Raw genomic sequence first — 54,958 nt, 5'->3', positions numbered from 1 at the left:
CATGACCCTCGTCGCCACCGAACTGTTGAAGCTGCGTACCGTGCGCGGCCCGTGGATCCTGCTCCTCGCCGCACAGGCGCTGGTCGTCGTCGGCGTCGCGGGGCCGCTGGCCTCCGCCGACCCGGGTGAGCGGGTCGCGCTGGTCGACGACGCGGCCGCCCACGTCGGCCTGTTCGCCCTACTCCCGCTGGTGCTCGGCATCACCGCGGTCGCCGGCGAGTACCGGCATCGGACCGTCACCGACACGTATCTCGGCACACCGCGCCGTGGCCGGGTGCTGGCGGCCAAGCTCGTGGTCCACCTGTTCGCCGGCCTGGTCTTCGGTCTGGTGGGCACCGCGACCGCGCTGGTGACGACGTTCGCGTTCCTCGGCGGCACCTCGGGTTGGATCGACGACGGGGATCTGTGGCGGACGTTGGGCGGCGCGGTCGTCTGGAACGCGGTCTTCGGGGCGGTCGGTGTCGGCCTCGGCGCGCTCGTGCGCAACCTCGCCGCGGCGGTGGCGGGGGCGCTGGTCTGGATCGCGCTGGTCGAGACCGCGGTCGGCCAACTCGTCGGCGACTCGGCGGCGAAGTGGCTGCCGTTCACGGCCGCGAGCGCGCTGGGCCGCGTGCCGATGGCGGGCGACGTCGGCCTGACGCAAGGGGCGGCGGCCGGGGTGCTCGCGGTTTATGCGGCGGCGTTCGCGGTCTTGGCCCTGACCGTCGGCGCCCGCCGCGACGTCGCCTAGGTCGTTGGGGCCGCGAGTGCCAGGGCCGACGTGTCGAGGAGTTGCGACAGCGGCGCCAGGGCGCTCGGGATGACCCGGTAGTAGACCCAGGTGCCACGGCGTTCGCCGTCGATCAGGCCGGCTTCGCGGAGAACGCGCAGGTGGTGGGAGATCGTCGGGCCTTTGACCTCGAACGCGTCGGTGAGGTCGCAGACGCAGATCTCGCCGCCGGCGCGGGCGGCGATCATCGAGAGCAGGCGCAGGCGCACGGGGTCGCCAAGCGCTTTGAAGCCCCGGGCGAGGTCGACCGCGGCCGCTTCGGTCAACGCCTCGTCGACCATCGGCGGGCAGCAGGCGCCGGCGCTGACGTCGGTGATCTCCAGTTCCACCGCTCCATCTTGACAACTGTCGAAACAACGTGCAAGTGTTTGTCTTGACAGTCATCGAATCAGGAGGATCGAGATGGCCACGGGGTACGAGTTGCCGGTGACGCGGGATGACGTACGAGATCGGTATGCGGCGGCGGCGATCAAGGTGTTGGGGGGCGAGGGGTGTTGCGGATCGTCCGATTCGTGCGCCCCACCGGCCGAAGGGCCGCTCGGGGAGCTCTACTCGGACGCCGAGCGGGCAGAACTGCCGGCCGCGGCGGTGGAGGCGAGCCTGGGTTGCGGCAACCCGCTGATGGTCGCCGACCTGCACTCGGGTGAGACGGTGCTGGACCTGGGCTCCGGCGGCGGGATCGACGTGCTGCTCTCCGCCCGCCGGGTCGGTCCGACGGGCAAGGCCTACGGGCTGGACATGACCGACGAGATGCTCGACCTGGCCCGCCGCAACGCGGCCGAGGCGGGCGCCACCAACGTCGAGTTCCTCCGCGGCCACATCGAGGACATCCCGCTGCCGGCCGGCAGCGTCGACGTGGTGATCTCCAACTGCGTGATCAACCTGTCGACGGACAAACCGGCGGTGTTCGCGTCGACGTTCGAGGTCCTCAAGCCGGGCGGCCGGCTCGGCGTCTCGGACGTCGTCGCCGGCGACGACCTCACGCCGGCGCAGCGGGCGGAGCGCGGCAACTGGGTCGGCTGCATCGCCGGCGCGCTGTCCTTCGCCGAATACCGGCAGGGTCTGGTCGACGCGGGGTTCGTCGACGTGGAGATCACGCCCACCCACGAGGCGGCCGAGGGCATGCACTCGGCGATCGTCCGCGCGCGCAAGCCTGCCTAGTCAGGCGTCGCGACCGGTGCCGGCCGTTGCCACGGGGGCGGCCGGCACGTCGCCGGTCTCGCCGGCGTTCGGATAGAGCGCGAGCAGGGCGGTGACGCCGACGGCCAGGCCGAAGAGCTGTGCGACGACGAACCCGGGCACCGAGGCGGGCGCGATGCCGGCGAAGGTGTCGGTGAACGCGCGGCCGACCGTCACGGCAGGGTTCGCGAACGACGTCGACGAGGTGAACCAGTAGGCCGCGCCGATGTAGGCGCCCACGGCGGCCGGCGCGATCGACGCGCGGTGCGTGCGGGCGAGCGCGAAGACGAGCAGCACCAGGCCGCCGGTGGCGACGACCTCACCCAGCCAGAGTGGGGCTCCGGTGCGCTCGGTCGCGGAGAAGGTGACGGCCGGGACGTCGAACATCAGGTTCGCCAGCACACAACCCGCTGTCGCGCCGAGGAGTTGTGCTCCGATGTAGACAGCTAGGTCGCTCGTCGGAAGGCCGGACCGGTCGCGGCGACCGAGCCACCAGTCGGCGAGCGAGACGACCGGGTTGAAATGCGCACCGGAGATCGGCCCGAACACGATGATGAGGACCGCGAGCGCGAACGCGGTCGCGATCGAGTTCTCCAGCAACTGCAGGCCGATGTTCCCGGGTGAGAGTCGGGCGGCCATGATGCCCGAACCCACGACGGCGGTGACGAGAAGGCCGGTGCCAAGGAATTCGGCGAGCGCGCGCCGGGTTCGCTCCATCAGGCCGGCACGCCGAGTTCGTTGAGCAGGTGGCGCACGCGCCGTTCGATCTCGTCGCGCACAGGCCGCACCTCGGCCACGCCCTTGCCGGCCGGATCGTCGAGCTCCCAGTCCAGGTAGCGCTTGCCGGGAAAGAACGGGCAGGCGTCACCGCAACCCATGGTGACGACCACATCCGCGGCCTCGACGACCTCGTCGGTCCATGGCTTGGGGTACTCGCGCGAGATGTCGATGCCCCGCTCCCGCATCGCCTCGACGGCAGCCGGATTGACCTTGTCGCCCGGCTCCGACCCGCCGGACCACCCGACCACCCGCTCGCCGCCGAGGTGCTGAAGAAAACCGAGGGCCATCTGGCTGCGCCCGGCGTTGTGTACGCACACGAACAGGACGGCGGGACGCCGGTCAGCGGTCACGGGTGGCTCCTTCCAAGACGGGAACCAGCCGGTCCACCCGGCCGGCGATGTCGTCGTACGCGCGCTCGAACGCCTCGTCGGTGTCGTGTCGGGCGGGATCGGGCACGGACCAGTGCAACCGCGAGATCGGCAGGTGTTCGTGGGCGTTGTCGCACACCGAGATGACGAGGTCGGCGGCCTCGACCACCTCGTCGACGCGGGCCGGCCGGGCGCGAGACAGGTCCAGACCGTGCCGCCGGGCGACGGCGACCGCCCGGGAATGCACGGCGTCGGCGGGTTCGGTCCCGGCGGACGCCGTCGGCACCGAGGTGCGCGACCCCAGCAACGCGGCGGCCAATTGGGAACGCGCCGAGTTGTGGGTGCAGACGAACACCACGCGCGGGGGGACCGAGAAGGCCGGGCGCAGCAGCCCCGAGAGGGCCTCGGGCACGAGCCGCAGGTAGCTGCGCCGACGGTCGCCCTCGGATCGGCTGCGGGCTGTCAAACCGGCCGCTTCCAGCACCCGAAGGTGGTGCGCGACCAGGTTCGTGGGCTGCCCCAGCAGCTGCCCCAGCTCACCCGGCGAGGCGTCACTGATCGCGAGGCGATCGACGATCGCCAACCGCGCCGGCTCGCCCAGGGCGGCGTGCACCCGAGCCCTTGCCTCAAGAGACTCAACGTTCATTGACTCAATGATGATTGAGGCACTGGGCCCACGTCAACCCGTGCCGGCCGCCCGGGAGAGCAGAGCCCGGCGGCTGCGGGTCCCGGTCTTGTCGAAGATCGATTTCAGGTGGTCCTGGACGGTGTTCTCGCTGAGGAACATCCGGGTGGCGACGGTGCGGGTGTCCGCGCCGGTCGTCAGCTGCTGGAGCAACTCGGTCTCGCGCGCGGTGAGCCCGCACGCGCGGGCGAACACGGCGGTGCGGTCCGGCAGGGAGCTGTCCTCGAGGGTCACCGCGATCTGCGCGTCTTGATCGAAGGTCGGGCCGAGGCGTGCGGCGCGCATGGTCAGCCACCGTCCGCCGGCGAGATGCATGCGTGCCAGGGCCGGCCCGGCGTCGACGCCGTTCTCGACGGCGACAAGCTGAGCGGCGACGTTGTAGGCGGCGGCCGGAATCGGTTGCGGGTCCGCGTCCGGCAGCAGCCGGGCCAGATAGTCGCCGGTCCGCGGGGTCTGGCCGAGCACATTCAGACCGGCGTCGAGCAGCAGCATCACCGGGCCGGGTTCGAGCGTACCTCTGTCCTCGGTCTGGAAGCAGCCGGCGACGCACCGCCGGAGATGCGTGGTGAGCAGCGACGCGACGTCGTCCAGGAAGGCCAACTCACCGTCGGTGAACGTGCCGCCGAGCCGCCACAGGTCCAGGAAAGCCCAGCAGCCGTAGCGATCCCGGAACGCCAGCGACGCGACGTCGGTGACGCCATGAGCGTGCAGCAGTTCCCGCCACACGAGGCTCGTCTCGGGTGCGTCGAGGCGCGCGGCCCCGGACAGCGCGGTCCACCGGTTGACCGGCGTCAGGTATTTCAGCCGGATGAGCCGCGGCAGCTCGGGCATCAGCGATGGCGGCACCCACGCCAACGGCGACATCCCCACCGACGTCTCGGGATCGGTCAGCAGCCAGACACAGGCGTCGAAGGGCACGGCACGGCCGATCTCGGCCAGCGCGGCCGCGCGCAGCGCGCGCGACTCCGTCGCGGCGACGCCGATGTGGCGCAACCGCTGCAGAGCCGAGGCGTCCCGCACGGACCAACGGTAACTACCCAGAAATCTGGGATATGTCCGCCGACACGGCGAACGTAGCGTCGGGTCATGCCAACGCTGAGAATCGAACACCCGATCACCGATTACGAGACCTGGCGGCGCACGTTCAACTCGTTCGCCACCGCACGCGACCGCGCCGGGGTCCAACAGCACCGCATCCTGTGCCCGGTCGACGATCAGCGGTACGTCACGGTCGACCTGGACTTCGCCACGGTCGCGGCCGCACAGCAGTTCCTCGTCTTCCTGCGGACCACGGTCTGGTCCAATCCCGACCGCGCACCCGCGCTGGCCGGCACACCCCAGACCCGGATCCTCACGTCACCCGACAGCGACCGGTAGCGAGGGTCAGTGGTGGTCGGCATGCGCTGGGATCCTGCCGTTCTTGTCCAGGACGTGCAGCATCGTCGACATCCCCGCGTCGGTGTGAAACTGCATGTGGCAGTGCAGCATCCAGTGCCCCGGACCCACCGAGTCACCAGCGGTGATCGTCACACCGAACGAATCGCCGGGGCCGAGCGTCTTGTTGTCGATGACCCGGACCGAGTCGACCAGCGCCCGGTCGGTGCTGTCGACACGGCCGGTTCGGGTGTCGGCCCAGGAGTGGCCGTGTATGTGGAACGTATGGGTGTCGTTCCCGATGCCGATGACGACGAACTCCACCGTCTCACCCACCACAGCGACCAGGCAGGTGTTGCTGGGCCGGGGATCCTGCGGGTCGCAGGTGTCGACGTTGGGCCCGTGCCGCAGATTGATGGTCTGCCCGTCACCGAACGCGGTCACATAGGTGCGGTCGGGCCGCACGTCGTCCGGCCGGCGGACGATGAGCCCGCCGAGCAACCCTGACCCGATGCCGGTCGTCCCATGTGGACCACCGACCACGTGGTCGTGGTACCACCAGTACCCGGCCGTCCCCGGCTTGGCATACCAGTAGTAAGTGCGTGACTCGCCCGGCGCCACGTACGAGTCGTTGTGCGCCGTACCGTCGGACGAGGGTGTGTATTTGACACCGTGCGCGTGCACGGACACACCGAGCGGCTGGTCCGGGTCGGTTCGCAGCGCCTCGAGCGTCTCCGACGGCACTTCGTCGTAGAGGGTGAGCGCCAAGCATTCACCCTCGATCATCTCCAGCGTCGGCCCGGGATAGTCGGCCGTCTCCGGAGTGAGCCCGTAACCGAGCCGCACCTGACCGGTCCGCGGGTCTGGCGGCAACTCCTCGGCGTACAGGTCGATGCGTCGGTCCGGCGCCGCGCAACCCTCGGGCAACTCCCCCGGCGCCGCGGTCGCAAGACCGGCCCCACTGCCGTTGACCGGTATGCCGACCGCAGGCGGGGCACCGGGCGTACCGGGGGCAGCTGCCACGCGCCCGTCCGCGCCACGCGCGACCACCGCCTCCGCCGACGGACCCGGCTCAACAGTCGATCGCAACGCACCCGCGACCACCAACGACGTCGCCAGAACCGCGCCAGCCGCCATGGCACGCATGGCATTACTGCTGGTCATCGACGACCCCCGTCCACCCGTGACCACGTGCAATCAGGTTAGCGAGCAAGCGTCCAGCCCGAGTCAACTTCACCTTTCGTCGCATGTGTTAACTGCTGAAACACGTGCACCAGAGCCGGGTCATCCGATCGAGTGTCCACTAACCTGTTCCAACAAGTCGCGCTAGCTGGTATACCAGAGCGGGGTCGTAGCCCAATTGGCATGAGGCAAACGGCTTAGGACCGTTTCAGTGCGGGTTCGAGTCCCGCCGACCCCACCAAATGGCTTGCTAGTCCGTGTCCGCTTCGCGGCCACGGACTAGGAAGCCATTTGGCATTCCGGTTCCGGGGGCGACCCCCGGAGACCCCACGGTGGGTGGCCGCGGTCCGCGGTATGCGACGTCAGATCCAACGGCACGTTGGCTCAGACATCGCTGGCCTGCGTCACGACGCCGCTGTTCAGGCGGTTTCGGGTGTATGCCGCGCCAGGAACTCGTCGATCGCCCGGCGGATCAAACCTGACCGGCCTGCCTTGTCGTTGCCGGCCAGCTCGTCCAGTCGCTGCACGGCCGCCGCGGAGAGCCGCACCCCGGTCACGATCATCGGGACGCTCTCCGGATCCGGCGCCGGGCCGAGGTCCGGACCGACAGCGGCGCCGCGCAGCAGTTCCGAGATGTCTCCGCCGCTGTCGAAGTAGGCCACAAGTTCGTCCCGGCTCATGGTCCTGGGATCCGGGTGCACCGTCATCGCGTTCCCTCCATCCACTGCTTGACCTCTTCGGGCGTGGCCGGTCGCGCGGCCAGGATCGCGTAGCTGTTGACCCCGCCTGTCCGCTCGCACAAAACCACGATCACCCGCGCCGAATCGGCCGAGCCGGCCACCGCGAGCAGAAGTGTCCCGAGATGGTTCTCGATCCGTTGGGTCGAGAACAGCGCCTCGATCGTCTCCCGCGCGGACACCCCGTGCCGTGCCGCGCTCGCCTTGCCGGCCTCGGTCCAGCCGTATTCCCGCTCGGTCACCCAGACAGCGTATAACGCGTAAAACATTCCGGCGACCGCACTCGAACGCGCACGCGGTCACCGTCGCTCGGGACCTTGGGACGGCCAGTCCTCTGGGCAGAGACGCTTCGACGAGGGCCCGATCCGGCTGCTCGCCAAGTACGACACGGAACTGCGCGCGTGGGCTTCCACCGGACAGCTACCGGCTGCACGGAGGCCCCGGAGCCGGCGAACGTTACGTGCTCGACCACGGTCTAGAAGGCTGGGAGGTCTACTACGCCGAGCGCGGACTGAAGACTGGCCTACGCACCTTCCGGACCGAAGGCGAAGCGTGTCAGCACTTCCTCGACCTCTTGCGCGGCGGCTAATCCCGGTTGGCGGCCGGGATGCGGTTGGGGCCGAAGGCCGCTTGGATCCAGTTCGGGTAGGCGACCGGCGGGCGGCTGACCTCGTCGAGTTCGGCAAGGTCAGCGGCCGTCAGGGTCAGGTCGCTGGCGGCGATGTTGTCCGTGAGCTGCTCCAGCTTGCGCGCGCCGACCACGACGCTGGTGACCGCGCGCTGGGCCAGCAGCCAGGCGATGGCGACGCGCGCCGGGGTGACCTCGTGGCGTGCCGCCACCTCCCGCAGCACGTCGAGGACCGCGAAGCCGGCCTCCTCGTCGAACGGTACGAAGTCCCTGCCAACCTGGACCCGGCGGGAATCCGCTTCGGCGGCCACCCCGCCGCGGTCGAACTTGCCCGACAGGAAGCCCCCGGCGAGCGGGCTCCACACCGTCAGGCTCAGGCCCGCGTCCTCAGCCATCGGCACCAGGTCGCGTTCGGCGTCGCGGGAGACCAGCGAGTAGTGCGTCTGGTTGGAGACGAACCGCGCCTGGTTGTGCAGGGCCGACACGCCCAGTGCCTTGCTGATCTGCCACGCGGCGAGGTTGGAGCTGCCGATGTAGCGGACCTTGCCCTGCCGCACGGCGTCGTCCAGCGCGCTGAGCGTCTCCTCGATCGGCGTCACGTGGTCGTGGTTGTGGATCTGGTAGAGGTCGATGTAGTCCGTGCCGAGGCGGCGCAGGCTGTCCTCCAGCGCCCGCATCACGTGCAGCCGGGACAGGCCCTGGTCGTTGGGACCCGGTCCGACGGGCGCGTGCAGCTTGGTGCCGATCACCACGTCGCGGCGGCGGTTCCCGATGGCCCGGCCGAGCAACTGTTCGCTCTCGCCGTCCGCGTACACGTCGGCGGTGTCGACGAAGTTGATCCCGGCGTCGAGCGCCGTGCCGACCACTCGGTCGACCTCCTCCTGGCCCAGCGCGCCGAGCATGCGGTGCACGGGGTTCGGGTGGTCCCGGCCGCCGAAGGTCATGGTGCCGAGAGCGATTTCGGAAACCCATACGCCGGTGCGCCCCAGCAGCCGGTACTTCATGATCTGCCCCGTTCTCACGTCACGCTGTCCGGACATCGTGTCCGACAATTACGCTACACGGTGTCCGGGCAGGGTGTAGTGTTGCGGCCGTGCCATCCATCACACGGCGCCGGGCCGCGAGCCCCGGCCGGCCCACGTCGGCCGAGGCGGACATCCTGGCCGCGACGCGGCGTTTGTTGACGGCCGGCGCCAATTTCACCGAGCTCGGCGTGCAGCAGATCGCCACCGAGGCCGGTGTTGCCCGCTCGACCTTCTACGCGCACTTCCGCGACAAGGTCGACCTGGTCATGCGGCTGGCCAGCGACATGGTGACCACGTCCTTCGGCGTCGCCTCGGCATGGACGCCCGCGGACGGCCTCGACGGGATGGCGAGCGGTTTCCGGGACGTGCTGCGGATCTACCGGGAACATGCCGCCGTCGTACGGGCGATCAACGAGGTCGCCGGCTACGACGCGACCGTGCGGGACTTCTGGAACGACGGGCTCACCCAGTTCGTCGACCGAACGACGGCGCTGCTGCGCGCCGAGCAACAGGCCGGCCGGGTCGCCACGAGCGTGGACCTGGTCAGCGTCGCCCGGCTGATCGTCATCGGCGGCGAGCGGGCCATCGTCGACCACATCACCCTCCGCGAACCCGCCGCCGACGCCGCCTTCGCTCACGAACTGGCACAGACCTGGTGGTACGGCGTCTACCGGCGCCCGGCAACGCCTTGAGCGAGCCGTGAGATGTGGTCCCATTCCTCGAGCCCGGCGAGGCGGCCGGCGTACTCGGTGCGCAGCGCGTCAAGCCCGTTGATGCCGAACAGCACGCGCAGCGGCGGGTTCGGGGTGTCGGCGAGCGCGAGGATCGCCCGCGCGGTGGCGGCGGGGTCTCCGGGCACGAACCCGGAGCTGGCCGCGCCGGCGTAGAGGGCTTCGTGAGCATGCGCGTACGCGGGCATTCGCGGTGCCTGTGGTGAGGCGGCCGCCAGGTCGGTGGGAAACATGATGGGCTCGATCAGCGTGACGTGGATGTCGTAGGCGGCGACCTCGGCGGCCAGCGACTGGCTCATCGCTTCGAGGGCCCACTTCGACGCCTGGTAGATGCCCAACGCCGGATAGGCGACCAGGCCCCCGATGGAGGAGACCTGCATGATCCGGCCACCGCGACGCCGGCGCATGCCGGGCAGCACGGCCCGCGTGGTCCACAGCGCACCGAAGTAGTTGACGTCCATCTGCGCGCGGGCCTGCTCGGCGCTGACTTCCTCCACCGTCCCGTGCAGCATGTGCCCGGCGTTGTTGACGAGCAGGTCGATGCCGCCGAAGCGCTGCTCGGCCGCGTCGACCGCGGCGTCGACGGCGGCGACGTCGGTGACGTCCAGCTCGAGCGCGAGCACCCGGTCGCCGTAGCGGTCGGTCAATGGCTTCAGCGTCGCGGCGTCGCGCGCCGAGGCGGCGAGGTTGTCGCCACGCTCCAGGATGGCTTCGGCCCAGTGGGCGCCGAGCCCGCGGGAAGCGCCGGTGAGGAACCAGGTGGACATGGTGCTGCTCCCAAGATCGATCGGATCGGTCGCGATCCAGCCTGCGGCGGTTCCGGTGGCCTTGGCAGAGTGAGTTTCACCCTGGCAACCGAGCACGCGGCGCGGACACTGAAACGGTGGATGCGCAACTGGCCGACTTCCTGCGGACGCGCCGGGCCGCGCTGAGCCCCGGCGAGGTCGGCTTGCCCGCGGCCGGCCGGCGGCGGACCGCGGGACTGCGACGCGAAGAGGTCGCGGCCCTGGCCGGCGTCTCGACCGACTACTACACCCGGCTCGAGCAGCAACGGGCGACCGCGGTGCCGTCCGAGGTCGTGGTGCGGTCGCTGACCCGTGCGCTGCGGCTGAGTCAGGACGAGCGCGACCACCTCTACCGGCTCACCGGTCACCCCGTCCCCGGACGCCACAGAGACGATCGGCATGTCGCCCCGGCATTGCTCACCGTCCTCGACGCGCTGACCGACGTGCCGGCCCAGGTGATGACCGATCTCGGCGAGACCCTCGTGCAGAACGGTTTGGCGCGTGCCGTCTTCGGCCCTCCGTCCGGCAGGGACAGCTTGACGGAGAGCTTCATCTATCGCTGGTTCTGCGAGCCCGCCGCGCGCAACGGTTACCCCGTCGAGGACCATGGCGCGGAATCCCGCGCGCTGGTCGCGGACCTGCGCGCCGCGGTGACCCGCCGCGACGATGCTCCGGCCCGGTCGCTCGTGTCGCTCCTGCTGGCCGACAGCCCGGAGTTCACCGCGCTCTGGAACCTGCACGACGTCGCGGTGCTGCGCCGTCGCCACAAACGGATCCGGCATCCCCAGGTCGGGCTGCTCGACTTCGACTGCCAGTTCCTCGTCGACGAGGACCGTTCCCAGATCCTCGCCATCTTTTCACCGCTGCCCGGCACTCCGACGGCCGAACGGCTCACGCTGCTCGGCCTCGCCGGAGGATGGCCAGACCCGGCACGGTAGAAAGCCGCCGCTACCGTTGCTACGCATGAGGGATGGCGGGGTCGAGATCACCGCGGAGCTGATCCGGGGTCTGGTCCGTGACCAGCATCCTGACCTCGCCGATCGCCCTGTGCGGCTCGGCGCGCGTGGCTGGGACAACCAGCTCTGGCGGCTCGGTGACGACCTCGCCGTCCGGGTTCCCTGGGCGACCGCGTCCGCGGACCAACTGCTGCACAACGAGCACACCTGGTTGCCCTCGCTGGCCACACGCCTTCCGCTGCCGATCCCCGTGCCGCAGCGACTCGGCGAACCTTCCGCACGGTTCCCCCGACCCTGGCTCATCACCACCTGGGTTCCCGGCACACCGGCCGACCGCATCCCGGTCACGCGCGGCGCGGAGGCGGCCGAATCCTTGGCCGCCTTCCTGACGGCGCTTCACCAACCCGCCCCTGGCGGCGCGCCCGCGGGTCGCGACCGCGGTGGGCCGCTGGCCGACCGCGCCGACCAGTTCGCCGCCGGGCTCGCCGCCGCCACGCAACGCGGGCTGATTCGCGACCCGGACGCCGTGCGCGCCGTCTGGCACGACGCGGTCACGGCGCCGCCATGGACGGGCCCGCCACTGTGGATCCACGCCGACCTCCACCCGGCCAACGTCCTCACCGCCGACGGCACCATCTGTGGCGTCGTCGACTTCGGTGACCTCTGCGCCGGCGACCCCGCCTACGACCTCGCCGCCGCTTGGCTCCTGCTGCCCGACCACAGCACGGACGAGTTCTACGCGGCCTACCGGCCGACCGCGGACACCGCCACCATGCGCCGCACCCGCGGCTGGGCCATGGCCCGCGTCCTCAGCGGCATCCTCATCGGCGACGACGACGGCCCCGGCGGCAAACCCACCTGGGGGCCGCCCGCCCAGGCTGCCCTGCGACGACTCACCGCCGCGACCCCCTAGGGTTCAGCGGCCGTCGCGGTCGGCGAGTTGCGCGAGCATCTTGTTGTACGCGGCGAGCGCCTCGTCCTCGCCGCGGTCCGCCGCGCGGTCCAGGCGGCGCTGTTCGCGTTTGTCGGCTCGCGACCACTGCACGAACAGGGCGGCCAGGACGACCAGGGTCGGGAGCTCGCCGAAGGACCAGGCGATGCCACCGGCCGTCCGCTGGTCGTCGAGCGGCGACGGCCCCCATGGGCGGGCCAGGGCCGTGAACCAGTCGGCCGCGAGCAGGGTGCCCGACTGCATGAGCGCCACGCCCAGGAACGCGTGCAGGATCATCGCGACGAGGACCATGAGCATCCGCACCGGGTGGCTCGGGCGGTGAGGTGCGGGATCCAGGCCGATGACCGACCAGAAGAACAGGTATCCGACCAGCAGGAAATGGCCCACCATGAGCAGGTGTGCGGCGTGCGACCGCAGGGCGAGCTCGTACAGGCCCGTGAAGTACATCGCGTAGATGCTGACCACGTACAAACCCAGGGCCACCAACGGCTGCGTGGCCACGGATGCGACGCGGGAGCTCAAGCCCGCCTTGAGCCATTCGCGCGGGCCCGGCCAGGACGAGTCGAACGCCTTGGGGAGAGCACGCAGCGCGAGCGTGGCCGGAGCGGACAGGGCCGCAAGAATCGGCGCGATCATCATCAGCAGCAGGTGCTGGACCATGTGGACGCTGAAGAGCACCGGCGCGTAGCGCGCCAGGCCGCTCGAGGTAGCCACCACGACCAGGGCGCACGCCGCCAGGAACGCCGCGGTACGAGCGACGGGCCACGAGTCACCGCGGCGGCGCAGCCGGATCACGCCGGCGAGGTAGAGGCTGGCGGCGGCCAGCGCGGCGACCAGAAACAACGGTTCCGGCAGCCAGGACCCGAACAGCCGGGCCACCGTCAGCGGTGCCGGCATCGGGAAGCCCAGCAAAGACTGCGCGACCGACTCCTCCGGGCCGACGAAGGGCGCAGGCGTGCGGGACAGCGCGACCGCCGTGCCCATGGTCGCGGCGAAGACCAGGATCTCGACGGTCGCGGTGACGGTGAACCGGCGCCGGTTGCCGGCGACCATGGCGGGCAGGGCCCGGGACCGCTGCCACCAGCCGAGACCGGCGAGCACCAGGATCAGCCCGGTCTTGACCAGCACGAGCTGTCCGTAGTGTGAGGTCAACAGCGCGTCCCACGAGGAGATCCGGGCGTACGCCGACAGCAGCCCGGACAAGGCGACCAACGCGACGCAGGTGACGGCGATGCGCGAGAACCGCCGCACCGCGATCGCTTGCTGCTCGGTGGACGCCCGGCCGGTGAGGACCAGCGCGAGTAGCCCACCGGCCCACACCGTCACCGGCACGACATGCAGCAGCAGACCGGACACGGCAAGCTGATGGTTGGAAGCGGCGGCGGCATGCCCCGTGAACACCGGCGGGACGACTCCGGCGACGGCGACGACCAACCCGATCACGGCACCACGGACCCGCAACGTCGCGCAACAGATCAGAAAGACGGCGGCCGCCAAGAACGCCGACAGGGCGAACGCACGCCCCAACGGCACCGTCGTCGCGAAGTTGACCACCGAGTTGACCGACACCGCCTGACCAACCGGCAAACCCAGCAGGTCCGCGAGCGTGAAACACAACGCCGCGACGCTGGACCCACACCACAACAGCGCCGTCCACGCACACGCCCGCACCCGCCGGTACCCGGACGCCGAGAGCATCCCTCGCTCACCCCACGGCGACAAAGCCGCGGCAGCCAGCAGCAACCCGATCGTCGCGGTGGCGAACAACTGGCTACCGAGCCGCGCGGCGGGCAGCGCCCATGCGGTCAGAAAACCCGGATCGGGCAGACCCGGCAAGATTTCGCGGCGGACAGCTCCGCCGTACCAGAGAAACACCGCCATCGTCACCGCGGCGCAGCTGATCGCCGCGATGGCCGGCCAACCGCGCAGCCGGCCGGGGTTCGGCGAACTCACGACGGGGGCATCCGGTCGCGACGTCGTCGAAGAAGCAGGAACCCAGCCACAAGGACGACCGCGACCGCCGCGAGGCCGGAGACGACGACCGGGCCGAGGGCGCCGTCGTCGGACTGGGGAACGGCGGCGATCGACACCGTCGGCGAGCCGCTGGCGGATGTGGCAGCGGCCGACGCGGTCACGCTGAACGTCACGGATCCCTGCACGGGATGGCCATCCACCGAGACGACCCGGAAAGCGACGGTGTACGCGCCGGCCGCCAGCGCACCCAGCGGCTGCACGGCCCGGGTCCCGGTCACCGTCGGCGGGTCGGCGACCACCGCATCCTCGGCGGCGTCGCTGACGCTGATCCGCGTGTACTTCGGGTCCAGCCGCTCGGCGAAGTCGACGACGATCCGCGTCGGCGACTGCGACAACCGCGCCCCGTCCGTCGGGTTCGACCCGCGCAGCTCGTTGTGCGCCCACGCCGGCGCGGGGGCGAGCAGCGCGGTCAGCGCTCCGAACATCACCGCGGCGACCCACCACCGTGTCACGGATACGACCTCCTAAGGGACGCATAGTTGGTCGCTCGCAGGGTGGGCCGAGTTCCCGCCAAGTTATCTAACCTGCTTGGGAGCGGGCAGCGCGCCGCAGACACCGGTCGTGATCGGTCGACGCGCAAGACGGTGTCGTACCCTGTCGTCGTGACACGCGCCGCACGCCTTCGCCCACGGGCCGGTGCGTCGCGTGCGGTCGTCGCGTTCGCCGTCCTGGCCATGCTGCTGTTGCACGGCTATCAGTGCGCCTCCGGAGTGCTCACGCCGACCAGCGCCGCGCAGCCACAGGTCGTCGCCGAGGAGTCGGAGGCGACCCACGGCCACGCGGACGCCGTCGGCTCGTGTGCCGCCCAGGCAAAGGCGGCGGCCGGCAGTCCCACGCCACAGCTCGCCGCGCGCGGCGAGTCGGCACAGGCCGGCACGCGCACCGACCAGAGTGGACAGTTGCGGTCCAGTCCCGGCGGGTCGCTGAGCCTCGCACAGCTTTGCGTGTTGCGCACGTAGGAGCCGATTCAGCCTGAACCGCGCCCCCGGATGGTGGCGCGGCGCTGAACCCTTGCCCCACTTACGCCCGACGACGGTCGCTACACACCGGTCGTCGCGCTCGACCGTGCCCAACCGCGCCACCGAAGGACCTTGATGGCCGCCACCTCCGACCAACTGTTGATCCTGACCTTGCTCCTGTACCTCGTCGCCCTGGTCTCGCATGCCGCGAGTCAGGCGATGACCGACCGCGCACCTGTCATCGTCGGTGCCGCGGGCCTGTGGTCGACCGGCGCGGCCGTCGTCGCACAGGCCGGCTGTCTCGTCACCCGTGGCCTCGCGGCCGAACGGGTGCCGTGGGGCAACATGTACGAGTTCATCGTCGCCCTGACCCTCGCGGGCGTCGCTGCCTGGCTCGTGGCGGCCCTCCGTGACCCGTCCTGGCGCCCCCTGGGTCTATATGTCTGCGTCGCCGCGCTCCTCCTGCTCGGCTTCGCGGCACTCCGCCTGTACGCCCCGGCCGGCCCGCTCGTCCCCGCCCTCAACTCGGTCTGGCTGAAGATCCACGTCAGCGCCGCCGCCATCGCCTCCGGTGTCTTCATGGTCGGCTTCAGCACGGCGGTGGCCTATCTGATCCGGGTGCGGGCCAAGTCGACACCCGACGGCTTCGCCGCCACGCTCGCCACCTGGCTGCCGGCCGCACCGGTGCTCGAGCGGCTCACGTACCGCCTCCACGCCTTCGGTTTTCCGGTGTGGACGTTCGCCGTCGTCGCGGGCGCCATCTGGGCCGAGGCGTCGTGGGGACGCTACTGGGGCTGGGATCCCAAGGAGACATGGGCGTTCATCTCCTGGGTCGTCTACGCGGGCTATCTCCATGCCCGCGCCACACCGAGCGTGCGCCGCCCGCTCACCGCATGGCTGGTCGTCGTCGGCTGGCTGACCATGATGTTCAACCTCTTCGCCGTGAACCTGCTGATATCCGGCCTGCATTCATATGCCGGCACCTGAACCCGGGAGACGAACAATGATGGCCAAGAACAAGCGCGTGCCGACCAAACCCCCGCGGCAGTGGGGCGTCATCGGCCTGTGGACCACCGTGGGACTGGCGACGGTCCTCATCATCGGATACGCCGCCTTCGCCTCCTGGCGCGGAGCCCGTCCCTGGAACGACCGGCTGACCGGGCTGGCCGGGGTCACCGACTACGCCAGCACCAATCCCGCGTGGCTGACCAGCGCACACAAGTCCGGACCGCTGACCTACGAGGTGACGCCGTCGGTGGGCGGCAGCCACAACAGTTCGTGGCAGAACTGCGCCGGCGACGTCTACGACGCGCCCATCGCCGCCGAGCACGCCACGCACAGCCTCGAACACGGCGCCGTCTGGGTCACCTACCGCCCCGACCTGCCCGCCGACCAGGTCGCGCGGTTGGCCGAGCACGTGCGCGGCGTCGATTTCATGTTCATGAGCCCGCACGACAACCTCGACGCGGCGATCTCGCTGCAGGCCTGGGGTTACCGGCTCACCGTCGACGACGCGGCCGACGAACAGATCCGGGACTTCATCGGCGCGGCCCGGATGAAGGCCGGACCCGAGCAGGGAGCGCCCTGCCCCGGCGGCATCACCGCGACCGGCACCACTCCGCGCGACCTCAATCCCCAAGGAAGCTAGCAATGAGTGAAACCAGGTCGGCAAGTCCATCATGGACCGTGATCGCCGCCGCCGCGGTGGCGCTCGCCGTCGGCATCAGCATCGGCATCCTCTATCCGATCGTCCGGGCGCCGGGCGACACCTCGGCGGAGGCCGGCTTCGCGCGGTCGATGTCGACCCATCACGCGCAGGCGGTCGCGATGGCGATGCGCGCCTACGCGGCGAGCGGCGACCCGCAGATCACCGCCGTGGCCTTCGACATCGCGCTCAGCCAGCAGAGCCAGATCGGCACGATGCAGTCGTGGCTGCGGCAGTGGAACCTCTCGCCCACCTCCACCGAGCCCGCGATGGCCTGGATGAGCCGCACCGGGACGCACCACGGCGCCCCGACTCGCCAGATGCCGGGCATGGCCACGACGCAAGAGCTCGAAACGCTCAACCAGGCCACGGGTACGGACCTCGATCGGCTCTTCTGCGATCTCATGATCCGCCATCACGAAGGCGGGATCGCCATGGTCGACGCCGTCCTGGCCGCCGACCCGGCCGACGAGGTGCGTTCCCTGGCCGAAGCGATCAGGAAGACCCAGCAGGCGGAAGTGGACGCGCTGCGCGACATGCGCGCCCGGGTCGGCTAGGGCGTGGATTCCTTGTGGAGCGCGCGCAACGCACGGATGTCGTCGACGGCGCGTTGACCGTCGAAGCGGTTGAGCGCCACCATCTGCACCGAGTCGCCGCTCGTCAGCAGCAGTGTCGAGAACGGCGACCCGCTGTTGTGACTGACCGCCGCCACCATCGACCAGGGGACGGTGACATCCCGCACCGGGCCACGCACCCGGATGCCGTCGGAGTCGGCGTCGACGCGGTAGGTCAGGAGGACCAACCAGAGCGAGGCGAGCACGACTGCACTGCCGGCCACCGCCCACCGATCCTCGGGCATGTAGACGCTGCCCTCGGGCAGCCCACCGGTGAGCGGCTCCCACGGGAACATCACCGCGAGGGTCACCACGGCCGCACCGATCGCGAGCGTCCGCAAGGTGCGGGACCGCACGGCGACGGCCGAGCCCACTTGCTGTGCGGCCAAGGCCTTCTCCCGTCAGCATGAGGGGTGCGATGTGGCTACAGGCTACGGCAACTCCTAATGCGAATAGGAGTTGGCGTCCGGCTGGCCGCGATCCACGTGGTCGGCGTGGAACAGGGCCTGCCGCAGCAGACCCCGGACGTGCTCGTCAGCGGCGGAATAGTAGACGAAGGTGCCCTCCCGGCGGCCCTTGACCAGGCCGGCCAGGCGGAGCTTGGCGAGATGCTGGCTGACCGCGGTCGGTGCGGCGCCGGCGAGGTCGGCGAGGCACGCGACCGAGGACTCACCCTGCAGCAGAGCCCACAGCACCTTGATCCGGGTGGGGTCGGCGAGCAGCCGGAACGTCTCGGCCGCCAGGTGCACCTGCTCCTCGTGCGGCATCTCGAAGTCAGGCAGCGAGTTGTGCATGCCGCCGAGCATACCCGCCATCTGCTTGCTTGCGTATCTGCATGAGTGCGCATATACGATGGCGATGTGACCACGACTCTCACCGCGCCGCGCACCACCACGACCGGCGCCGGCCCGCGCAGGTCCGGCACCTGGGCGTTGCGCGAGGTCCGCTGGGCGGCCGCGGCGACGGTGTTGTTCCTCGCCGGGTTGACGACCCACCTCGTCGGATCGCCGGCGGTGGTGTCCTGGACCCTGTTCCTGGCCTGTTACGTCGCCGGCGGCTGGGAGCCGGGCTGGGCCGGGTTGACCGCGCTGCGGCAGCGGCGCCTCGACGTCGACCTGCTGATGGTGCTCGCCGCCATCGGCGCCGCGTCGATCGGCCAGGTCCTCGACGGCGCGCTGTTGATCGTCATCTTCGCCACCTCGGGTGCCCTGGAGGCGATCGCGACCAAGCGGACCGCCGACTCCGTCGGCAGCCTGCTCGACCTGGCGCCCGAGACGGCGACCCGGCTCACCGACCGGGGCGAGGAGACGGTCGACGCGGCCGATCTGCGGGTCGGTGACGTGATCCTGGTCCGGCCAGGAGAACGGATCGGTGGTGACGGGCAGGTCGTCGCCGGTGCCGGCGCGGTCGACCAGGCGTCCATCACCGGTGAGTCGATGCCGGCCGACAAGGAGGTCGGCGACGAGGTCTTCGCCGGCACGCTCAACGGCACGGGAGCGCTGACGGTACGCGTCACCAGGCCCGCCGCCGAGACGGTGATCGCCCGGATCGTCGCTCAGGTCGCCGCGGCCAGCGCGACCAAGGCAAAGGTCCAGCTGTTCATCGAGAAGGTCGAACAGCGCTACTCGACCGCCATGGTCGCCGCCACCCTCGCCCTGGTGGCCGTGCCGCTGATCCTCGGCGCCGCGTTCCAGCCGACCCTGCTGCGCGCGATGACCTTCATGATCGTCGCTTCACCGTGTGCGGTCGTCCTCGCGACCATGCCGCCGCTGCTGTCCGCCATCGCCAACGCCGGCCGCCACGGCGTGCTCGTCAAATCGGCCGTCGTGCTCGAACGCCTCGCCACCGTCGACCGGGTCGCGTTCGACAAGACCGGCACCCTGACCACCGGCACACCCCGCCTCACCGACGTCCGCCTCCTGGCCGGCGCCACCGTCGACGAGACCCGCCTGCTGCAGTTGGCCGCGGCCGCCGAGAGCCCGTCCGAGCATCCGCTGGCCCGCGCGATCGTCGACGCCGCGCCACGGCCATTGCCACCGCACGACGCCTTCGCCTCGACCCCCGGCGTCGGCGTGACCGCACGGGTCGACGGCCACCACGTGGCGGTCGCCCGCCCGACCTACCGGGACCGCGCCGCGGTCGCGGAGATCGAGAACGCCGGCCGCACGGCGGTCGTGGTGCACCTCGACCACCGACCCGCCGCCGTGCTCGGGCTGGCCGACCAGCTCCGACCGGGTGCGGCCGAGACGGTCGCCCGCCTCGGCGCGGCCAACACCGTGCTCCTGACCGGCGACAACGCCCGGACTGCCGGCCGGATCGCGGCTCAGGTCGGCATCACCGACGTCCGCGCCGGGTTGCTCCCCGCGGACAAGGTCGACGCCGTACGCGCGCTCCGATACCGCACCCTGGTCGTCGGTGACGGCGTCAACGACGCACCGGCACTCGCCACCGCACACGTCGGCGTCGCGATGGGCCACACCGGCTCCGACCTCACCCTCGACACCGCCGACGCCGTCATCACCCGCGACGACCTGACCGCCCTGCCCACCGTCATCGCGCTCGCCCGCCGCGCGCGCCGTCTCGTGGCCGCGAACCTGGTCATCGCCGCGACCGTCATCGCGGTCCTGGTCGCGTGGGACCTGATCGGCACCCTGCCGCTGCCGCTCGGCGTCGCCGGTCACGAAGGCTCCACCATCCTGGTCGCCCTCAACGGCCTGCGCCTCCTGCGCAAGGCGGCCTGGCGTCGCGCGGCGAAATCGGGAAGCGCGCCCTCGTGATCGGCGTTACGGTCCCCCAATGCCGTCCAGCTACCCGCCGTTGAACCTGGCCGTCCGGACTCCGCGGTTGACGCTGGCCGCGGCGACCGACGACCTGCTGGAGCGGCTCGTGCCGCTGGTGCGGGCCGGGGTGGTCGTCGACGACCAGCCGGCGCCGTTCGACGATCCGATGTCCCTCTACGAGGACAGCCCGGCCCGGGAATGGCGGTGGATGCGGGCCATCTGGTCCGGCCGGTCGAAGGTCGACGCCTCCTTCTGGCGGTTGTACTTCGTGATCTGCCACGACGGCGAGCCACTGGGCATGCAGGACCTGATCGGCGTCGACTTCGCCGCGGTCGGCACGGTCACGTCGTTCTCCTGGCTGGCCCCGGCTGCCCGCGGCCGCGGGCTGGGCAAGGAAGCCCGCGCCGCGATCCTCCATCTCGCGTTCGACGGTTTCGGTGCACGGGAGGCGGGCAGCGACGCGTTCGCCGACAACCACGCGTCGAACCGGGTGTCCGAGGCGCTCGGATATGCGGAAAACGGCACCGACTGGGCCACCCGCCGGGGCGAAGCCGCTCAACTGAAGCGCTGGCGGATCACGCGCGATCAGTGGCTGCCCCGCCGCCGCGCCGACATCGCACTCGACGGCGTCGAGGAATGCAAACCCCTGCTCGGCCTGTGACCGACCCCCCACTAGGCTGGCGCGCTATGACAACGGGGCCTGTCGAACTGCGCTACACCCTCACCGCCGCTGACCTGGTCGATGCGATCGCCACGCAGCGAGCCGTCAACTCGCGCCGCTGGACGCTGGCACTGCTGCTGCTCCCGCTGGTCGGGGTGGCGATCGGTCTGGTCCGTTCCGACGCCTGGGAACTGACCGCCGAAGGTGCCGTGATCGTTCTCGTCGTCTGCGCCGTGCTCGCGGTCGTCGCCGGCGGGCTCGGGCTGCTCGTTTCGAAGGTCTTCGTCCGCTGGGTCCACCGGTGGCAGGCCAGCATGCTCATGCGCGGCAACCCGGCGTTCGCCCATCCGTGCCGCACCACGGTGACCGAGGCCGGGCTGCACGCCGACAACACGACCGGCGAGTCGCGCTCGTCCTGGTCGCAGTACCCGCTCTACGCCGAGACCGACCGCTCCTTCGTGCTCCTCGCCTCCAAACGCCTCGGCGCGATGATGTTCGTGCTGCCCAAGCGGGCCCTCGCCGACGACGACCGCGCACGGCTGCGCGCCCTCCTCGACACACACAGCAGCCGGCGGGCCTGACCAGCCAGTCCGATTTGTCCGCTGGGCCGGTATCTGACATCAGCTATTGACGTCGCCGTAACGCGTGGCCTACGGTTCCGTCGAACCGGTTAGTCGAAACGCTTCGACAATCCGCCGGGAGCGATCCCACCGCTGATCAGGGGAGGTGCGCGGTGGCAACCATGCATGACGTCGCGCGCCTCGCGCAGGTCTCCGTCAGCACCGTTTCCTACGTGCTGACCGGCACCCGCCCCATCTCCCAGGCCACCCGCGACAAGGTGCACGCGGCCATGGCCGAGCTCGACTACCAGCCCAACGCCATGGCCCGCGGCCTGGCCAGCCGGCGCAGCCGGATCGTCGGCCTGCTGATGCCGATGGACGAGCGTGGGCTCGGCGCCACCGAGACCGCGTTCGTCACCGGAGCCGCGGCGGCCGCCAGCACCGCGGGCTACCACCTCGTGCTCGCCCCCGTCGGCACCACCGACCTCGACGACCTGCGCCGCCTGGCCAGCCAGCGCATGCTCGACGGCGCCGTGCTGATGGAGGTCCAGGTCGAGGACGGGCGCGTGGCCGTGCTCCAGGAGGCCGGCGTCCCGCTCGTGCTCATCGGGCGCACCAGCGACACGGCCGCGCTGTCCTACGTGGACATCGACTTCGACCAGACCGTCCGCGAGGCCGTCGACCACCTGGTCGGGCTCGGCCACACCAGGATCGCCTACGTCAACCACTCCGAAGCCGCGATCGCGGCCGGCTACGGCCCCGCCGTGCGTACCCGGGACGCCTTTGTCGCGAGAATGGCCGCCCACGGCCTCGAACCCTTGATGATCGCGGCCGAGGACAGCGCCGCCGCCGGGCGCGAAGCGCTCGACGCGGCGCTCGCCCAGGCACCGGATCTGACCGCGCTGCTGGCGATGAACGAGAACGCGGTCTTCGGCATCCTCGGCGAGCTCGCCGCCCGAGGGCGCACGGTCCCGGGCGACGTCTCCGTCGTCTCGATGGTGACCTCGCCGCAGGTGGCCGAACTGGCCCACCCCGCGCTGACCGCGATGACCTCTCCCGGCTCGGCCCTCGGCCGGATCGCCGTGGAGGCACTGCTCCGCCAGTTGGATGGGGTCACCGGCGACCACCACCAGCAACTGCTGCCCTGCGCGCTGGAGATCCGTGGCTCGACCGGCCCGCCAGGCAGGTAACAAGCTCAACGACCCGCCGCCGTGCTGCAACACGACGGCGGGCCAACACAAGTACCGGCTCGATACTCACCAGGAGGATAGCAATGGGGCGATTCCGCAAGCTGGGCGTCGCGGTCGCGCTGGCCGCGATAACCGCGACGACGTTGACCGCGTGCGGCGGCAATGACGAGGGCGGCGGCGACGGCAGCGACGCGAAGGTCCTCAAGCTCTGGCACTACGAGAGCGCCAACAGCGCGATGGGCATCGCGTGGGACAAGGCGATCGAGACCTTCAAGACCGAGCACCCGGGCGTCGAGGTCCAGTTCGAGCGCAAGGCGTTCGAGCAGATCCAGCAGAACGCCGGCATGATCATCAACTCGTCCGAAGGCCCGGACATCATGGAGTACAACAAGGGCAACGCCACCGCCGGCCTGCTCTCCTCGCAGGGCCTGCTCACCGACCTGACCGAAGAGACCGAGAAGCGCGGCTGGGACAAGAAGCTCAGCTCCAGCCTGCAGACCACCGCCCGCTACAGCGACAAGGGCGTGATGGGCGAGGGCAACTGGTACGGCGTGCCCAACTACGGCGAGTACGTCATGGTCTATTACAACAAGGACCTGTTCGACAAGAACGGCATCGCGGTGCCGACGTCGTACGACGAGCTGACCAAGGCGATGGACCAGTTCGTCGCCAAGGGCATCACCCCGCTGGCCGAGGCCGGTGCCGAGTACCCGGCCGGGCAGCTCTTCTACCAGCTCGCGCTGAGCAAGGCCGACCGCGCCTTCGTCGACAACTACCAGCTCTACAAGAACCCGGTCGACTTCGCGGCCGACCCGCTGAAGTACGGCGCCGAGACGTTCGCGGACTGGGTGGGCAAGGGCTACGTCGCCAAGGACTCCGCGAGCCTCAAGGCCGAGGACATGGGCGTCTCGTTCATCTCCGGCAAGGCACCGATGATCGTCTCGGGTAGCTGGTGGTACGGCCGCTTCAAGGACGAGATCAAGTTCAACTGGGACTCGTTCCTGTTCCCCGGCAACAAGCTCAACGCGGGCTCGTCCGGCAACCTCTGGGTGGTTCCCACCAACAGCAAGGCCAAGAGCCTCGCGTACGACTTCATCGACATCACCCTGCGTCCCGAGATCCAGGCCCTGATCGGCAACAACGGCGGCGTCCCGGTCGCCGCCGACGCCACGCAGATCACGGACCCCAAGGACAAGAAGCTGATCGAGAACTTCAACACGATCAGCCAGCAGGACGGCCTCGCGTTCTACCCGGACTGGCCGGTGCCCGGCTACTACGACGTGCTGGTCTCCGGCTTCCAGAGCCTCATCAACGGCTCCAAGAAGCCCGCCGAGGTGCTCGACACGATCGGCAAGCCGTACGCCGACGGCGTCAAGGAGATCACCGGCAAGTGACGTGGCGACGGGGTGGGCACGGCACCGACGCGCCCACCCCGGCCCGGAAGGATCTCCCATGGCAAAGCCCAAACGCCTCGGCTACTGGCTCTACCTCGTACCCGGCGGACTGCTCTTCCTGCTCGTCATCGGCGCTCCCCTGGTCGGCACCATCTACCTCTCGCTGACCAAGTGGTCCGGCGTCGGCGACCCCACCTTCATCGGCTTCGACAACTACACCCGGCTGTTCCAGGACGAGGTGTTCTGGACGTCGTTCAAGAACACGGTCGCGATGATCGTGGCGATGGTGGTCGTGCCGACACTGGCCGGCCTCGTGCTCGCCGCGGTGCTCTTCGACGTGATCGGGCGCCGGTTCAAGCCGCGCACCGTCAACGCCCTGCGCGCCGCGTTCTACCTGCCGCAGGTGCTCCCGGTCGTGGTGGCCGGCATCGTCTGGGGCTGGATCCTGCGGCCCGACGGCGCGTTCAACGGACTGCTCGACGCGATCGGGCTCGGCGCGCTGCGGCACGACTGGCTCGGCGACCCCGACACCGCGCTGCCCGCCGTGATGGGCGTGATGATCTGGGTGCAGATCGGCTACCCGGTGGTCGTCTTCATGGCGGCGCTGCAGCGGGTCGACCCGGAGCTCTACGAGGCCGCCGAGGTCGACGGCGCCAACTGGTGGCACCGGTTCCGGGCGATCACCCTGGCGCAGATCCGACCGGAGACCTTCGTGGTCGCCCTGACCTGCACGATCGCCGCGCTGAAGGTGTTCGGCCCGGTGTTCGCGCTGACCCGCGGCGGCCCGGAGAACGCGACCAACGTGCCGTCGTACTTCGCCTACTACACGTTCTTCAAGAAGCTCCAGGTCGGCTACGGCTCCGCGATCTCCACCGTGCTCACGCTGATCATCATCGTCGTGGCCGTGGTGTTCATCTGGGCTCAGTACCGCAGTGAGCGCCAGGACCGGGAGGTCTGACATGGCCGTCACCCTCGACCGGCGCCACCGCGGCGCGAGCCGCTGGGTCGTGCTCGCCCTGGTCACGCTCGGCGCTCTGGTCATGCTGGTGCCGTTCGCGTTCATGCTGCTCAACGCGTTCAAGTCGCCCGGCGACTACTCCAGCGCCGGGCCGCTGAGCTGGCCGTCGGAGTTCTACCTCAAGGGCCTGACGACCTACTGGAACGAGGTCAACTTCCCGCTGAAGCTGTGGAACTCGGCGGTGATCGCCGGCTCCGTCGCGGTGCTCGGCGTCGTCGTCTCACTGCTCAACGCGTACGCCCTGGGCATCGGCCGGGTTCGTGGCCGGCTCTGGATCGTCGGGCTGTTCCTGCTGGCCAACATGCTGCCGCAGGAGGCGTTGATCTACCCGCTCTACTACGTCGCCAAGGAGGTCGGGCTCTACAACACCCGCCTCGTGGTGATCATCATCTTCACCGTCATCCAGAGCGCGTTCGGCACCTACCTGCTCGCCTCGGTGATGAGCACGTTCCCGCGCTCGCTGCTCGAGGCGGCGGCGCTGGACGGCGCCGGCAAATGGACCGTGCTGTGGCGGGTCGTGTTCCCGAACCTGCGGCCGACCCTCGCGGTGCTGCTCGTCTTCTTCTTCATCTGGACCTGGAACGAGTTCCTGATCCCGCTGGTCATGCTCATCGACAACAGCACGCAGACCATCCCGGTCGCGCTGGCCTCGTTGCAGGGCGATCGGTTGATGGACGCGCCCACCACCAACGCGGGCGCGCTGATCAGCCTGGTGCCGGCCGTCCTCTTCTTCCTCATCTTCCAGCGCACCCTTTCGCGCGGCATCACGGCAGGAGCCGAGAAGTGAAGTTCACCGACGGATACTGGCAACTGCGACCGGGGGTCGGCGTGCTGCGCCCCGGCACGGTCGAGTCGGTCGAGCTCGAGGATCGCGGTTTCACCGTCTTCGCACCGACCGGCCGGATCACCGGCCGGGGCGACACCCTCAACCGGCCGGTCGTCACGGTGCGGTTCTTCTCCCCCGCCGACGGCGTCATCGGTGTGACCGTGGCCCACCACCTCGGCGGGTTGCCGAAGGAGCCCCGGTTCGCGGTCGCCGCCGGCACGGAGCACCCGGTCACCGTCGACGTCACGGGGCTGTCCGCCACGCTGACCAGCGGCGCGCTGACGGCCAAGGTCGCGCTCGTCGACGGGTGGCGGGTCGACTTCCTGCACGGCGACCGGGTGCTGACCTCGTCGACGGAGCGCAGCATCGGCCTGGCCACCGACGCCGACGGCCGCGCGTACGTCCACGAGCGGTTGGGTCTCGGTGTCGGGGAGAGCGTCTACGGGCTCGGCGAGCGCTTCGGCGCGTTCGTCAAGAATGGCCAGACCGTGGACATCTGGAACGCCGACGGGGGTACGGCCAGCGAGCAGGCGTACAAGAACGTCCCGTTCTATCTCAGCAACCGTGGCTACGGCGTCTTCGTCGACCATCCCGAGCACGTCTCGTTCGAGATCGGCTCCGAGGTCGTCTCACAGGCACAGTTCAGCGTCGAAGGCCAGACGCTGACCTACTACCTCGTCGACGGGCCGACCCCGAAGGACGTGCTGCGCCGCTACACCGCGCTGACCGGGCGGCCGGCGCGCGTACCCGCGTGGTCCTATGGTCTCTGGCTTTCGACCTCGTTCACGACGTCGTACGACGAGAAGACCGTCACCGAGTTCATCGACGGGATGGCCGAGCGCGACCTGCCGCTGTCGGTGTTCCACTTCGACTGCTTCTGGATGCGGCAGTTCCACTGGTGCGACTTCGTCTGGGATCCGGCGACGTTCCCCGACCCCGAGGGCATGCTGCGCCGGCTGCACGAGCGCGGTCTCAAGGTGTGCGTCTGGATCAACCCGTACATCGCGCAGCGGTCGTACCTGTTCGAGGAGGGGCGCCGCAACGGCTATCTGGTGAAGCGGCCCGACGGCTCGGTCTGGCAGTGGGACAAGTGGCAGGCGGGCATGGCGCTGGTGGACTTCACCAACCCGGACGCCGTCGCCTGGTACACGGGCAAGCTCAAGGTGTTGCTCGACATGGGCGTCGACTGCTTCAAGACGGACTTCGGCGAGCGCATCCCGACCGACGTGGTCTGGCACGACGGCTCGGATCCGGAGCGGATGCACAACTACTACGCGCAGCTCTACAACCGCGCCGTTTTCGAACTGCTCGAGTCCGCGCGCGGCGTGGGTGAGGCGGTGGTCTTCGCCCGGTCCGCCACCGCCGGCGGGCAGCAGTTCCCGGTGCACTGGGGCGGCGACTGCGAGTCGACGTTCGAGGCGATGGCCGAGTCGCTGCGCGGCGGGCTGTCGCTGGCCGCGTCGGGCTTCGGCTACTGGAGCCACGACATCGGCGGCTTCGAGGGCACGCCAGATCCGGCGGTGTTCAAGCGGTGGGTCGCGTTCGGGCTGCTGTCGTCGCACTCGCGGCTGCACGGTTCCGGCTCCTATCGGGTGCCGTGGGCGTTCGACGCCGAGGCGGTCGACGTGCTGCGGCACTTCACCCGGCTCAAGATGTCGCTGATGCCCTATCTGGCCGCGGTGGCCGAGGAGGCGCACCGGTCGGGTGTGCCGATGATGCGGCCGATGGTTGTGGAGTTCCCGGACGACCCGACCTCGGCGTACCTGGACCGGCAGTACATGCTCGGCCCCGACGTCCTGGTGGCGCCGGTGATGAGCGCGGACGGCGAGGTCACCTTCTACGTGCCGGCCGGCACCTGGACCCACCTCGTGACCGGCGCTCAGTTGACCGGGCCGGCCTGGGTGACCGAGAAGCACGAGTTCGACAGTCTGCCGGTGCTGGCGCGGCCCGGCGCGGTGATCCCGTTCGGTGCGCGCACCGACCGGCCGGATTACGAATGGGCGGATGACGTGCGTTTGCGGGTGTTCGCACCGGTGGCCGGACAGCGGACCAGGGTGTCCGTGCCTTCACCGGGTGAGGGCGCTGGTGCCGAGTTCGAGGTGCGGTTCGACAATGGGACGGTGTCCGCGGAACTGGTCGCGGGATCGTCGTCGGGTTATCGGGTTATCGGGTTATCGGTGTGAGGTAGGGCAGTGAGCGATTTTCCGGAGAGCTTCGTGTGGGGGTCGGCCACGGCCGCCTATCAGATCGAGGGTGCGGCCACCGAGGACGGCCGAGGGCCGTCGATCTGGGACACCTTCAGCCACACCCCAGGGAAGACGTTGAACGGTGACACCGGTGACGTCGCCGCCGACCACTACCACCGGTGGGAGGAGGACCTCGGGCACATCGCGTCGCTCGGGCTCGACGCCTACCGGTTCTCGATCTCCTGGCCGCGGGTGCAGCCGGGCGGCTCCGGCGCGTTCAACCGGGCCGGGATCGACTTCTACTCGCGGCTCGTCGACGGGCTGCTGGAGCGCGGCGTGCGGCCGGTGGCGACGATGTACCACTGGGACCTGCCGCAGGAGCTGGAGGATCTTGGCGGCTGGGCCTCCCGCGACACCGCGCTGCGGTTCCGGGACTACGCGGCCGGCATCGTCGAGGCGCTGGGCGATCGGGTGCACACCTGGACGACCTTCAACGAGCCGTGGTGCTCGGCGTATCTCGGCTACGCGTCCGGCGTGCACGCGCCCGGTCGCACGTCGCCCGCCGCGGCTCTGGCCGCCGTGCACCACCTGAACCTGGCGCACGGCCTGGCCGGCAGGGTGGTCCGGGAGCTGGCCCCGGCATCCGAGCTGTCGGTGACGTTGAACCTGCACGTCATCCGCCCCGCGTCGGACTCGGCGGCGGACCTCGACGCGGTGCGGCGGATCGACGCGCTGGCCAACCGGGCGTTCCTCGGCCCGATGCTGGACGGTGCCTACCCGGCGGACCTGCTGGCCGACACGGCCTCGGTGACCGACTGGTCGTTCGTCCACGACGGCGACGAGAAGCTGATCGCGGTGCCGCTGGACGTGCTGGGCGTCAACTACTACTCGAGCACGCTGGTGCGCGCGTGGGACGGGGTGTCGCCGCGGTCGTCCGCCGACGGGCACGGCCAGTCGGCGGCGTCGCCGTGGGTCGCCGCGGACAACGTCGAGTTCCTGCCGCAGCCAGGCCCGTACACGGCGATGGGTTGGAACATCGACCCGCCGGCGTTCACCGAGCTCCTGCTGCGCATGCACCGGGAGTACCCGAACCAGCCGCTGATGATCACCGAGAACGGCGCGGCGTTCGCCGATGTCGTCTCGCCCGACGGGACGATCCAGGACGACCAGCGGATCTCTTACCTGCGTGCGCACATCGGGGCCGTGGCTGACGCGCGGGCCGCCGGCGCGGACGTGCGCGGCTACTTCGTGTGGTCGCTGCTCGACAACTTCGAGTGGGGCTACGGGTACGACCGCCGGTTCGGGATCATCCGGGTCGATTACGACACCCAGGTGCGCACCTGGAAGCAGAGCGCGCACTGGTACAAGCAGCTCGCCGCGACGGGCCGCTTGGTGTAGCGGACGCGGGTACGTCACAATGGCGCGCGGAGGGGAGTATTCCTTCGCGGCGAGGTCGTCAGCACGGCTGCCGCCCGGCTCAGGTCGGGCGTCGGCCCGGCCTAGCCGGTCCGGCAGCTCGACGGCCGTGATGGGAGAGACCTCCGACAGCCACCATCAGTGGCGTCTTCATGACGCCCTGTGACTGCCGGAGGAACCTTGGACACCATGCAAGTTTCGGGTGTGGTCTGGGCCATCACCCTCGTCGTGCTCGTCGCGGTGCTGCTCGCCGATCTGCTGATCATCGGCCGCCGCCCCCACGAGCCAAGCACCCGGGAGTCGGCCCTCTGGGTCTCCCTCTACATCGGACTCGCGCTGATCTTCGGTGTGGGCGTCTGGATCTTCAGCGGCGGCGAGTTCGCGGGCCAGTTCTACGCGGGCTGGCTCACGGAATACAGCCTGTCCGTCGACAACCTGTTCGTCTTCGTGATCATCATGAGCCGCTTCGCGGTGCCGCGGCACCTCCAGCAGGAGGTGCTGCTGATCGGCATCATCCTGGCGCTGGTCATGCGGGGCGCCTTCATCGCGGCGGGTTCGGCGCTGATCTCGCAGTTCGCGTGGGTGTTCTACATCTTCGGCGCGTTCCTGATCTACACGGCGATCAGCTTCGCGCGCGGTCACGCCGGCGGCGACTTCAACGAGAACATGGCGATCCGGTGGGTACGCCGGGCGGTGCCGTTCTCGAACGAGTTCGACGGCGTGAAGCTGCGCACGGTCTCCAACGGGCAGCGGTTGTTCACGCCGATGCTGATCGTCCTGATCGCCATCGGCACCACGGACCTGATCTTCGCGCTGGACTCGATCCCCGCCATCTTCGGCGTGACCAAGAGCCCGTACCTGGTGTTCACGGCGAACGTGTTCGCCCTGATGGGTCTGCGGCAGCTCTACTTCCTGTTGGGACACCTGCTCGACCGGCTGGTGTATCTCAACATGGGTCTGGCGGTCGTGCTGGGCTTCATCGGCGTGAAGCTGGTCCTGGAAGCGCTGGCGGACAACAACGTCCCGTTCATCAACGGCGGCGAGCACGTCTCGTGGGCGCCGCACATCGAGATCTGGCTGTCGCTGACGATCATCATCGGCACGCTGCTGATCGCGACGGTGGCCAGCTTGATCAAGTCGGCACGCGACAAGCGCGCCGAGATCGCGAAGGAGCCGAAGGTCGACGCGGTCCACTAGCTAGCGTTTGTCGGACACCGCGCCGGGGAGGCAGCCACGCTGCCGCCCGGCGCGGTGCTGGTTCGGCGGCCGAAAGTTTCCGGAACACATTGACGCGCGCCGCTGCGTTGGCTGATTCTGGGCTCCCGGCCTCTACATCTGTGGTCATCGATTGCTTGAGGTCGCCGTCCCCCGCGGAAGGAGAGCTCAGGTGGTCAGACGTTGGGTGATCGTGGTGTTGACCGCGCTGGTCGCGTCCGCCGGGAGCGTGGTGGCGGTGACGCTGGGCGCGTCGCCCGCCGCGGCGGCCGTCGAGGACGATGGCGCCGGCTGCCCGGTGCCTGGCACGGGAGCGTTGACCGCCAACCCACGGCTTCCGGATCCGTTCCGGAAGGTCGACGGCACCCGCATCACGTCGAAGTCTGACTGGCGGTGCCGGCGGGCCGAGATCAAGGAACTGGCGGAACGCCACATCTACGGCGACAAGCCCGCCAAGCCGGCGAGCGTCACGGGCACGGTGTCGAGCAGCGGCATCACGGTGAACGTCACGCAGAACGGGCGTACAGCCAGCTTCTCGGCGGGTGTCCAACTGCCGAGCGGCACAGGTCCGTTCCCGGCGGTGATCGTGGTGGGCGGTTTCGGCGCGGACACGGCGACGATCCGAGCTTCTGGCGCCGCGGTGATCACCTACGACCCGCTGGCGGTGGGGCGTGAGGGGACGCCGCGCAACAACAAGCAGGGCGCGTTCTACACGATCTACGGCGCGACGAGCAGCACGGGGCTGCTCGCGGCCTGGGCGTGGGGCGCGAGCCGGATCATCGACGTCGTCGAACAGTCGGGCGGCTCTCTCCTGCGGGCGGACGCTCTCGGCGTCACGGGATGTTCCCGGTATGGAAAGGGCGCGTTCGCGGTCGGCGCCTTCGACCAACGGATCGCACTGACGATGCCGATCGAGTCGGGCAGCGCGGGCGTGCCGATCCTGCGCGGCCTGCCGGGCGAGCCGGGTGCGCAACCGCTGAGCAGCGCCTACGGCGAGCAGCCGTGGCTGGGCGACGCGTTCAGCGCGTTCACGGGCAGCCCGAACACACTGCCGGTCGACATGCACGAGGTGGTCGCGATGGTCGCGCCACGGGGCTTGTTCATCATGGAGAACCCACACGTGGACTGGCTGGCGGCCCGCTCGGGCAGCGTTTCGGCACTGGGTGGCGCGGAGGTCTACAAGGCGCTGGGCGCGGGCGACAACATCACGTACTGGTCGGACGTAGCGGACGGCACGCACTGCGCGTCGCGGCCGGAATGGCGCACCCCCTTGCAGCAGAACATCCAGAAGTTCCTACTGAAGACCGGAAACACCGCGGGCACGTTCCGAATCTCAAGCCGCAAGGCGGGAAACCTGTCGGAGTGGCGCGACTGGCAGACCCCAACCCTCTCTGACGGCGGCCCGACCACACCCCCACCCACTGGCGGTCCGACGACGCCGCCGCCCGCCGGCCCCGGTTGCACGTCGACGGTCTCGGTCAACCAGTGGACAGGGGGCTTCGTGGCGACGATCCGCGTAGCGGCCGGCTCGCAGGCGCTGAACGGCTGGACGGTCGCCCTGACGCTGGCGTCCGGCGCGACAATCACCAGCGCCTGGAACGCGAACCGCACGGGGAATTCGGGTGCGGTCCAGTTCACAAACGTCGCCTACAACGGCTCCGTCGCACCTGGACAGTCAACGGAGTTCGGCTTCCAAGGCACGGGAGTCGGATCGGGCCTGTCACCGTCCTGCACGGCTCGATAGGACGCGCCCGCCACGATGGCCTTCTAGAACGCGGCGAGCCGGGGCTCGCCGCGTTCGGGCATTGGGAGAGGGCCGCAGGGCAGCAGGGCTGACCCGCGTCTGCAAAGCGGTGGTCGGCCGAGGGGCCAGCTTCCAGAGGCCGCGACTGTCCCCATCAAGCCGGAGACCACCTACGCCGTAGGCCGGCGCTACTAGCTGGCCTCCCCTTCCACGTCTGCGACCGCGCGGTGGGCTGGTTCCGGGCGGCACGGAGGACATCGAAATCCTAGGATGCGTCTATGGCGAAGGGCCGCGGCTCGATCATCCGGGCCGCCCTCGGCTTCCTTCACAAATCGCGACGGCGGCCTCGGGGCACCACCACCGACCCGCGTCTGCACAGCCGTGGTCGGCCGAGGGGCCAGCTTCCGGGGCCTCGGCTGTCCCCCATCAAGCCGGAGACCGCCTACGCCGTCGGCCGGCGCTACGGAGTCGATCTAGCTGGCGTCCCCATCCACGTCCGTGACCGCGCGGTCGGCTATTTCGGCTTCACCAACAGCAGGCAGCAGATCGTCTTGGCGCGGAACGCGTTCTCCAACGAGCAGGAAATGGCCCGTACGCTCTACCACGAGCGTTACCACGTCGGCCAGCTCGGACCGGAACGCCTTATCCGCGCACTGAGGCCGAGGTTCTGGCCATGGAACGGGACGCGTATGCGGCCGAGCAACGATGGTGGGACAGCCACCCGCTGAACCCGGCGAACAGATCATTCGGGAGCAGGTCATGACCGAACGGCAGACGGCCACGTACGAGCAATGGCTCGATGCGTATGAAGCGCTCTACGAGGCGTTGCCCGGATCGGCCGACGTGGCCTGTCCCAACTGTGGGCAGCACCGGCTGCGACTGATCTTCACCGGGTGGGGCGGGGTTGGTTTCGCCTCGCTGTGGTGCGACGCGTGTCATTGGGGCATCGCGATTTCCCGCGCGCCGATCCCCGATGGCGCCACGGTCCTATCTCCGGACCTTCCTGAGGCAGACCGCCGAGTGGTCGTGCCGAACTTCCGGATCGTGCCGCCGGACGATTAGCCGTTCGCCCACCAGGTGAGGATGTGGAGGGCCCGGGTCGTGGTCCAGCGGCTTGGGCCCGGGGGCTCCAAAGCGAACCATTGCGGGCCCGGGTATTGCTGGTAGCGCGGCCAGCGGCCGTCGGCGCGGCGCGCCGCCTGGATCAGGTCGATCGCGTCAGTCAGGCGTTCGTCGCCTGGCGTGGCCGTGGCCGCGAAGAGTTCCAGGCCGCGGAGCACGTCGAAGTGCCACTCCGGGAACGCCGGGAAGCGGGTGCTGGCGCGGATCGCGATCTCGCCCGTGCGGTGTGCGCGGAACAGGCGGTGGTTCAGGAAGAACTCCCGGCCCCGCTGGGACGCGAGGGCGTCCGCTTGGTCCGCGGCCGCCAGCGCCTCCAGGGCCATCACCGACGTGTGGAACGAGCTGTGTTTCGTGCGGTCGCCGCGGGACGCGCAGTTCCAGCCGCCGTCGTGTTGTTGCTCCGCTAGCAGGAAGTCGATCGCCTCCGTCACCCGCGGCGTCCGGAAGCCGAACGCGCACGACACTCGCGCGAACATCGACACGATGCACGTCTCCGACACCCGTCGGCGGTCGGCCCACTCCCATAGCCGCCCGCAGCCGCGCAGCGCCGCCGGGTGGCCTGCCGGCAGGCCCAACCAGAGCAGATGCAAGAGGGTGTACGTCGTGGACGTCCACTTCGGTGTGTAGACCCCGCCGCCCCAGTTGCCGTCCGGTGACTGCTCCGTCAGCAGGCGGGCGCCCCAGCCTTCGGTGGCGACCCGGGCACGTTCCCGCGTCACCACCGGCTCGGCGGCGTCCGTCAGGTCGCGCAGGACGCGCCAGCGGACCGCCGGGTCGCCGTCGAGCAGCCAATCGAGCAGCTCGTCGTCGATGCCCCACAGGCTAGCGCTGCGCGGTCACCAGCGCAGCCAGGCCCGTGGTGACCGGGACCGCGGCTACCAGGCCGATCGTGCCGACCACGCTGCGGACGATCTCGTCGACGATGAACTCGCTCGTGAGGACCGTCGACGCCGACTGGCCGCCGATGATCACGAGGAGGAGCAACGGCAGGGACGCGCCCGCGTACGCCAGGACGATGGTGTTGACCGTCGAGGCGATGTGCGCTCGACCGATCCGGGTGGCGGCGCGGTAGAGGGCCTTCGCGCCCAGTGATCGATTCGCCTCGGCCAGTTCGCCGACCGTCGCCGCCTGGGTGACCGTGACGTCGTCGAGGACGCCGAGCGTGCCGATCACGATGCCGGCCAGCAGCAGGCCGCGTGGGTCGACGTCGCCGAGGAAGACCGCCAGCAGGCCCGTGTCCTCGCTGCCGAAACCGGTGAGATGCAGGGCCGAGGTGGCCGCCACCGCGAGGCCGCCGGTCAGGGTCAGGCTCACCAGCGTGCCGAGGACCGCGACCGACGTCTGCACGCTGAAGCCGTGCGTCAGGTAGAGGACCATGAACATGATCGCGGACGAGCCGACGATGGCGATCAGCAGCGGCGGCTTGCCGACCGCGATCGCGGGCAGGATGAACGTCAGCAGGATCGCGAAGCTGACCCCGAGCCCGATCAGCGCCGCCACGCCGCGCCAGCGACCGAACGCGATGATCACCAGGGCGAAGATGCCCAGCAGCACCCAGAGTTGCAGGCTGCGCTGGTGGTCGAGCACGGCGTACTGCGGTGGTCCGCCCGGCGCCACGTTCTCCGCCACGACGATCTTGTCGCCGACGTCGACCACCGGTGAGCCCGGTCCTTCCGGGATCGTCGCCGTCACCGTCTGGCCCGCCTGCGGGCCGCTCGTCAGCCGCACCGTCACGCTGCCGCACTGGCGCGACGCGCGCTGCTGGCACGGCTCCGGCTGCACGGCGGTCACCGTCGCGTCGAGCCGCGCCGGCTGGTTGGTGGCGATGGTCTGTGGTCCGGTGTACGGCCACAGCACGGCGAGCCCGATCCCCGTCAACACGGCGAGCGGGACCAGGATCGCGGCCATGATCAGCCGGGTACGCCGCGGCGCCGGGCCGACCGGTCCGTGCGCGTGCGCCATGCCGTCGAGTATGTCGGATTTATCCGAGTGTCCGGTCCAGATGCGGGTGACGGCCGCCCGTGGGGTTGACCCGCGACCGGCGGCCGTGTCGCCATAGGTGGCATGAGCGCCGACGCCGTCAGCCTGATCGGGGTCGCGGCGATCGGCTTCGCCTCGGCGTTCCAGCCGTTCACACCGGTCGAGGCATACCTGGTGGGCGTAGTCGCGACGAGCAACGCCGCTCCGGTGCCGGCCGGCCTGGCCGCCGCCCTCGGTCAGACCGCCGGCAAGGTCGTCATCCTGCTGGCCACCCGGGGCCTGCTGCGGGGCTCATGGCTGCGCCGCATCGTCGACCGGCAACGCGGCCCGACCCACCGATCGGCGTTCCGCGACCGGATGGCGGCCCTGGTCGCCCTCCTGGACCGCCCGCGCTACGCCGCCGCCATGCTGTTCGCGAGCGCGGTCGCCGGCATCCCGCCACTGCTCGCGACCACCGTCTACGTCGCCCGTACACCCATGCCCGTCTCGGTTTTCAGCCTCCTCTGCCTGACCGGCCGCACGATCCGCTTCGTCGCGGTCGCACTGGCACCGGCCCTGGTGCTACCCGACTGACAGACCCCAAACACGGCGAACTGAGGTCCGCACCACCACCAAGCAGGCCTACCGAAAGGCGAGGCAGATCGTGTCGACAGTGACTTCCGCAGCGCGGTCGCCCGGCAGATACCGTTCTTGCCGGGCGGCTGAGGTCGCGCACGTGACTCTCGCGCTGGCCGTCGCCGTGGGGTGCACGGCACAGCAACCGCAGGAAAGCCTCTCGGCGGACGGGGTCGTCGGCTGCGCCGACTCGGCCGCATGGGGGCAGGTCGCGACCGTGACGCCCGAAGGCGGCCAGCTGCGCGTCGTGCTGGAGCCCGATCGCTGGCTGACGCCGGAGTCCAGCTCAAGAACCGTCGACTTCCTCGCCGACGATCGGGCGACCGAGTCCGGGGCACCGCCGTGGCGGGTCGGCGACCGCGGTCTTCTGATTCTCAGCAAGTCGAGCCCACCGGCGCTCTACGACGAGGAGGTCGGCCAAGAGCTCGAACGGGCCTGGCGGGACGCCGGATCCCGCCGGCTGACCGACTGCCCGGGCTGAACCGCTTCATTGACTTTGGTGCATGTCTCGTGGCAGGCTGGGCGCGCCGCGGCGGGAGCGTTGTAGCGACACGGAAGCGAGGGCGGCTTCCGTCCTCGACTCTGGAGCTCTCATGCGCTTCGCCCGACTCCTGGCGGCCCCACTGATCGCGCTGGCCGCCGTCATCGTCGTCCTCGTACCTTCCTCACCGGCGTCCGCACACGGCAGCATCGTCAACCCCGCATCGCGCAACTACGGCTGCTGGGAACGCTGGGGTTCCCGCTTCCAGGACCCAGCAATGGCCACCGAAGACCCGATGTGCTGGCAGGCCTGGCAGGCAAACCCGAACGCCATGTGGAACTGGAACGGCCTGTACCGCGAAAACCTAGCGGGCAACCACCAGGCGAACATCCCGGACGGCCAACTCTGCAGCGGCGGCCGAGCCGAAGGCGGCCGCTACAACTCAATGGACACAGTAGGCAACTGGCGAGCCACAAACGTAGGAACCTCACTGTCCCTACGCCTCAACGACCAGGCCAGCCACGGAGCCGACTACATCAGGGTGTACGTAACCCGAGCCGGCTACGACCCCACCACCCAACCGCTGCGCTGGAGCGACCTGACCCTGGTAACCCAAATCGGCAACACCCCCGCCAGCCAGTGGCAACCGGCAGCACAGGGCGTCCAAATCGACCTACCAGTAAACGTCCCAGGCCGCACAGGCCGGGCAATGTTCTACACAATCTGGCAGGCGAGCCACATGGACCAGTCCTACTACTTCTGCAGCGACGTCAACTTCGGCGGCACCCCCACAAACCCACCAACAAACCCACCAACAAACCCCCCGACCAACCCACCCACAAACCCACCCACAAACCCGCCGACCAACCCACCGACAGGCACCCGCGCCTGCACAGCGACGTACACCTTGGTGGGCTCGTGGACAGGCGGCTTCCAAGCAGACATCCGAGTAACCGCAGGCTCCACAGCAATAGCAGGCTGGACAGTCACACTCACATACCCCAGCGGCCAACAGGTAGCCCAAGTCTGGAACGGCACAGCCACAACCAACGGCTCCACAGCAACAATCCGCAACGCCACGTACAACGGCTCAGTGGCCGCAGCCCAAAGCACCACCTTCGGCCTACTGGGCTCAGGCACCCACAGCACACCCACACTCACGTGCACAGCAACGTAACGACGGTCGCGGGGTTTCCGGGGGCTCGGCCCCCGGAGCAGATATGACAAGTGGCCCCGGCCCGCGCTTCCCGCGGGCAGGGGCCACCCAACCACTTGTGGAGGTGCCGGGAATCGAACCCGGGTCCTTCGGCGTCTTGTCAGGGCTTCTCCGAGCGCAGCTCGCTGTGTCCTTACTCGGCCCCACCGATCACACGAGCGAGTCGGTGAGACGGGCCCAGTCGCTGATTTATCTCGCCGCGCGGCCCCCGCGACCGGGGCCGGTTGGCCAGCCTTCTAGCTGATGCCGGCTAGCTGGGACGAAGGCGTTCCCAGGCCGACAAGTTCGCTACCCGCCTCAGGCGGCGAGGGCGAACTGAGCGCGATTCTGCTTGGCGCTTATTGGTTTCCAACGACCGATTTTCGAGACGACGTTGGCTTCCTCGGCTCGCTTCCCCTGTCGCAACGGACGAAGTCGAAACCAGTCACCCCCTCGTGCTGCGCCTGCCGCAGCCACTACAGATTAACGTGCCCCGCCACCTGATTCTTCCCGAGGTCGGAACCGCTCAGGAGCGGACAAATCACGACATGCCTTTGCCTCGGCGGCCGGCCGCGCGCTGGATCTCGCGGTCGGCGTCGCGCTTGGCCAGATCCTGTCGCTTGTCGTAGGACTTCTTGCCGCGCGCCAGGCCCAGCTCGACCTTGGCCCAGCCGTCGTTGAAGTAGACCGACAGCGGCACCAGGGTCACACCGTCGTCCTTGAGCTTGCCCAGCAGCCGGTCGATCTCGAGCCGGTTGAGCAGCAGCTTGCGGGTGCGCCGCGGCTCGTGGTTGGTCCACGTGCCCTGCGTGTATTCCGGGATGTGCATCCCGTAGAGATAGATCTCGCGGCCCTTCTCCTGCGCGAACGCGTCGACCAGTGACGCCCGGCCCGCGCGCAGCGACTTGACCTCGGTGCCGGTCAGCGCCATCCCCGCCTCGTAGGTGTCGAGGATGGTGTAGTCGTGCCGGGCCCGGCGATTCGACGACACGACCTTGCGGCCCTTTTCCCGCGGCACGACCTTGACCTCTTTCGCTCGGACAACTGTGCAATGCTACCCGGCACGCGTCCCGCCGACACCTGGGTTAGGGCCCGTGCGGCCTAGCAGAGACAGGGCCGCATGAACGACAGCGGCTGCACCGGATCACCGTTCAACCGGACCTCGAAGTGCAGGTGATAACCGGTGGACGCGCCGGTGGTGCCGACCCGCCCGATGATCTCGCCGCGGCCGACGTTCTCCCCCGCGCGGACCAGGATCGCCGACTGGTGCCCGTAGCAGGTCGACATGGACTTCCCCTGGTATTTGCCGTGGCTGATGCAGGTGTAGTTGCCGTAGCCACCGTTCCAGCCAGCCATGATCACCTTGCCGGCGGCCGCGGCCCGGATCGGTGTCCCGCCGGCAGCGGCCAGGTCGACCCCGGCGTGGAGCTGCCAGACGTGGTAGTACGGGTCGTACCGGTTGCCGAAGTCGCTCGACTTGTAACCCTGCACCGGCGTCAGCAGCTTCCCGGCCGACAGCCTCGCCGCGGCCGCCGCCCGCTGCTTGGCCTCCCACGCCTTCAGCGCCGCCGTGATGCGCGCCGCCTCGGCCTTGGCCTCCTCGTACTTGTCCAGGCTGGCCGCACGCTCCTCCTCGGCGACGCTGAGCGCCTCTTCCTTCTGGCGTACGAGCTCGGCGACCTCCCGCACCGCGTCCTCGGCCTGGTCCTGCGCGTCCGACGCCGCGTCGAGCGCACCGTCCGCGGCCAGCATCGCCTCGTCGGCCGCGGCCCGGGCCACGGTGGCGTTGTTCTCCTCGCGGCGCGCCACCGCCAGTGCGTCGAGGTAGCTGCCCACCATCCGCTGCTGGTCGGTGACCACGCGATCGACGAACCGCAGCCGGTAGAGCGCCTCGGTGGGGTTCTCCGCGTTCAGCACGAGGTTGAAGTTGGCGATCCCGGCACCCTTGTACGCCGAGGAGGCGAGCTCCCCGATCCGGTCCTGGGCGGCCCGGCGTTCCCGGTCGGCCGCCCCGAACCGCTGCTGCGCGTCGACCACGGCCGCCTGGGCCTCGTCCGCCTTGTGTTGCGCCGTCTCCCACTGCACCTGCGCGGCGACGACCTGGCCCTTGCTCTCGATCACCAGCTCTTCCGCGGCCGGCATCTTCGCGTTCGCCGTGGCGAGCTGGCGCACCGCGGCCTGGGCCCGCTCCGTGGCACCTTCGAGGATCGACGACGCCTTGGCCACCTCGGCGTCGATCCGCTTCTTGTCGTCCCTCGGGTCAGCTCGCGCGGCGCCCGCCGGCTGGATGGTGGCCACCAGGGCCACGGCCAGCAGGATCGCCGCCAGCTTTCCCCTCTTCCTGCGATCGGAGTACATCTCGCACCCTTCACCCGCACGTGGACTTGACGGTACCCACGAGACATAAGGCGCAAAGGGGATTCCCAAGAACAAGCGTCACATAACACAGCGCCCGCCACGCCGCTCTCGCGGCGTGACGGGCGCCTCGCGCGTACCCGTGGGGTAGCTAGACCCGCAGGTAGAAGCGGAGCGTGACCCATGCGGTGACCGAACTGACCACGGTGCCGGCCAGGGCCATCAGCGGCAGCATGATCAACACCTTGCCCCAGGACAGCGGCGTCAACAGGTCGGTGAGGTCCTGCAACGAGCCGTCGAGCAGCACTATCTTGCCGACCGCCAGCAGACCGAAGCCCAAGATCGCGCCGATCAAGCCGGCGACCACCGCCTCCAGCACGAATGGCGCCTGGATGAACCAGTTGGACGCACCGACGAGCTTCATGACGGCGACTTCTCGGCGTTTGCTGTAGGCCGCGACCTGGATCGTGTTGCCGACCAGCAACAAGGCCGCGATCGCCATCACGCTGGCCGCCACCAGCGCGCCGGTCTGCACCGAGCCGAGGATGTTGAAGATCTTTTCGAGCAGGTTCCGCTGGTCGATGATCTGGTCGACGCCGTCCTTGCCCACATAGGCCTCACGGACCTGTTGGTACTGCTCGGGGTTGACCAGGCCGACGCGGAAGGACTCGGGCAGTTGGCCCGGCTTCACCGCGTCGACGACCGCCGGCACGTCGGCGAACATCGACTGGAACTTGGTGAACGCCTCGTCCTTGGACTCGTAGATGACCTCGCGGACCATGGGGTCGCTCTTGAGCGCGCCTTCGAGGGCACTGCGCTGCTCGTCGGTGATCTCGGGCTTGAGGAAGATGGCGACTTCGATCTTGTCGTAGTAGTACGCCTTCATGTCCTTGACCTGCGTGTAGATCAGGCCACTGGCGCCGAGCATGAACAACGAAACAGCCATCGTGATGATCATGGCGACGGTCATCGTCACGTTGCGCCACAGTCCGACCATCACCTCGGACATGACGTACTTCAACCGCATCGGGGGGATTCCTTCCGGAGCTCCGCTGGACTAACCGACTTGCCGGGTGGCGATGTGCGCGATGGGGGGTCGCGCCTCAGCCGTAAACGCCTCGGGCCTGGTCGCGGACGATGCGACCACTCTCGATCTCGATGACGCGCCGGCGCATCTGGTTGACGATGTTGGAGTCGTGGGTGACCATCACGACCGTCGTGCCGGTCCGGTTGATCCGGTCGAGCAACCGCATGATCTCGATCGACGTGTCGGGGTCGAGGTTTCCGGTCGGCTCGTCGGCCAGCAGGATCAGCGGCCGGTTGACGAACGCGCGCGCCACCGCGACGCGCTGCTGCTCACCACCGGACAGCTCGTGGGGGTAGCGGTGCTCCTTGCCGCCCAGGCCGACCAGCTCGAGGACCTCGGGCACGACGCGCCGGGCGACGGCCTTGGTCTTGCCGATGACCTCGAGGGCGAAGGCCACGTTCTCGTAGGCGGTGCGGTTGGGCAGCAGGCGGAAGTCCTGGAACACGCAGCCGATCTGCCGACGGAAGGCCGGGATCTTCCACGACCGCATCGCCGTCACGTCGCGGCCGTTGACGTGCACACGACCACGGTTGGGGGTGACCTCGTGCAGCAGCAGCTTGATGATCGTCGACTTGCCGGAACCCGAAGGGCCGATGAAGAAGACGAACTCGCCCTTCTCGATCCCGACGGAGACCTCGTCAAGCGAGGGCCGCGAAGCCTTCGGGTAGGTCTTGGTCACGTGCTCGAGCTGAATCACGGGTCAGGAGTCTACGCGGTGTAACGAAAACTCCAAGCCTCCAGGCACCCATGGTGCCCGTATTGCCGGAAAGGCCGAAATTTATTCCACACATTAGACGGATACGCACACGCAGCGTTACGGAAAATAACGGGCTACGCGGGATCGGACTCCAACTCGCGCTGTTTGCGCCAACGGATCCCGGCCTCGATGAACTCGTCGATCTCACCGTCGAAGACGGACGACGGGTTGCCCGTCTCCTCCTCGGTTCGTAGATCTTTCACCATCTGATACGGGTGGAGGACGTAGGAGCGCATCTGGTCGCCCCAGGAGCCGGCCGCGTCGGTCTTGAGACCGTCCAGCTTGGCCTGCTCTTCCTGGCGCTTGCGCTCCAGCAGCCGGGACTGGAGCACCCGCAGCGCCGACGCCTTGTTCTGGAGCTGCGACTTCTCGTTCTGGCAGGTGACCACGATGCCGGTCGGGATGTGGGTGATCCGGACGGCGGAGTCCGTGGTGTTGACGCTCTGGCCGCCCGGACCGGACGACCGGTAGACGTCGACCCGGATGTCGTTCTCGGGGATGTCGATGTGGTCCGTCGTCTCGGTCACCGGCAGCACCTCGACGCCGGCGAAGCTGGTCTGCCGACGGCCCTGGTTGTCGAACGGGCTGATCCGGACCAACCGGTGGGTGCCGGACTCGACGCTCAGGGTGCCGTAGGCATAAGGAGCCTTCACGGCGAAGGTCGCCGACTTGAGACCCGCCTCTTCCGCGTACGAGGTGTCGTAGACCTCGGTCGCGTAGTTGTGCCGCTCGGCCCAGCGCAGGTACATCCGGAGCAGCATCTCGGCGAAGTCGGCGGCGTCCACCCCGCCCGCGCCGGCGCGGATCGCGACCAGCGCCTCCCGGGAGTCGTACTCACCGGAGAGCAGGGTCCGGACCTCCATCTCCTCGACCGCCTTGTGCAGCGCGGCCACCTCCGAACCGACCTCGGCGAGCGCCGACGGGTCGGACTCGTCCTCGGCCAGCTCCAGGAGCACGTGGGCGTCGTCGAGCCGGCCGCGGAGCCCCGCCAGCCGGTCGATCTCGCTGTTGACGTGGGAGAGCTTGGAGGTGACCGCCTGCGCCCGGGCCTGGTCGTCCCACAGGTCGGGTGCCGATGCCTGCTCTTCCAGGTCAGCCTTGTCCCGGCGCAGCTTGTCGAGGTCGAGCACGGCCTCGATGTTGCGCAGGGTGGCATCGAGAGTCTTGAGCTGGTCGGAGTAATCGGCAGCGGTCACAACAGTAAACAATAGCGCTGACCACCGATAACCTCGCGCCGCGCTGGGGATGCGCAAACCGGCGGGACCACCCCAGCCGACAGCGGCGCCTGGCCACGCGAGGGAGCGGAGCAGCGCGCTCGCGCGGCGCGGTGCCGTCCGACCGAGCGAAGCAAGGGTCGGACGGTGCCGCGCCGCGCGAGCTTCTAGGCGCTGCGGAGCGAGCGAGCCAGCAACTCAGCGCTGCGGAGCGAGTGAGCCCAGCTACTTAGCCGGGGCGCTCTTCAGCCAGCTAAGAGCGGCCTTGTGGTAGTTGATCGCGAAGTCCAGGGCCGCGGCGCCGTAGGCGTCGCCTTCCTTCTTCGCTTCGCGGGCCTGCTCGCGAGCCGAGGCGAGCGCGGACGTGTGGTAGGCGTTCGCGTTGCTGTAGAGCTCCTTGAGCTGACCGCCGGAGTGCTGCTGGCCGAACGCCACGCGAAGCGCGGTCGGGTTGCGCACCGCGTCGCGGCCCGGGGTCTCGCCGAGCCAGCGGGAGAAGGCCCGCTTGCCCGACGCGGTGATCGCGTAGGGCTGGCTGGAACGGGGACCGGGCTTGCCGAGCCGGACGTAGCCGTGGTCAGCCAGCGCCGGCAACTCGCGGTAGACCTGGCTGCGGGTCATCGACCAGTAAGGGCCGAGCCGACGCTCGGCGGACGCCATCAGCTGCCCGCCGGTCATCGGTCCTTCGTGGAGCAGACCGAGCAGTGCGGCCGCCGTGGGATTGATGTCATTATCCGCCATACCTCAAAGGTCGCACTTCAACGCCCCCTCGTCCAGGATTTCCGCTGATCAAAAACGGAGCGTCTCCACAATGCACTGTCTTGGACAGACAGTCTGCTGAGGACAATGGAGCCAGGCGGGCCGTATCGACTGCAAAAGCCTTGATCATGTCGTGGGAGGCATGGAAGGCATGAGATCCCCGATACCGGGCAGAGGCCCCAGGTCGGGTGGTACGAGGGCCTCCCCGACATCCGGTTGCGCGGTCGCGGTGCTGGTGGGAGCGCTGGGACCAGTGGGCACAGTGGTCTGTGAGACGACGGTCGGTGAGCGTCCTTCGGGTCCGGCATCCGGTGCGGAGGCCCCGCGGCCGCCGATCAGCGCGACCGCGGCGACCACCACGAGCGTGACCACCGCCACGCCTCCACCGAACAGCGCGACACGCCGGTGGAGGTCCGGCCCAGGCTCCACAGGGGTCGGTCCGGATCGCGCCAGTCCCGCGAGAGGGATCGCGACGAGACCGCCGGCGTACGCGGACGCGGGCGACACGGGCGCGGCGCGCAGCGGCACCCACGCCACCGGTGCGCGGGCCACCGTCGGCCGGCCGGGGCGCGGCCACCACGTGACCTGATCCCCGCCGAGCGGCGCGAGCGTGGGTGCACCGTCCAGCGCCGGTTCGAGGCCGCGCAGCCGGGCGGCGAGCAGACCGGCCGCCGGGCGCTGATCCGGCGCCGTGGCTAGGCAGTCCTCGATGACCGGCCACACCACGGCGGGCAGGCCCGGCGGTGGTACGGGAGTGCACGTCGTGTGCCGGGCGAGCACCTGTGTCGGTTGACCGCCACGGTAAGGGCTGCGGCCGGTGAGCAACTCGTAGAGGACGATGCCGAGCGCGTACACGTCGGCGCCGGGTCCGGCGGGTTCTCCAGCGACCACCTCGGGCGCGACGTACTCCGGCGTGGCGTGGATGACCGCGGGCCGGCCCGCGCCGAGCCGCCGCGCCACGCCGAAGTCCGCCACCCGTACCCGCCCCCCGTCGGCGGGCACGAGCAGGTTCGCCGGCTTGATGTCGCCGTGCACGACGCCCCGGCCGTGCAGATAGGCGAGCGCGTCGGCCACCTGTGCCGCGATGTGCGCCGCGATCGCGGGCGGCACCGGCCCGTCGCGCCGCAGCCGGTGCCGCAGGTCCTCGCCCTCGACCAGATCCAGCACGAGCCCGGGCGCGCCGTCGACCATGGTCGTGCCACGCAGCCCGACGATTCCGGGGTGGTCGAGCGCCGCGAGGATCTCCGCTTCGGCGGCGAAGCCGGCGACCAGTTCGGGCTCGGCGGCCGCCTCGGGCCGCAACACCTTGACCGCCACCGGCTCGCCGGTCTGGCGGTCGACCGCGCGCCAGACGGCGCCGACCGCACCCCGGGCGATCTCCTCGCCGCGCTCGTACCGCTCCGCCATGGCCGACCTCCCCGCGGCCAAAGCTAGGCGCGCGGAGAGGGCCGAACGTGAACGCGAGAAAGGCTTGGCACGAACCCAGGAATCAGCGCTGGCTTCCAAACTTCAGAGCCGGCTGCGCAGCTCCCACAACTCCGGATAGAAACGCATCTCGATCCGCGAGCGCAGGTACGCGCCGCCGGCCGACCCACCGGTGCCGGGCTTGGTGCCGATCTGCCGTTCGGCCATCAGCACGTGCCGCGCCCGCCACAGCGAGAACGCCTGGTCGTGCGCGACCAACGCCTCGGCCAGGTCCCAGAGCTGGCCGTAGCGTTCCCGGTCGTTGGCGATCGCCGCGTACGCCGCGAACCGCGCGTCGGAGGTCGACACGTCGAAGTCCGCCTTGGCCAGCGCCGCCAGGAAGCCGTCCCAGAGGCTCGGCTCGTCGAGCCGCGCCTGCAGCCGGGCCCGGTCGTCGTCGGCCAGCCCCTTGAACCGCCGCAGATATCCCGGGTCCTTGGCACCGGACAGGAACTCGATCTCCCGGAACTGCGCCGACTGGAAGCCGGAGGCGGGCGCCAGCTTGTTGCGGAAGGCGAGGAAGTCCTGCGGTGTCATCGTGTCGATCACGTCGACCTGGTTGACCAGGACGCGCTCCACCACCAGGCAGCGCTCCAGCCGCACCCGGGGCAGGTAGGCCTCCCCGGCCAGCATCCGGTCACGGGCGTCGGTCAGCTCCGAGAGGAGGAGCTTGAACCACAGCTCGTACACCTGATGGATCGTGATGAACAGCAACTCGTCGTGTGCGGGCGGCGAGGACTCCGGCACCTGCTGGTCCAGCAGCTCCGGCAGGTGCAGGTAGGCGCCGTAGGTGAGGCGGCCGCCCTGCTCACCGAAATGCGCGTCGTGAAGGATCTCTTCGGTCACCCTCCGCACGTTAAACCCCTGGTGTTTGACCTGCGGGAGTGGGTGGAGCAGGCTGACTGCCCGTGGCGTCCGCGTTGCTGAGCTGGTTGGCCCTCCGTCCGTCCGACGAGCTCGCCGCGGTCCTGCGCCGCCGCCGCGACGTGCTGCCGGTCGCCGATCTCGAATCCCTCGCGGGCCGCCTGGAGAAGGACGGCTCGGTCGCGGCCGCGCTGTCCACAGTGCCGCTGCCGCAGGCCCAGGTGGTCGAGGCGCTCGCCGGCCTCGGTGGCCCGAGCGTCCGGCCCGAGCGGCTGGCCGACCTGCTCGACCGCTCCGAGCACGACCCGGACCTGACCGCCGCGCTGGCCGGGCTGGCCGAGCTGGCGCTGGTCTGGGCCGACGAGACCGGTGCCCTGCGGATGGCCGAGCCGCTGTGGTCGGAGTTCGAGTTCCCGCTCCGGCTCGGCCCGCCGGCGGCCGCGCTGCTGGAAGTGATCGACGGAGACCGGCTGGCCGGGATCGCGGCGAGCTGGCGGGTTCGGCTCGACCGCGCGGCGGTGGCCACGGTGCTGGCTGACCCGCTACGCGTACGCGATGCGATCGAAACCGCGCCCGCCGACACCCGGGAGCGGCTCGACCGGCTGGCCCACCACGGACCCGCCGTGGAGCTGCCTGGCCGCGCGCTCGGCTGGGCGCTGGAGCGCGGCCTGGTGCTCCCCGACGGCTGGCGCCGGGCGACCATGCCGCGCGAGGTGGCGATGACTCTGCGCGGCGCCGGTTGGCACGCTTCGTTCGACCCGCGCCCGCCCGTCCTGGCCGTCAACCTCGCGCCGGCCGCGGCGGTCGACCGCGAGGCCGTGGCCGCCGGAACCCGCGCGGTGCAGCGCGTCGGGGCGCTCCTCGACCTGACCGAGCGCGCGCCATTGGCCTTCCTGCGGTCCGGCGGGGTCGGCGCGCGCGAGCTGCGCCGGGCGGCGAAGCTGACCGGTGCCGACGAGACCGAGGTCCGGCTCTGGCTCGAGATCGGGTACGCCGCTGGGCTGCTGGGCCTGGTCGACGAGACCATCGCGCCGACAGCCGCGGCTGACGAGTGGCGCGCCGGCAGCCCCGCCGAGCGGCTCGCAACCCTGGTCACCACCTGGCTGACCCTGCCGACCGTGTCCACCGCTGCCGGCCGGCCCGCCGGCGGACCCCAGCTCGCGGCGCTGCTGCCGGACCTGGCCTGGGCGCCGGTGCTGGACTGCCGCCCGGGCCTGCTGCGCCTGCTCGGCGAGCTGCCGGCCGGCCGGGGCGCGGCAGCGGCCGCGAGCGCCGACGACGGGCGGCTCGCCGACGCCGACGGGGTAGCGGCCGCACTGCGCTGGCGGTTGCCGGTGCTGCTGCCGCCGGCGCCGGATCCGCTCGTCGAGGGCACGCTGCGGGAGGCGCGGCTGCTGGGCGTGGTGGCGCACGGCGCACTCAGCGCGATCGGCCGGGCGCTGGTCGACGCGCCCGGCACCGTCGCGGTCGCGGGCGCCGGACTGCTGCCTGACGCGGTGGCCGAGGCGATCTTCGAGGCGGATCTGACCGTGCTCGTGCCGGGGCTGCCGGCGGCGCCGCTGGCGATGCTGCTGGACGCGGCGGCGGAGCGGACGGCCGCCGACGGCAACGCGGCCAGCTGGAGGTTCACGCCCGACTCGGTGCGGGCGGCGCTGGAGGCTGGGTTCACCGCCGAAACGCTGCTGGAGGCACTGCGGATCGTGGCCGCGGACGGCAAGCTCCCGCAGGTGCTGGAATACCTGATCGAGGACGCCGGACGGCAGCACGGGCAGGTCCGGGTGCGGGCGGTCGGCTGCGTGCTGCACACCGAGAACCCGGCGCTGGCCGCGGAGTTGTTGAGCGCTCGGCCGTTGCGCGGGCTCGGCCTCGCCGCATTGTCACCGACGATCCTGACCAGCCCGCGGCCCGCGGACGAGACGCTCGACGCGCTGCGCGCGGCGGGCTACTCCCCGGCCGGCGAGGACGCGACAGGTGCGCCGACGGTGCGGCGGGCGACCAGGGTCCGGGCGACCCCACGCCGCCGGCCCGGGCCGGTGCCGGCGGCCCGGAGCAGGCCGGCCGGCGACCTGGACGAGCTGGCGGAGCGGCTGCTCGACCAGGGCATCGCCGCCCGACCCCGGCTCGTGGCCGCCGGCGGCGCGGACGGCGCGGTGCCGGAGGAGCCGACCGCACGGCCGATGTTGTGGCTGGTGCCACCCGCCGGCACCGTGGAGGCGGATCCCGACCCCGCCGCGGCGGTGGCCACCGAGGTCCGGCGGCACACCCCGCAGCTCGAGGCCCGGGAACGCGAGCTGCTCGTCTACGCGATCGTGGTCGGCGGGCCGGTGACCATCGACTACCGCACAGCCGGCGGCGACTTCTCCAGCCGGGTCGTCGAGCCGCTGGAGCTCGACGGCAAGCGGATGGTCGCCTGGTGCCGGCTGCGCGAGGACGAACGCGTCTTCGGCCTGAACCGAATCGAGCGCGTGCGGCCCGCTTAGCCCATGTGCGGGTAGCGGTGGTCGGTCGGCGGGACGAAGGTCTCCTTGATCGTCCGTGGGCTGGTCCAGCGGATCAGGTTGTGCCAGGAGCCAGCCTTGTCGTTGGTGCCGCTGGCCCGCGCGCCGCCGAACGGCTGCTGGCCGACCACGGCACCGGTCGGCTTGTCGTTGATGTAGAAGTTGCCGGCCGCGTACCGGAGCACCGCGGAGACCTTGTCCACGACCCGGCGGTCGTCCGCGAAGATCGACCCGGTCAGCGCGTACGGTGCGATGCCCTCGGCCTGTGCGACCACCTCGTCGAAGCGGGCGTCGTCGAAGACGTGCACGCCGAGGATCGGGCCGAAGTATTCGGTGGTGAACACCTCGTGGGTCGGGTCCGACGCCTCGACGACGGTCGGGCGGACGAACCAGCCCTCGCTGTCGTCGGCGGTGCCGCCGGCGAGCACGGTGCAGGCGGCCGAGTTCTTGATCCGGTCGAGGGCGCCGGCGTGCTTGGCGAACGCCCGGGCGTCGATCACCGCGCCGCCGAAGTTGGTGAAGTCGGTGACGTCGCCGTAGGCGAGGCCGTCGGCGGTCGCCGCCAGCCGGTCGCGCAGGCCGCCCTCCCAGATCGACCGCGGGATGTACGCGCGGGACGCGGCCGAGCACTTCTGGCCCTGGAACTCGAACGCACCCCGGATCAGCGCGGTGTGCAGCGCGTCGACGTCGGCGCTGGTGTGCGCGATCACGAAGTCCTTGCCGCCGGTCTCGCCGACCAGCCGCGGGTAGCCCCGGTAGCGGTCGAGGTTGCTGCCGACCTGGTGCCAGAGGTGGCGGAAGGTCGGCGTCGAGCCGGTGAAGTGGATGCCGGCCAGGTCGGGGTCGGCGAGCGCGACCTCCGAGACGGCCAGGCCGTCGCCAGTCACCATGTTGATCACGCCGGGCGGCAGGCCGGCCGCCTCGAACAGGCGCATCGTGAAGTGCGCCGCGAACTGCTGGGTCGGCGAGGGCTTCCAGATCACCGTGTTGCCCATCAGGGCCGGCGCGGTGGGCAGGTTGCCGGCGATCGCGGTGAAGTTGAACGGCGTGATCGCGTAGACGAAGCCCTCGAGCGGGCGGTGGTCGAACCGGTTCCACACCCCGTTGGAGCTGCGCGGCTGGTCGGCCAGCAGGTTGCGGCCGAAGTGCACGTTGAACCGCAGGAAGTCGATCAGCTCGCAGGCCGCGTCGATCTCCGCCTGGTAGGACGTCTTGGACTGGCCGAGCATGGTCGCCGCGTTGAGCGTGTCGCGCCAGGGGCCGGCCAGCAGGTCGGCCGCGCGCAGGAAGATCGCTGCCCGATCCTCGTAGGGGAGGCTCCGCCACATGGGTGCCGCCGCCTTCGCAGCCGTCACCGCCGCCTGCGCGTCGGCGTTGGATGCGTTGTGGGTGACCCCCAGCACATGTCGGTGCCGGTGTGGCTGCACGACGTCGATGGCGTCGCCGGCGCCCATGCGCTGCTCGCCGTCGATCGTCATGGTCAGCTCGGCCCGGTCGGCCGCCAACTCGGCGAGGCGGCGCTGGAGGCTGTCGCGCTCGGCGCTGCCAGGCGCGTAGTCGCGCACCGGCTCGTTGCGGGGCTCGGGGGTGGTGAACACGGCGTCCATCTTCGGCTCCTGACCGATCTCGACGGCTTTGGCGACATCGGGCCCACCGGTGCCGGGCGGTCAACCGGGCGCACGGCCGTGGCCACCGGCGGGTGCCGGCGTCACGGTGGTGGGACCACATGCCATATTCGCACGTCCGGGGGTGTGGCCACCGCTCCGCGCCCGCGCCCGGAGGCGTTCAGAGGGTCCGCGTACGCTGGGGCGTCGAGCGGACCGGGGTCGAGCCGACCGAAGGGGAGACTATGAGCGAGCGCAGCGAGCGCGGCTGGCTCAGTGCGTTGCGGTCATGCCGGGGCTCGCGAAGCGAGGCACGAGCATGAGCGAGCGCACCGGGGCTGTGGGCACCGAACCCGACTCGCCGCCCCCGGCGGAGGACGAGAAACCGGCCGTGGTCGGGCAGCGGAAGCCGGAGCCCGACCCCGTCGAGCCCGTCGAGCCGGATGAAGACGAAGAAGATTCGCCGGTACGGATCTCGTCGCGGCCGACCGCCCGTACCACTGAAATGATCCCCGCACCTGGCGCCGGCCTCCTCGCGCTGCTCGCGCTGGCCTGGTTCGGCACGACGCTCTGGGTGCTGCAACGGGAGATCTCGACCTCGGTGACCGATGCCGTGGCGATCGCCTCCGCGGCCATCTCGCTGCCCACGGTGGTGTCGGCGAGCCTGGTCGCGGGTGCCGCCGCCGCGCTGGTCGCGGTCAACCTGATCGCCCGCGCCGGCTGGACGCCGGCCGCGTCGACCAGGTGGGCGGGCGCGCTGGTCACCAGCATCGCGGTCGGTCTGCTGGGTGCGCTCGGTGTCATCGCCGGGTACGACGGCCCGGGCAGCCGGGTGCTGGCCGCGACGATCGCGGCGGCTTCGGTGGTCGGCGGCGCCCTGGCGGGCCTGCGGCCGACCTCGGTGATCGCGGCGGTGCTGTCCGGCGCGCTCACGGTGTTCGCGGTGCAGTTCGTGCTCAACTACCTCGACTTCGGGGTGATCTCCGGATCGAGCACGCTGGCCGCGATCGTCGCCGGGCTGGTGGCCGGGCTGGTGCCGTACTTCTACCTGCGCCGGGTGACCCGGCGGGACACCACCGAGGGTGGTGCCCTGCGGTGGCCGTTCTACATGGTGACCGGCGCCGGCGTGGGCATCACGCTGCTGGTCACCGAGGCGGTCACCCGGATCGGCGGCGCCCAGGTGCTCGACGCGGTGGCGGCGCTGAGCGACTTCGACCGGGCGTTCCGGGCCCATGTCGACGCGGACCGGCTCACGTACACCCTGATCGTGTTCTTCGTGGGTGCGCTGACGACGACGATCGCCTTCGGGCGCACGCTGCCGTCAAAGAAGCGTGTCCAGCTCTGACACGTCGTACCACTCGAGCTCGTGGTCCTCGGCGCTGTCGACGGTGAACTGCGCGTCGGGGTCGCCGGCCTGGGCCTCCTCGACCTGATCGGCGGCCGCGGCGACGTCCGGCTCGGCGTCGGCGCTGTCGACGTGGATCGCCGCGACGGCCTGCAGCGGCACGGGGCCGGTGAGCTTGACCATGCTGGAGCCGAGCTCGGCGTCGACCCGCTGGACGGCCTGGCGCCCCAGATCGGCTGAGACGACGACCCGGCGGCGGGGTGCCGTCTTGTCCTGCCGCAGGAGGCGCAGGGCGCTCTGGGCGGCGCGGGTGAACGCGATGTATTCCAGCTCTTCCTCGTCGCCCTCCGCGTACCACTCCCGCAGGTCTGCGGTGACCGCGTGCGCGGCGGCGACGGTCAGGCCCTCGTTGCGGAGGGCGGCGAGCATGGGCAGCGTCGCCGGCAGGTAGACCCGGATCAGAGCGTCTGGCACCGGACGTTCATACACTGCCGCCGGTGCTGGCCGCCAGCGGCGCGGTCAACGGGTCTGCCGGGCGGGTGACAACGCCGTCGTCGGTGACGACCGGGAAGCCTTCGCGGATCCAGTACTCGATGCCGCCGATCATCTCTTTGACCTGGTAGCCGCGGCGGGCCAGCTCGTGGGCGGCCTTGGTGGCGCCGTCGCAGCCCGGGCCCCAGCAGTAGACGACGACGGGCTTGGTCTTATCGAGTCGGCTGGCTGCGTGCAGCGGGATCATCCGGCGCGGTAGGTGGACGGCCTGCGGGATGTGGCCCTGGCGCCAGGAGGCGAGGTCCCTGGTGTCGACGAGGGTGAAGCTGTCCTCGTCCGCGCTGTGCACGTCGGAGACGTCGGTCTGGAAGGCCAGCTTGGCGGCGAAGAACTCTTCTGCGTTCATGGCTGTTGACGCTATTCGGGCTCTTTCGTTTGCTGAATAGGCTGTCCACGGTGCTTGCGTTGATCCGTCGTTGATTCGGCGGTAGTCTGCTGTGATGGCCGTTGAATCACCGGTGCTGGATGCGACTGACTGGCGGTTGCTCGCTTCACTGCAGTCCACGGGTCGGGCGTCCTACGCGGAACTGGCGCGCGCGGTGGCGATGTCGCCGAGCGCTGTCGCGGAGCGGGTGCGGCGGCTCGAGGAGTTGGGGGTGGTCGCCGGCTATCGCGCGGTCGTACCCCCTGCCGTGGTGGGTCTGACCATCATGGCTTTCGTCCGGTTGCGCTATCCGACGGGCAACTACCAGCCGTTCTACGCGCTGCTCGACAGCACTCCGGAGATCATCGAGGCGCATCACGTGACCGGCGAGGACTGTTTCGTGCTCAAGGTGGTGGCGCGCTCGATGCGGCATCTGGAGACGGTGGCCGGCCGGATCGCGGGCCTGGGCGCGGTGACGACCAGCGTGGTCTATTCGAGCCCGCTGCCGGGCCGCGACCTGTCGGCCGCCGCGGCGCGCCCACCGGCTGGCCCCGGGGCCGAGGGATAGGTGCTGCCCCAAGGCAGTCGATGGCAAACTGAGGCAACCGAGCCGAAGTAGGGGTGACCGTCCGTGGGGGCCAGATTCCTGGAGTTGTCCGAGGTGGCGGCCGAGTTGGCCGTCTCGGACTCGCAGGTCTACCACATGGTCCGCAGCGGAGAACTGCCCGCAATCAAGATCGGCGGGCGCGGGCAGTGGCGGGTGGAGCGGGTCAAGCTCGAGGAATACATCGCGCGCAAATACACGGAGACAGCGGACTGGGTACGCACGAACCCGCTGACCGACAAGTAGGGCGCGACATCCCCGCATCTGGCGCAGAGTGACGTGCCAGTTTCATTGAGTGGCATTGACGGTGGTCCCGTCGCGTCTCCAAACTGGTGTGGTCGAAGGCAAACGAAAGCAAACGCAAGATTCTTTGTCTGCAGGCCCGCCACTTGGGAGGCCGCTCGATGTCGCCCGCCACGCTCCCGTCTCTGCCCACAACCACCCGGCCAGCACCGCGCCCGACGGGCACGGGATGGCCGACTACCCCACCCTTCGTCGGCCGGTTTCCGGCCATCGTCAGCGTCGACCGATCCGCGACAGCGGCACCGGCCCACCGGCGCCATCGGGTCGCCGTCGGCAGCGGCCGTGGCCGGGCGACCGGCCGCTGGTCCGACCCACCGTCCGCGGCTTCGCCTTACCAGGTGGTCCACGACAGCGGCGCCTCGCTGATCCGGCGATCACCCCACCCAAAGCGCACGGTGACCCGCGGCAGCTACCCGCCGATCGGCTTGCCGCGCACCGACGAGCCCGACACCGAGGCGACCGGCCAACTCGCCTTCGACTTCGCGGCCCTGACCCGCCCGCCGGCTCCACCCAACGCCGGCCCGGTGCCCGAGCCCCGGCTGATGCCGTCGCCCGACGCTCACCGAGCCGCGAGCCGCTTCACCCGGGCATGCCTGGAGATCCTCAACGGCTACCGCCCGGTGGGGCACGTACGGTCGCTGTGCGTGCCGGCCATCGCCCACACGCTGATCGAGCAACTCTTCGACGCGCTGCGTCGCATGCCGGGCCAACCGATCGCGCCCCAGCGTCAACAACGGCAGGAGCTGGTGAGGCTACGCCGACTACACATCAGCGAGCCGGCACCGGGCGTCGTCGAGGCGGCCGCCGCGCTCGGCACCGATGCCCGGACGTGGGCGATGGCGTTCCGCCTGGAACACACCACCACAACGTGGCTGGGCACTGTGCTCCAGGTCCTCTAGCTCCCCGGAGCGTCCACCAGGCCGGGCACGCCGGTGGGCGCTCTGGGGCTCCAGCGATCGCCGGCCGGATCCGGCGCCTGCTGGGGCTCGTCGACAAGCGAGCGCGCGATCTGGGCCGAGCGCCGCTCGCCAACAAAGCGGACCGCCAGGACGGGCACGCGCGGGTTTTGCGGCATGGGCGACGACTGCGGCGGCCGCGCGACGCACGGACTAGATGATCAATTCCAGGGTTATCGGGACAACGAACGGAGGTGAGGGCGTCCCGATCCATACAGCCATGGCATAACGCGCACAGACCACGAACGTTCGACCCGAATACCCCAACGAAGCAACACACCCCGGGCCGCTCCCACCCTTGGGATCGTCGTCGATTAGCCAGCCCGGCCCAGGTCGGCCCCGGGTCAGCCCGGCTCGGCCCTGGTCGGCCGTGGGTCGGCGCCTGG

The 54,958-nt window shown here is 70.1% G+C and carries 58 protein-coding genes, 1 tRNA gene, 1 other RNA gene and 1 pseudogene (1 of these 61 cut by a window edge); 33 read left to right on the top strand and 28 right to left on the bottom strand.

The window, feature by feature from the left end:
* Both Air01nite_RS03440 and Air01nite_RS03435 read left to right on the top strand, forming a co-directional pair.
* A protein-coding gene (locus tag Air01nite_RS03440; RefSeq protein WP_239090458.1) for an ABC transporter ATP-binding protein crosses the window boundary here: on the top strand, nucleotides 1–5 show its 3' end. It extends 709 nt beyond the left edge of the window; 5 of the gene's 714 nt are visible here — the last part of the coding sequence; its start codon lies beyond the left edge, outside the window; the stop codon is at nucleotides 3–5.
* Entirely contained in the window at nucleotides 2–730 is a 729-nt protein-coding gene (locus Air01nite_RS03435; protein ID WP_203700300.1) for an ABC transporter permease, read from the top strand. The genes Air01nite_RS03440 and Air01nite_RS03435 overlap by 4 nt, the downstream gene beginning before the upstream one ends.
* On the opposite strand, the gene Air01nite_RS03430 is transcribed toward Air01nite_RS03435, so the two are convergent.
* Complete coding sequence (locus tag Air01nite_RS03430; protein ID WP_203700475.1) at nucleotides 727–1,050, bottom strand: ArsR/SmtB family transcription factor; 324 nt, start codon at nucleotides 1,048–1,050, stop codon at nucleotides 727–729. The two genes, Air01nite_RS03435 and Air01nite_RS03430, sit on opposite strands and share 4 nt — an antisense overlap.
* 121 nt (nucleotides 1,051–1,171) lie before the next feature.
* Here Air01nite_RS03430 and arsM point away from each other — a divergent pair, with 121 nt between their 5' ends.
* Nucleotides 1,172–1,930: an arsenite methyltransferase gene (gene arsM, locus Air01nite_RS03425; protein ID WP_203700299.1), complete on the top strand. Its 759-nt coding sequence runs from the start codon at nucleotides 1,172–1,174 to the stop codon at nucleotides 1,928–1,930.
* 12 nt (nucleotides 1,931–1,942) lie between these two features.
* On the opposite strand, the pseudogene Air01nite_RS03420 reads toward arsM, so the two are convergent.
* The 4 genes and pseudogenes from Air01nite_RS03420 to Air01nite_RS03405 form a co-directional block, all read right to left on the bottom strand.
* Nucleotides 1,943–2,665 (bottom strand): annotated as a pseudogene (locus Air01nite_RS03420) (aquaporin); the annotation flags it as partial.
* Nucleotides 2,665–3,078 carry an arsenate reductase ArsC gene (locus tag Air01nite_RS03415; protein ID WP_275408178.1) on the bottom strand — a complete coding sequence of 138 codons (414 nt, stop codon included), beginning with the start codon at nucleotides 3,076–3,078 and terminating at the stop codon, nucleotides 2,665–2,667. The gene Air01nite_RS03415 and the pseudogene Air01nite_RS03420, both read right to left, overlap by 1 nt.
* Nucleotides 3,068–3,742, bottom strand: a complete 675-nt coding sequence (locus Air01nite_RS03410; RefSeq protein WP_203700297.1) for an arsenate reductase/protein-tyrosine-phosphatase family protein — start codon at nucleotides 3,740–3,742, stop codon at nucleotides 3,068–3,070. Before Air01nite_RS03410 ends, Air01nite_RS03415 begins: the two co-directional genes overlap by 11 nt.
* 33 nt (nucleotides 3,743–3,775) lie before the next feature.
* Nucleotides 3,776–4,801, bottom strand: coding sequence for a response regulator transcription factor (locus Air01nite_RS03405; RefSeq protein ID WP_203700296.1), 1,026 nt, complete (start codon nucleotides 4,799–4,801; stop codon nucleotides 3,776–3,778).
* A 66-nt stretch (nucleotides 4,802–4,867) separates the two neighbouring features.
* On the opposite strand from Air01nite_RS03405, the gene Air01nite_RS03400 reads away from it, so the two are divergent.
* Complete coding sequence (locus Air01nite_RS03400) at nucleotides 4,868–5,158, top strand: hypothetical protein (RefSeq protein WP_203700295.1); 291 nt, start codon at nucleotides 4,868–4,870, stop codon at nucleotides 5,156–5,158.
* Nucleotides 5,159–5,164: 6 nt separating this feature from the next.
* Here the strand turns inward: Air01nite_RS03400 and Air01nite_RS03395 are convergent, their stop codons facing one another.
* On the bottom strand, nucleotides 5,165–6,178 hold the full coding sequence (locus tag Air01nite_RS03395) for a multicopper oxidase domain-containing protein (RefSeq protein ID WP_203700294.1): 1,014 nt from the start codon (nucleotides 6,176–6,178) through the stop codon (nucleotides 5,165–5,167).
* A 322-nt stretch (nucleotides 6,179–6,500) separates the two neighbouring features.
* Between Air01nite_RS03395 and Air01nite_RS03390 the strand changes: the two genes are divergently transcribed.
* Nucleotides 6,501–6,578 (top strand) — tRNA-Leu (locus tag Air01nite_RS03390).
* Between the two features lie 178 nt (nucleotides 6,579–6,756).
* Here Air01nite_RS03390 and Air01nite_RS03385 read toward each other — a convergent pair.
* The 3 genes from Air01nite_RS03385 to Air01nite_RS03375 all read right to left on the bottom strand — a co-directional run bounded on the left by Air01nite_RS03385 (nucleotide 6,757) and on the right by Air01nite_RS03375 (nucleotide 8,706).
* On the bottom strand, nucleotides 6,757–7,044 hold the full coding sequence (locus tag Air01nite_RS03385) for a ribbon-helix-helix domain-containing protein (protein WP_203700293.1): 288 nt from the start codon (nucleotides 7,042–7,044) through the stop codon (nucleotides 6,757–6,759).
* Nucleotides 7,041–7,316, bottom strand: coding sequence for a hypothetical protein (locus tag Air01nite_RS03380; RefSeq protein ID WP_203700292.1), 276 nt, complete (start codon nucleotides 7,314–7,316; stop codon nucleotides 7,041–7,043). The genes Air01nite_RS03385 and Air01nite_RS03380 overlap by 4 nt, the downstream gene beginning before the upstream one ends.
* 343 nt (nucleotides 7,317–7,659) lie before the next feature.
* On the bottom strand, nucleotides 7,660–8,706 hold the full coding sequence (locus Air01nite_RS03375) for an aldo/keto reductase (RefSeq protein WP_203700291.1): 1,047 nt from the start codon (nucleotides 8,704–8,706) through the stop codon (nucleotides 7,660–7,662).
* An 89-nt stretch (nucleotides 8,707–8,795) separates the two neighbouring features.
* On the opposite strand from Air01nite_RS03375, the gene Air01nite_RS03370 reads away from it, so the two are divergent.
* Complete coding sequence (locus tag Air01nite_RS03370) at nucleotides 8,796–9,419, top strand: TetR/AcrR family transcriptional regulator (protein WP_203700290.1); 624 nt, start codon at nucleotides 8,796–8,798, stop codon at nucleotides 9,417–9,419.
* Here the strand turns inward: Air01nite_RS03370 and Air01nite_RS03365 are convergent.
* Nucleotides 9,395–10,225: an SDR family NAD(P)-dependent oxidoreductase gene (locus Air01nite_RS03365; RefSeq protein WP_203700289.1), complete on the bottom strand. Its 831-nt coding sequence runs from the start codon at nucleotides 10,223–10,225 to the stop codon at nucleotides 9,395–9,397. The genes Air01nite_RS03370 and Air01nite_RS03365 overlap by 25 nt on opposite strands.
* Before the next feature lie 116 nt (nucleotides 10,226–10,341).
* Between Air01nite_RS03365 and Air01nite_RS03360 the strand changes: the two genes are divergently transcribed.
* The gene (locus tag Air01nite_RS03360; protein WP_203700288.1) at nucleotides 10,342–11,181 is read left to right on the top strand and encodes a helix-turn-helix transcriptional regulator; all 840 of its coding nucleotides are present in this window, start codon (nucleotides 10,342–10,344) and stop codon (nucleotides 11,179–11,181) included.
* A 25-nt stretch (nucleotides 11,182–11,206) separates the two neighbouring features.
* Nucleotides 11,207–12,112 carry an aminoglycoside phosphotransferase family protein gene (locus Air01nite_RS03355; protein ID WP_203700287.1) on the top strand — a complete coding sequence of 302 codons (906 nt, stop codon included), beginning with the start codon at nucleotides 11,207–11,209 and terminating at the stop codon, nucleotides 12,110–12,112.
* A gap of 3 nt (nucleotides 12,113–12,115) precedes the next feature.
* Here the strand turns inward: Air01nite_RS03355 and Air01nite_RS03350 are convergent, their stop codons facing one another.
* Together Air01nite_RS03350 and Air01nite_RS03345 are read right to left on the bottom strand one after the other, a co-directional pair.
* Nucleotides 12,116–14,032, bottom strand: coding sequence for a bifunctional copper resistance protein CopD/cytochrome c oxidase assembly protein (locus tag Air01nite_RS03350; protein ID WP_203700473.1), 1,917 nt, complete (start codon nucleotides 14,030–14,032; stop codon nucleotides 12,116–12,118).
* A gap of 68 nt (nucleotides 14,033–14,100) precedes the next feature.
* Entirely contained in the window at nucleotides 14,101–14,637 is a 537-nt protein-coding gene (locus Air01nite_RS03345) for a copper resistance CopC family protein (protein ID WP_239090457.1), read from the bottom strand.
* Nucleotides 14,638–14,787: 150 nt separating this feature from the next.
* On the opposite strand from Air01nite_RS03345, the gene Air01nite_RS03340 reads away from it, so the two are divergent.
* From Air01nite_RS03340 to Air01nite_RS03325, 4 genes are all read left to right on the top strand, one after another.
* Nucleotides 14,788–15,144, top strand: a complete 357-nt coding sequence (locus tag Air01nite_RS03340) for a hypothetical protein (protein ID WP_203700286.1) — start codon at nucleotides 14,788–14,790, stop codon at nucleotides 15,142–15,144.
* 135 nt (nucleotides 15,145–15,279) lie between these two features.
* The gene (gene ccsB / locus Air01nite_RS03335; RefSeq protein WP_203700285.1) at nucleotides 15,280–16,131 is read left to right on the top strand and encodes a c-type cytochrome biogenesis protein CcsB; all 852 of its coding nucleotides are present in this window, start codon (nucleotides 15,280–15,282) and stop codon (nucleotides 16,129–16,131) included.
* Nucleotides 16,132–16,168: 37 nt separating this feature from the next.
* The gene (locus Air01nite_RS03330) at nucleotides 16,169–16,792 is read left to right on the top strand and encodes a thioredoxin-like domain-containing protein (RefSeq protein ID WP_239090456.1); all 624 of its coding nucleotides are present in this window, start codon (nucleotides 16,169–16,171) and stop codon (nucleotides 16,790–16,792) included.
* Between the two features lie 2 nt (nucleotides 16,793–16,794).
* Nucleotides 16,795–17,406 (top strand): DUF305 domain-containing protein, encoded by a 612-nt coding sequence (locus Air01nite_RS03325; protein ID WP_203700284.1) that lies wholly within the window; start codon nucleotides 16,795–16,797, stop codon nucleotides 17,404–17,406.
* On the opposite strand, the gene Air01nite_RS03320 is transcribed toward Air01nite_RS03325, so the two are convergent.
* Nucleotides 17,403–17,852 (bottom strand): PH domain-containing protein, encoded by a 450-nt coding sequence (locus Air01nite_RS03320; RefSeq protein WP_203700283.1) that lies wholly within the window; start codon nucleotides 17,850–17,852, stop codon nucleotides 17,403–17,405. The genes Air01nite_RS03325 and Air01nite_RS03320 overlap by 4 nt on opposite strands.
* Before the next feature lie 54 nt (nucleotides 17,853–17,906).
* The gene (locus tag Air01nite_RS03315; RefSeq protein ID WP_203700282.1) at nucleotides 17,907–18,257 is read right to left on the bottom strand and encodes an ArsR/SmtB family transcription factor; all 351 of its coding nucleotides are present in this window, start codon (nucleotides 18,255–18,257) and stop codon (nucleotides 17,907–17,909) included.
* Nucleotides 18,258–18,323: 66 nt separating this feature from the next.
* On the opposite strand from Air01nite_RS03315, the gene Air01nite_RS03310 reads away from it, so the two are divergent.
* The 13 genes from Air01nite_RS03310 to Air01nite_RS03250 all read left to right on the top strand — a co-directional run bounded on the left by Air01nite_RS03310 (nucleotide 18,324) and on the right by Air01nite_RS03250 (nucleotide 33,515).
* Complete coding sequence (locus tag Air01nite_RS03310; protein WP_203700281.1) at nucleotides 18,324–20,240, top strand: heavy metal translocating P-type ATPase; 1,917 nt, start codon at nucleotides 18,324–18,326, stop codon at nucleotides 20,238–20,240.
* 19 nt (nucleotides 20,241–20,259) lie between these two features.
* Nucleotides 20,260–20,904: a GNAT family N-acetyltransferase gene (locus tag Air01nite_RS03305; protein WP_203700280.1), complete on the top strand. Its 645-nt coding sequence runs from the start codon at nucleotides 20,260–20,262 to the stop codon at nucleotides 20,902–20,904.
* Between the two features lie 26 nt (nucleotides 20,905–20,930).
* Complete coding sequence (locus Air01nite_RS03300) at nucleotides 20,931–21,485, top strand: YcxB family protein (protein ID WP_203700279.1); 555 nt, start codon at nucleotides 20,931–20,933, stop codon at nucleotides 21,483–21,485.
* A gap of 161 nt (nucleotides 21,486–21,646) precedes the next feature.
* Nucleotides 21,647–22,654, top strand: a complete 1,008-nt coding sequence (locus Air01nite_RS03295) for a LacI family DNA-binding transcriptional regulator (RefSeq protein ID WP_239090455.1) — start codon at nucleotides 21,647–21,649, stop codon at nucleotides 22,652–22,654.
* Between the two features lie 83 nt (nucleotides 22,655–22,737).
* Nucleotides 22,738–24,048 (top strand): ABC transporter substrate-binding protein, encoded by a 1,311-nt coding sequence (locus Air01nite_RS03290; protein ID WP_203700277.1) that lies wholly within the window; start codon nucleotides 22,738–22,740, stop codon nucleotides 24,046–24,048.
* A gap of 58 nt (nucleotides 24,049–24,106) precedes the next feature.
* Complete coding sequence (locus Air01nite_RS03285; protein ID WP_203700276.1) at nucleotides 24,107–25,006, top strand: carbohydrate ABC transporter permease; 900 nt, start codon at nucleotides 24,107–24,109, stop codon at nucleotides 25,004–25,006.
* A 1-nt stretch (nucleotide 25,007) separates the two neighbouring features.
* A complete protein-coding gene (locus Air01nite_RS03280) occupies nucleotides 25,008–25,853 on the top strand; it encodes a carbohydrate ABC transporter permease (protein WP_203700275.1) in 846 nt (281 codons plus the stop codon).
* Nucleotides 25,850–28,075, top strand: a complete 2,226-nt coding sequence (gene yicI, locus Air01nite_RS03275; protein WP_203700274.1) for an alpha-xylosidase — start codon at nucleotides 25,850–25,852, stop codon at nucleotides 28,073–28,075. The genes Air01nite_RS03280 and yicI overlap by 4 nt, the downstream gene beginning before the upstream one ends.
* A gap of 9 nt (nucleotides 28,076–28,084) precedes the next feature.
* Nucleotides 28,085–29,476 (top strand): GH1 family beta-glucosidase, encoded by a 1,392-nt coding sequence (locus Air01nite_RS03270; protein ID WP_203700273.1) that lies wholly within the window; start codon nucleotides 28,085–28,087, stop codon nucleotides 29,474–29,476.
* A 207-nt stretch (nucleotides 29,477–29,683) separates the two neighbouring features.
* Entirely contained in the window at nucleotides 29,684–30,691 is a 1,008-nt protein-coding gene (locus Air01nite_RS03265) for a TerC family protein (RefSeq protein ID WP_203700272.1), read from the top strand.
* A 190-nt stretch (nucleotides 30,692–30,881) separates the two neighbouring features.
* The gene (locus Air01nite_RS40955) at nucleotides 30,882–32,453 is read left to right on the top strand and encodes a glucuronyl esterase domain-containing protein (RefSeq protein ID WP_239090454.1); all 1,572 of its coding nucleotides are present in this window, start codon (nucleotides 30,882–30,884) and stop codon (nucleotides 32,451–32,453) included.
* A 278-nt stretch (nucleotides 32,454–32,731) separates the two neighbouring features.
* A complete protein-coding gene (locus Air01nite_RS03255; RefSeq protein WP_203700271.1) occupies nucleotides 32,732–33,181 on the top strand; it encodes a hypothetical protein in 450 nt (149 codons plus the stop codon).
* A 31-nt stretch (nucleotides 33,182–33,212) separates the two neighbouring features.
* Nucleotides 33,213–33,515: a hypothetical protein gene (locus Air01nite_RS03250; protein WP_203700270.1), complete on the top strand. Its 303-nt coding sequence runs from the start codon at nucleotides 33,213–33,215 to the stop codon at nucleotides 33,513–33,515.
* Here Air01nite_RS03250 and Air01nite_RS40950 read toward each other — a convergent pair.
* Both Air01nite_RS40950 and Air01nite_RS40945 read right to left on the bottom strand, forming a co-directional pair.
* Entirely contained in the window at nucleotides 33,512–34,294 is a 783-nt protein-coding gene (locus tag Air01nite_RS40950; protein WP_239090453.1) for a hypothetical protein, read from the bottom strand. The two genes, Air01nite_RS03250 and Air01nite_RS40950, sit on opposite strands and share 4 nt — an antisense overlap.
* Before the next feature lie 103 nt (nucleotides 34,295–34,397).
* The gene (locus tag Air01nite_RS40945; protein WP_239090452.1) at nucleotides 34,398–35,537 is read right to left on the bottom strand and encodes a YibE/F family protein; all 1,140 of its coding nucleotides are present in this window, start codon (nucleotides 35,535–35,537) and stop codon (nucleotides 34,398–34,400) included.
* 102 nt (nucleotides 35,538–35,639) lie between these two features.
* On the opposite strand from Air01nite_RS40945, the gene Air01nite_RS03240 reads away from it, so the two are divergent.
* From Air01nite_RS03240 to Air01nite_RS42035, 3 genes are all read left to right on the top strand, one after another.
* A complete protein-coding gene (locus Air01nite_RS03240; RefSeq protein ID WP_203700269.1) occupies nucleotides 35,640–36,128 on the top strand; it encodes a hypothetical protein in 489 nt (162 codons plus the stop codon).
* Between the two features lie 142 nt (nucleotides 36,129–36,270).
* Nucleotides 36,271–36,651 carry a hypothetical protein gene (locus Air01nite_RS03235; RefSeq protein ID WP_203700268.1) on the top strand — a complete coding sequence of 127 codons (381 nt, stop codon included), beginning with the start codon at nucleotides 36,271–36,273 and terminating at the stop codon, nucleotides 36,649–36,651.
* A gap of 112 nt (nucleotides 36,652–36,763) precedes the next feature.
* On the top strand, nucleotides 36,764–37,828 hold the full coding sequence (locus tag Air01nite_RS42035) for a lytic polysaccharide monooxygenase auxiliary activity family 9 protein (protein WP_203700267.1): 1,065 nt from the start codon (nucleotides 36,764–36,766) through the stop codon (nucleotides 37,826–37,828).
* A 95-nt stretch (nucleotides 37,829–37,923) separates the two neighbouring features.
* Here Air01nite_RS42035 and ssrA read toward each other — a convergent pair.
* The 9 genes from ssrA to Air01nite_RS03185 form a co-directional block, all read right to left on the bottom strand.
* Nucleotides 37,924–38,299: a transfer-messenger RNA gene (gene ssrA / locus Air01nite_RS03225) on the bottom strand.
* Between the two features lie 88 nt (nucleotides 38,300–38,387).
* Nucleotides 38,388–38,864, bottom strand: a complete 477-nt coding sequence (smpB, locus tag Air01nite_RS03220; RefSeq protein ID WP_203700266.1) for an SsrA-binding protein SmpB — start codon at nucleotides 38,862–38,864, stop codon at nucleotides 38,388–38,390.
* An 83-nt stretch (nucleotides 38,865–38,947) separates the two neighbouring features.
* Nucleotides 38,948–40,204: a peptidoglycan DD-metalloendopeptidase family protein gene (locus Air01nite_RS03215; protein ID WP_203700265.1), complete on the bottom strand. Its 1,257-nt coding sequence runs from the start codon at nucleotides 40,202–40,204 to the stop codon at nucleotides 38,948–38,950.
* Nucleotides 40,205–40,352: 148 nt separating this feature from the next.
* Nucleotides 40,353–41,228: a permease-like cell division protein FtsX gene (gene ftsX / locus Air01nite_RS03210; protein ID WP_203700264.1), complete on the bottom strand. Its 876-nt coding sequence runs from the start codon at nucleotides 41,226–41,228 to the stop codon at nucleotides 40,353–40,355.
* A 76-nt stretch (nucleotides 41,229–41,304) separates the two neighbouring features.
* Nucleotides 41,305–41,985: a cell division ATP-binding protein FtsE gene (gene ftsE, locus Air01nite_RS03205; protein WP_089245428.1), complete on the bottom strand. Its 681-nt coding sequence runs from the start codon at nucleotides 41,983–41,985 to the stop codon at nucleotides 41,305–41,307.
* Nucleotides 41,986–42,119: 134 nt separating this feature from the next.
* Complete coding sequence (prfB, locus tag Air01nite_RS03200) at nucleotides 42,120–43,241, bottom strand: peptide chain release factor 2 (protein WP_203700263.1); 1,122 nt, start codon at nucleotides 43,239–43,241, stop codon at nucleotides 42,120–42,122.
* 243 nt (nucleotides 43,242–43,484) lie between these two features.
* A complete protein-coding gene (locus Air01nite_RS03195; RefSeq protein WP_203700262.1) occupies nucleotides 43,485–44,000 on the bottom strand; it encodes a PadR family transcriptional regulator in 516 nt (171 codons plus the stop codon).
* A 144-nt stretch (nucleotides 44,001–44,144) separates the two neighbouring features.
* A complete protein-coding gene (locus tag Air01nite_RS03190) occupies nucleotides 44,145–45,425 on the bottom strand; it encodes a serine/threonine-protein kinase (RefSeq protein WP_203700261.1) in 1,281 nt (426 codons plus the stop codon).
* Nucleotides 45,426–45,527: 102 nt separating this feature from the next.
* Nucleotides 45,528–46,328, bottom strand: coding sequence for a tryptophan 2,3-dioxygenase (locus tag Air01nite_RS03185; RefSeq protein WP_203700260.1), 801 nt, complete (start codon nucleotides 46,326–46,328; stop codon nucleotides 45,528–45,530).
* A gap of 62 nt (nucleotides 46,329–46,390) precedes the next feature.
* On the opposite strand from Air01nite_RS03185, the gene Air01nite_RS03180 reads away from it, so the two are divergent.
* Nucleotides 46,391–48,826, top strand: coding sequence for a helicase-associated domain-containing protein (locus Air01nite_RS03180; protein WP_203700259.1), 2,436 nt, complete (start codon nucleotides 46,391–46,393; stop codon nucleotides 48,824–48,826).
* Here Air01nite_RS03180 and pruA read toward each other — a convergent pair.
* Nucleotides 48,823–50,451 carry an L-glutamate gamma-semialdehyde dehydrogenase gene (gene pruA, locus Air01nite_RS03175; protein WP_203700258.1) on the bottom strand — a complete coding sequence of 543 codons (1,629 nt, stop codon included), beginning with the start codon at nucleotides 50,449–50,451 and terminating at the stop codon, nucleotides 48,823–48,825. The two genes, Air01nite_RS03180 and pruA, sit on opposite strands and share 4 nt — an antisense overlap.
* 316 nt (nucleotides 50,452–50,767) lie before the next feature.
* Between pruA and Air01nite_RS03170 the strand changes: the two genes are divergently transcribed.
* The gene (locus tag Air01nite_RS03170) at nucleotides 50,768–51,793 is read left to right on the top strand and encodes a hypothetical protein (RefSeq protein WP_203700257.1); all 1,026 of its coding nucleotides are present in this window, start codon (nucleotides 50,768–50,770) and stop codon (nucleotides 51,791–51,793) included.
* Here Air01nite_RS03170 and Air01nite_RS03165 read toward each other — a convergent pair.
* Both Air01nite_RS03165 and Air01nite_RS03160 read right to left on the bottom strand, forming a co-directional pair.
* Nucleotides 51,770–52,222 (bottom strand): DUF6912 family protein, encoded by a 453-nt coding sequence (locus Air01nite_RS03165; protein WP_373310304.1) that lies wholly within the window; start codon nucleotides 52,220–52,222, stop codon nucleotides 51,770–51,772. The two genes, Air01nite_RS03170 and Air01nite_RS03165, sit on opposite strands and share 24 nt — an antisense overlap.
* 52 nt (nucleotides 52,223–52,274) lie before the next feature.
* Nucleotides 52,275–52,691: a rhodanese-like domain-containing protein gene (locus Air01nite_RS03160; protein ID WP_203700255.1), complete on the bottom strand. Its 417-nt coding sequence runs from the start codon at nucleotides 52,689–52,691 to the stop codon at nucleotides 52,275–52,277.
* Nucleotides 52,692–52,785: 94 nt separating this feature from the next.
* On the opposite strand from Air01nite_RS03160, the gene Air01nite_RS03155 reads away from it, so the two are divergent.
* The 3 genes from Air01nite_RS03155 (at nucleotide 52,786) to Air01nite_RS03145 (ending at nucleotide 54,515) form a co-directional block, all read left to right on the top strand.
* The gene (locus tag Air01nite_RS03155; protein ID WP_203700254.1) at nucleotides 52,786–53,277 is read left to right on the top strand and encodes an Lrp/AsnC family transcriptional regulator; all 492 of its coding nucleotides are present in this window, start codon (nucleotides 52,786–52,788) and stop codon (nucleotides 53,275–53,277) included.
* A 63-nt stretch (nucleotides 53,278–53,340) separates the two neighbouring features.
* Entirely contained in the window at nucleotides 53,341–53,559 is a 219-nt protein-coding gene (locus Air01nite_RS03150; protein WP_203700253.1) for a helix-turn-helix domain-containing protein, read from the top strand.
* A gap of 395 nt (nucleotides 53,560–53,954) precedes the next feature.
* Nucleotides 53,955–54,515 (top strand): Rv3235 family protein, encoded by a 561-nt coding sequence (locus tag Air01nite_RS03145; protein ID WP_203700252.1) that lies wholly within the window; start codon nucleotides 53,955–53,957, stop codon nucleotides 54,513–54,515.
* The last annotated feature ends 443 nt before the right edge of the window (nucleotides 54,516–54,958 follow it).

The organism is Asanoa iriomotensis (assembly GCF_016862515.1).
In the GTDB taxonomy this organism is placed as follows: domain Bacteria; phylum Actinomycetota; class Actinomycetes; order Mycobacteriales; family Micromonosporaceae; genus Asanoa; species Asanoa iriomotensis.
This window is presented reverse-complemented; position numbering and strand designations above follow the sequence as displayed.

What these genes read in the sequence shown, in the direction of transcription:
- Air01nite_RS03435 (WP_203700300.1), top strand. Translation starts at nt 2, where the DNA reads ATGACCCTCGTCGCCACCGAACTGTTGAAGCTGCGTACCGTGCGCGGC.
- Air01nite_RS03430 (WP_203700475.1), bottom strand. Translation starts at nt 1,050, where the DNA reads ATGGTCGACGAGGCGTTGACCGAAGCGGCCGCGGTCGACCTCGCCCGG.
- arsM (WP_203700299.1), top strand. Translation starts at nt 1,172, where the DNA reads ATGGCCACGGGGTACGAGTTGCCGGTGACGCGGGATGACGTACGAGAT.
- Air01nite_RS03410 (WP_203700297.1), bottom strand. Translation starts at nt 3,742, where the DNA reads ATGAACGTTGAGTCTCTTGAGGCAAGGGCTCGGGTGCACGCCGCCCTG.
- Air01nite_RS03400 (WP_203700295.1), top strand. Translation starts at nt 4,868, where the DNA reads ATGCCAACGCTGAGAATCGAACACCCGATCACCGATTACGAGACCTGG.
- Air01nite_RS03385 (WP_203700293.1), bottom strand. Translation starts at nt 7,044, where the DNA reads ATGACGGTGCACCCGGATCCCAGGACCATGAGCCGGGACGAACTTGTG.
- Air01nite_RS03375 (WP_203700291.1), bottom strand. Translation starts at nt 8,706, where the DNA reads ATGAAGTACCGGCTGCTGGGGCGCACCGGCGTATGGGTTTCCGAAATC.
- Air01nite_RS03365 (WP_203700289.1), bottom strand. Translation starts at nt 10,225, where the DNA reads ATGTCCACCTGGTTCCTCACCGGCGCTTCCCGCGGGCTCGGCGCCCAC.
- Air01nite_RS03355 (WP_203700287.1), top strand. Translation starts at nt 11,207, where the DNA reads ATGAGGGATGGCGGGGTCGAGATCACCGCGGAGCTGATCCGGGGTCTG.
- Air01nite_RS03350 (WP_203700473.1), bottom strand. Translation starts at nt 14,032, where the DNA reads ATGGCGGTGTTTCTCTGGTACGGCGGAGCTGTCCGCCGCGAAATCTTG.
- ccsB (WP_203700285.1), top strand. Translation starts at nt 15,280, where the DNA reads ATGGCCGCCACCTCCGACCAACTGTTGATCCTGACCTTGCTCCTGTAC.
- Air01nite_RS03325 (WP_203700284.1), top strand. Translation starts at nt 16,795, where the DNA reads ATGAGTGAAACCAGGTCGGCAAGTCCATCATGGACCGTGATCGCCGCC.
- Air01nite_RS03315 (WP_203700282.1), bottom strand. Translation starts at nt 18,257, where the DNA reads ATGCACAACTCGCTGCCTGACTTCGAGATGCCGCACGAGGAGCAGGTG.
- Air01nite_RS03305 (WP_203700280.1), top strand. Translation starts at nt 20,260, where the DNA reads ATGCCGTCCAGCTACCCGCCGTTGAACCTGGCCGTCCGGACTCCGCGG.
- Air01nite_RS03300 (WP_203700279.1), top strand. Translation starts at nt 20,931, where the DNA reads ATGACAACGGGGCCTGTCGAACTGCGCTACACCCTCACCGCCGCTGAC.
- Air01nite_RS03295 (WP_239090455.1), top strand. Translation starts at nt 21,647, where the DNA reads ATGCATGACGTCGCGCGCCTCGCGCAGGTCTCCGTCAGCACCGTTTCC.
- Air01nite_RS03290 (WP_203700277.1), top strand. Translation starts at nt 22,738, where the DNA reads ATGGGGCGATTCCGCAAGCTGGGCGTCGCGGTCGCGCTGGCCGCGATA.
- Air01nite_RS03285 (WP_203700276.1), top strand. Translation starts at nt 24,107, where the DNA reads ATGGCAAAGCCCAAACGCCTCGGCTACTGGCTCTACCTCGTACCCGGC.
- Air01nite_RS03280 (WP_203700275.1), top strand. Translation starts at nt 25,008, where the DNA reads ATGGCCGTCACCCTCGACCGGCGCCACCGCGGCGCGAGCCGCTGGGTC.
- Air01nite_RS03265 (WP_203700272.1), top strand. Translation starts at nt 29,684, where the DNA reads ATGCAAGTTTCGGGTGTGGTCTGGGCCATCACCCTCGTCGTGCTCGTC.
- Air01nite_RS03255 (WP_203700271.1), top strand. Translation starts at nt 32,732, where the DNA reads ATGGCGAAGGGCCGCGGCTCGATCATCCGGGCCGCCCTCGGCTTCCTT.
- Air01nite_RS03250 (WP_203700270.1), top strand. Translation starts at nt 33,213, where the DNA reads ATGACCGAACGGCAGACGGCCACGTACGAGCAATGGCTCGATGCGTAT.
- Air01nite_RS40945 (WP_239090452.1), bottom strand. Translation starts at nt 35,537, where the DNA reads ATGGCGCACGCGCACGGACCGGTCGGCCCGGCGCCGCGGCGTACCCGG.
- Air01nite_RS03240 (WP_203700269.1), top strand. Translation starts at nt 35,640, where the DNA reads ATGAGCGCCGACGCCGTCAGCCTGATCGGGGTCGCGGCGATCGGCTTC.
- Air01nite_RS42035 (WP_203700267.1), top strand. Translation starts at nt 36,764, where the DNA reads ATGCGCTTCGCCCGACTCCTGGCGGCCCCACTGATCGCGCTGGCCGCC.
- Air01nite_RS03215 (WP_203700265.1), bottom strand. Translation starts at nt 40,204, where the DNA reads ATGTACTCCGATCGCAGGAAGAGGGGAAAGCTGGCGGCGATCCTGCTG.
- ftsX (WP_203700264.1), bottom strand. Translation starts at nt 41,228, where the DNA reads ATGCGGTTGAAGTACGTCATGTCCGAGGTGATGGTCGGACTGTGGCGC.
- Air01nite_RS03195 (WP_203700262.1), bottom strand. Translation starts at nt 44,000, where the DNA reads ATGGCGGATAATGACATCAATCCCACGGCGGCCGCACTGCTCGGTCTG.
- Air01nite_RS03190 (WP_203700261.1), bottom strand. Translation starts at nt 45,425, where the DNA reads ATGGCGGAGCGGTACGAGCGCGGCGAGGAGATCGCCCGGGGTGCGGTC.
- pruA (WP_203700258.1), bottom strand. Translation starts at nt 50,451, where the DNA reads ATGGACGCCGTGTTCACCACCCCCGAGCCCCGCAACGAGCCGGTGCGC.
- Air01nite_RS03170 (WP_203700257.1), top strand. Translation starts at nt 50,768, where the DNA reads ATGAGCGAGCGCACCGGGGCTGTGGGCACCGAACCCGACTCGCCGCCC.
- Air01nite_RS03165 (WP_373310304.1), bottom strand. Translation starts at nt 52,222, where the DNA reads ATGCTCGCCGCCCTCCGCAACGAGGGCCTGACCGTCGCCGCCGCGCAC.
- Air01nite_RS03160 (WP_203700255.1), bottom strand. Translation starts at nt 52,691, where the DNA reads ATGAACGCAGAAGAGTTCTTCGCCGCCAAGCTGGCCTTCCAGACCGAC.
- Air01nite_RS03155 (WP_203700254.1), top strand. Translation starts at nt 52,786, where the DNA reads ATGGCCGTTGAATCACCGGTGCTGGATGCGACTGACTGGCGGTTGCTC.